At 37.1% G+C, this 57,671-nt stretch carries 58 protein-coding genes and 8 pseudogenes (1 of these 66 running past the window's edge); 12 read left to right on the top strand and 54 right to left on the bottom strand.

The window, feature by feature from the left end; translation table 11 throughout:
- Positions 1-336: 336 nt before the first annotated feature.
- From LDX58_RS06165 to LDX58_RS06065, 21 genes and pseudogenes are all read right to left on the bottom strand, one after another.
- The gene (locus LDX58_RS06165; protein WP_227935958.1) at positions 337-1,056 is read right to left on the bottom strand and encodes a LutC/YkgG family protein; all 720 of its coding nucleotides are present in this window, start codon (positions 1,054-1,056) and stop codon (positions 337-339) included.
- The gene (locus LDX58_RS06160; protein ID WP_227935957.1) at positions 1,056-2,483 is read right to left on the bottom strand and encodes a LutB/LldF family L-lactate oxidation iron-sulfur protein; all 1,428 of its coding nucleotides are present in this window, start codon (positions 2,481-2,483) and stop codon (positions 1,056-1,058) included. Before LDX58_RS06160 ends, LDX58_RS06165 begins: the two co-directional genes overlap by 1 nt.
- Before the next feature lie 13 nt (positions 2,484-2,496).
- Positions 2,497-3,222: a (Fe-S)-binding protein gene (locus tag LDX58_RS06155; RefSeq protein WP_227935956.1), complete on the bottom strand. Its 726-nt coding sequence runs from the start codon at positions 3,220-3,222 to the stop codon at positions 2,497-2,499.
- 36 nt (positions 3,223-3,258) lie between these two features.
- Positions 3,259-4,016, bottom strand: a pseudogene (locus LDX58_RS06150) (DeoR/GlpR family DNA-binding transcription regulator).
- Between the two features lie 166 nt (positions 4,017-4,182).
- Positions 4,183-4,731 (bottom strand): annotated as a pseudogene (locus tag LDX58_RS06145) (L-rhamnose isomerase); the annotation flags it as partial.
- A gap of 59 nt (positions 4,732-4,790) precedes the next feature.
- The gene (gene sda / locus LDX58_RS06140; RefSeq protein ID WP_227935955.1) at positions 4,791-4,949 is read right to left on the bottom strand and encodes a sporulation histidine kinase inhibitor Sda; all 159 of its coding nucleotides are present in this window, start codon (positions 4,947-4,949) and stop codon (positions 4,791-4,793) included.
- A 167-nt stretch (positions 4,950-5,116) separates the two neighbouring features.
- Positions 5,117-7,018, bottom strand: coding sequence for a copper resistance CopC/CopD family protein (locus LDX58_RS06135; RefSeq protein WP_227935954.1), 1,902 nt, complete (start codon positions 7,016-7,018; stop codon positions 5,117-5,119).
- A 78-nt stretch (positions 7,019-7,096) separates the two neighbouring features.
- On the bottom strand, positions 7,097-8,251 hold the full coding sequence (locus LDX58_RS06130) for a F510_1955 family glycosylhydrolase (RefSeq protein ID WP_227935953.1): 1,155 nt from the start codon (positions 8,249-8,251) through the stop codon (positions 7,097-7,099).
- 80 nt (positions 8,252-8,331) lie between these two features.
- The gene (locus LDX58_RS06125; RefSeq protein ID WP_227936002.1) at positions 8,332-9,042 is read right to left on the bottom strand and encodes a cytochrome c biogenesis CcdA family protein; all 711 of its coding nucleotides are present in this window, start codon (positions 9,040-9,042) and stop codon (positions 8,332-8,334) included.
- Between the two features lie 106 nt (positions 9,043-9,148).
- On the bottom strand, positions 9,149-9,355 hold the full coding sequence (locus LDX58_RS06120) for a DUF2933 domain-containing protein (protein WP_227935952.1): 207 nt from the start codon (positions 9,353-9,355) through the stop codon (positions 9,149-9,151).
- A 136-nt stretch (positions 9,356-9,491) separates the two neighbouring features.
- The gene (locus tag LDX58_RS06115) at positions 9,492-10,070 is read right to left on the bottom strand and encodes a hypothetical protein (RefSeq protein WP_227935951.1); all 579 of its coding nucleotides are present in this window, start codon (positions 10,068-10,070) and stop codon (positions 9,492-9,494) included.
- A gap of 11 nt (positions 10,071-10,081) precedes the next feature.
- On the bottom strand, positions 10,082-10,330 hold the full coding sequence (locus LDX58_RS06110) for a hypothetical protein (protein ID WP_227935950.1): 249 nt from the start codon (positions 10,328-10,330) through the stop codon (positions 10,082-10,084).
- 14 nt (positions 10,331-10,344) lie between these two features.
- Entirely contained in the window at positions 10,345-10,608 is a 264-nt protein-coding gene (locus LDX58_RS06105) for a hypothetical protein (protein ID WP_227935949.1), read from the bottom strand.
- A 214-nt stretch (positions 10,609-10,822) separates the two neighbouring features.
- The gene (locus LDX58_RS06100) at positions 10,823-11,032 is read right to left on the bottom strand and encodes a hypothetical protein (protein ID WP_227935948.1); all 210 of its coding nucleotides are present in this window, start codon (positions 11,030-11,032) and stop codon (positions 10,823-10,825) included.
- The gene (locus LDX58_RS06095) at positions 11,029-12,453 is read right to left on the bottom strand and encodes a sensor histidine kinase (protein WP_227935947.1); all 1,425 of its coding nucleotides are present in this window, start codon (positions 12,451-12,453) and stop codon (positions 11,029-11,031) included. The genes LDX58_RS06100 and LDX58_RS06095 overlap by 4 nt, the downstream gene beginning before the upstream one ends.
- The gene (locus tag LDX58_RS06090; protein WP_227935946.1) at positions 12,450-13,154 is read right to left on the bottom strand and encodes a response regulator transcription factor; all 705 of its coding nucleotides are present in this window, start codon (positions 13,152-13,154) and stop codon (positions 12,450-12,452) included. The genes LDX58_RS06095 and LDX58_RS06090 overlap by 4 nt, the downstream gene beginning before the upstream one ends.
- Before the next feature lie 236 nt (positions 13,155-13,390).
- Positions 13,391-14,212, bottom strand: a complete 822-nt coding sequence (locus LDX58_RS06085; RefSeq protein ID WP_227935945.1) for a cytochrome c oxidase assembly protein — start codon at positions 14,210-14,212, stop codon at positions 13,391-13,393.
- A 48-nt stretch (positions 14,213-14,260) separates the two neighbouring features.
- Positions 14,261-14,791: a thiol-disulfide oxidoreductase ResA gene (resA, locus tag LDX58_RS06080; RefSeq protein ID WP_227935944.1), complete on the bottom strand. Its 531-nt coding sequence runs from the start codon at positions 14,789-14,791 to the stop codon at positions 14,261-14,263.
- Between the two features lie 22 nt (positions 14,792-14,813).
- Complete coding sequence (locus LDX58_RS06075; protein WP_227935943.1) at positions 14,814-15,548, bottom strand: urease accessory protein UreH domain-containing protein; 735 nt, start codon at positions 15,546-15,548, stop codon at positions 14,814-14,816.
- Positions 15,549-15,972: 424 nt separating this feature from the next.
- A complete protein-coding gene (locus LDX58_RS06070; RefSeq protein ID WP_227935942.1) occupies positions 15,973-16,221 on the bottom strand; it encodes a hypothetical protein in 249 nt (82 codons plus the stop codon).
- Between the two features lie 89 nt (positions 16,222-16,310).
- Positions 16,311-16,535, bottom strand: a complete 225-nt coding sequence (locus LDX58_RS06065; RefSeq protein WP_227935941.1) for an SHOCT domain-containing protein — start codon at positions 16,533-16,535, stop codon at positions 16,311-16,313.
- Between the two features lie 1,871 nt (positions 16,536-18,406).
- Here LDX58_RS06065 and LDX58_RS26620 point away from each other — a divergent pair.
- Positions 18,407-18,819, top strand: a pseudogene (locus LDX58_RS26620) (thiolase family protein).
- A gap of 546 nt (positions 18,820-19,365) precedes the next feature.
- Here LDX58_RS26620 and LDX58_RS06055 read toward each other — a convergent pair.
- From LDX58_RS06055 to LDX58_RS06005, 11 genes and pseudogenes are all read right to left on the bottom strand, one after another.
- Positions 19,366-20,895, bottom strand: a complete 1,530-nt coding sequence (locus LDX58_RS06055) for an acyl-CoA carboxylase subunit beta (protein ID WP_227936001.1) — start codon at positions 20,893-20,895, stop codon at positions 19,366-19,368.
- A 47-nt stretch (positions 20,896-20,942) separates the two neighbouring features.
- Entirely contained in the window at positions 20,943-21,725 is a 783-nt protein-coding gene (locus LDX58_RS06050) for an enoyl-CoA hydratase (RefSeq protein WP_227935940.1), read from the bottom strand.
- A 36-nt stretch (positions 21,726-21,761) separates the two neighbouring features.
- On the bottom strand, positions 21,762-22,673 hold the full coding sequence (locus LDX58_RS06045) for a hydroxymethylglutaryl-CoA lyase (protein WP_227935939.1): 912 nt from the start codon (positions 22,671-22,673) through the stop codon (positions 21,762-21,764).
- Between the two features lie 50 nt (positions 22,674-22,723).
- Complete coding sequence (locus LDX58_RS06040; protein WP_227935938.1) at positions 22,724-22,936, bottom strand: acetyl-CoA carboxylase biotin carboxyl carrier protein subunit; 213 nt, start codon at positions 22,934-22,936, stop codon at positions 22,724-22,726.
- Positions 22,937-22,964: 28 nt separating this feature from the next.
- Entirely contained in the window at positions 22,965-24,317 is a 1,353-nt protein-coding gene (locus LDX58_RS06035; protein ID WP_227935937.1) for an acetyl-CoA carboxylase biotin carboxylase subunit, read from the bottom strand.
- 136 nt (positions 24,318-24,453) lie between these two features.
- Positions 24,454-26,100: an AMP-binding protein gene (locus LDX58_RS06030; protein WP_227936000.1), complete on the bottom strand. Its 1,647-nt coding sequence runs from the start codon at positions 26,098-26,100 to the stop codon at positions 24,454-24,456.
- A 55-nt stretch (positions 26,101-26,155) separates the two neighbouring features.
- Positions 26,156-27,328 (bottom strand): acyl-CoA dehydrogenase, encoded by a 1,173-nt coding sequence (locus tag LDX58_RS06025; RefSeq protein ID WP_227935936.1) that lies wholly within the window; start codon positions 27,326-27,328, stop codon positions 26,156-26,158.
- 127 nt (positions 27,329-27,455) lie between these two features.
- A pseudogene (locus tag LDX58_RS06020) lies at positions 27,456-27,884 on the bottom strand (ABC transporter ATP-binding protein); the annotation flags it as partial.
- Positions 27,885-28,378: 494 nt separating this feature from the next.
- Positions 28,379-29,566 (bottom strand): acetyl-CoA C-acetyltransferase, encoded by a 1,188-nt coding sequence (locus tag LDX58_RS06015; RefSeq protein WP_227935935.1) that lies wholly within the window; start codon positions 29,564-29,566, stop codon positions 28,379-28,381.
- Positions 29,566-30,228 carry a 3-oxoacid CoA-transferase subunit B gene (locus LDX58_RS06010; RefSeq protein WP_227935934.1) on the bottom strand — a complete coding sequence of 221 codons (663 nt, stop codon included), beginning with the start codon at positions 30,226-30,228 and terminating at the stop codon, positions 29,566-29,568. Before LDX58_RS06010 ends, LDX58_RS06015 begins: the two co-directional genes overlap by 1 nt.
- Positions 30,229-30,239: 11 nt before the next feature.
- Complete coding sequence (locus LDX58_RS06005) at positions 30,240-30,947, bottom strand: CoA transferase subunit A (RefSeq protein WP_227935933.1); 708 nt, start codon at positions 30,945-30,947, stop codon at positions 30,240-30,242.
- Between the two features lie 156 nt (positions 30,948-31,103).
- On the opposite strand from LDX58_RS06005, the gene LDX58_RS06000 reads away from it, so the two are divergent.
- The gene (locus LDX58_RS06000) at positions 31,104-31,997 is read left to right on the top strand and encodes a LysR family transcriptional regulator (protein WP_308017467.1); all 894 of its coding nucleotides are present in this window, start codon (positions 31,104-31,106) and stop codon (positions 31,995-31,997) included.
- A 125-nt stretch (positions 31,998-32,122) separates the two neighbouring features.
- Here LDX58_RS06000 and LDX58_RS05995 read toward each other — a convergent pair whose 3' ends face one another.
- Complete coding sequence (locus LDX58_RS05995) at positions 32,123-32,233, bottom strand: SDR family oxidoreductase (protein ID WP_265416570.1); 111 nt, start codon at positions 32,231-32,233, stop codon at positions 32,123-32,125.
- A 530-nt stretch (positions 32,234-32,763) separates the two neighbouring features.
- Here LDX58_RS05995 and LDX58_RS05990 point away from each other — a divergent pair.
- A pseudogene (locus tag LDX58_RS05990) lies at positions 32,764-33,051 on the top strand (IS3 family transposase); the annotation flags it as partial.
- Positions 33,052-33,133: 82 nt separating this feature from the next.
- Here the strand turns inward: LDX58_RS05990 and LDX58_RS05985 are convergent.
- The 3 genes and pseudogenes from LDX58_RS05985 to tnpA form a co-directional block, all read right to left on the bottom strand.
- Positions 33,134-34,240 (bottom strand): GerAB/ArcD/ProY family transporter, encoded by a 1,107-nt coding sequence (locus LDX58_RS05985; RefSeq protein WP_227935931.1) that lies wholly within the window; start codon positions 34,238-34,240, stop codon positions 33,134-33,136.
- Between the two features lie 3 nt (positions 34,241-34,243).
- Positions 34,244-34,632 (bottom strand): annotated as a pseudogene (locus LDX58_RS05980) (spore germination protein); the annotation flags it as partial.
- Positions 34,633-35,544: 912 nt separating this feature from the next.
- Positions 35,545-35,941 (bottom strand): annotated as a pseudogene (gene tnpA, locus LDX58_RS05975) (IS200/IS605 family transposase).
- Positions 35,942-36,299: 358 nt separating this feature from the next.
- Here tnpA and LDX58_RS05970 point away from each other — a divergent pair.
- Both LDX58_RS05970 and LDX58_RS05965 read left to right on the top strand, forming a co-directional pair.
- On the top strand, positions 36,300-36,443 hold the full coding sequence (locus LDX58_RS05970; protein ID WP_227935930.1) for a hypothetical protein: 144 nt from the start codon (positions 36,300-36,302) through the stop codon (positions 36,441-36,443).
- A 98-nt stretch (positions 36,444-36,541) separates the two neighbouring features.
- Positions 36,542-36,898 (top strand): DUF2512 family protein, encoded by a 357-nt coding sequence (locus tag LDX58_RS05965; RefSeq protein ID WP_227935929.1) that lies wholly within the window; start codon positions 36,542-36,544, stop codon positions 36,896-36,898.
- Positions 36,899-37,292: 394 nt separating this feature from the next.
- Here the strand turns inward: LDX58_RS05965 and LDX58_RS05960 are convergent, their stop codons facing one another.
- Positions 37,293-38,180, bottom strand: a complete 888-nt coding sequence (locus tag LDX58_RS05960) for a TIGR01777 family oxidoreductase (RefSeq protein ID WP_227935928.1) — start codon at positions 38,178-38,180, stop codon at positions 37,293-37,295.
- Positions 38,181-38,277: 97 nt separating this feature from the next.
- Positions 38,278-38,700: pseudogene (locus LDX58_RS05955) on the bottom strand (DUF1801 domain-containing protein).
- A gap of 148 nt (positions 38,701-38,848) precedes the next feature.
- Between LDX58_RS05955 and LDX58_RS05950 the strand changes: the two are divergent.
- The 3 genes from LDX58_RS05950 (at position 38,849) to LDX58_RS05940 (ending at position 40,794) form a co-directional block, all read left to right on the top strand.
- Complete coding sequence (locus LDX58_RS05950) at positions 38,849-39,298, top strand: YtxH domain-containing protein (RefSeq protein WP_227935927.1); 450 nt, start codon at positions 38,849-38,851, stop codon at positions 39,296-39,298.
- A 23-nt stretch (positions 39,299-39,321) separates the two neighbouring features.
- Entirely contained in the window at positions 39,322-39,600 is a 279-nt protein-coding gene (locus tag LDX58_RS05945) for a thiamine-binding protein (RefSeq protein WP_227935926.1), read from the top strand.
- A 273-nt stretch (positions 39,601-39,873) separates the two neighbouring features.
- The gene (locus LDX58_RS05940; protein WP_227935925.1) at positions 39,874-40,794 is read left to right on the top strand and encodes a 3'-5' exonuclease; all 921 of its coding nucleotides are present in this window, start codon (positions 39,874-39,876) and stop codon (positions 40,792-40,794) included.
- A gap of 466 nt (positions 40,795-41,260) precedes the next feature.
- On the opposite strand, the gene megL is transcribed toward LDX58_RS05940, so the two are convergent.
- On the bottom strand, positions 41,261-42,448 hold the full coding sequence (gene megL / locus LDX58_RS05935) for a methionine gamma-lyase (protein ID WP_227935924.1): 1,188 nt from the start codon (positions 42,446-42,448) through the stop codon (positions 41,261-41,263).
- Between the two features lie 624 nt (positions 42,449-43,072).
- Between megL and LDX58_RS05930 the strand changes: the two genes are divergently transcribed.
- Positions 43,073-43,432: a hypothetical protein gene (locus LDX58_RS05930; RefSeq protein WP_227935923.1), complete on the top strand. Its 360-nt coding sequence runs from the start codon at positions 43,073-43,075 to the stop codon at positions 43,430-43,432.
- 117 nt (positions 43,433-43,549) lie between these two features.
- Here LDX58_RS05930 and LDX58_RS26615 read toward each other — a convergent pair whose 3' ends face one another.
- Positions 43,550-43,714, bottom strand: coding sequence for a YusW family protein (locus LDX58_RS26615; RefSeq protein ID WP_227935997.1), 165 nt, complete (start codon positions 43,712-43,714; stop codon positions 43,550-43,552).
- A gap of 156 nt (positions 43,715-43,870) precedes the next feature.
- On the opposite strand from LDX58_RS26615, the gene LDX58_RS05920 reads away from it, so the two are divergent.
- Both LDX58_RS05920 and LDX58_RS05915 read left to right on the top strand, forming a co-directional pair.
- Positions 43,871-44,035, top strand: a complete 165-nt coding sequence (locus LDX58_RS05920) for a hypothetical protein (RefSeq protein ID WP_227935922.1) — start codon at positions 43,871-43,873, stop codon at positions 44,033-44,035.
- A gap of 154 nt (positions 44,036-44,189) precedes the next feature.
- Complete coding sequence (locus tag LDX58_RS05915; protein WP_227935921.1) at positions 44,190-44,408, top strand: hypothetical protein; 219 nt, start codon at positions 44,190-44,192, stop codon at positions 44,406-44,408.
- A gap of 268 nt (positions 44,409-44,676) precedes the next feature.
- Here LDX58_RS05915 and LDX58_RS05910 read toward each other — a convergent pair whose 3' ends face one another.
- From LDX58_RS05910 to LDX58_RS05880, 7 genes are all read right to left on the bottom strand, one after another.
- On the bottom strand, positions 44,677-44,883 hold the full coding sequence (locus tag LDX58_RS05910; RefSeq protein WP_227935920.1) for a CDGSH iron-sulfur domain-containing protein: 207 nt from the start codon (positions 44,881-44,883) through the stop codon (positions 44,677-44,679).
- A 54-nt stretch (positions 44,884-44,937) separates the two neighbouring features.
- On the bottom strand, positions 44,938-45,861 hold the full coding sequence (locus LDX58_RS05905) for an alpha/beta fold hydrolase (RefSeq protein WP_227935919.1): 924 nt from the start codon (positions 45,859-45,861) through the stop codon (positions 44,938-44,940).
- Between the two features lie 80 nt (positions 45,862-45,941).
- On the bottom strand, positions 45,942-46,355 hold the full coding sequence (locus LDX58_RS05900) for a hypothetical protein (protein WP_227935918.1): 414 nt from the start codon (positions 46,353-46,355) through the stop codon (positions 45,942-45,944).
- A 180-nt stretch (positions 46,356-46,535) separates the two neighbouring features.
- Positions 46,536-46,625, bottom strand: coding sequence for a YjcZ family sporulation protein (locus LDX58_RS05895; RefSeq protein ID WP_227935917.1), 90 nt, complete (start codon positions 46,623-46,625; stop codon positions 46,536-46,538).
- A gap of 301 nt (positions 46,626-46,926) precedes the next feature.
- Positions 46,927-47,121, bottom strand: coding sequence for a protein YkzS (gene ykzS / locus LDX58_RS05890; protein ID WP_227935916.1), 195 nt, complete (start codon positions 47,119-47,121; stop codon positions 46,927-46,929).
- A 469-nt stretch (positions 47,122-47,590) separates the two neighbouring features.
- Positions 47,591-48,712 carry an alanine dehydrogenase gene (gene ald, locus LDX58_RS05885; protein WP_227935915.1) on the bottom strand — a complete coding sequence of 374 codons (1,122 nt, stop codon included), beginning with the start codon at positions 48,710-48,712 and terminating at the stop codon, positions 47,591-47,593.
- 138 nt (positions 48,713-48,850) lie between these two features.
- Positions 48,851-49,270 (bottom strand): hypothetical protein, encoded by a 420-nt coding sequence (locus LDX58_RS05880; protein ID WP_227935914.1) that lies wholly within the window; start codon positions 49,268-49,270, stop codon positions 48,851-48,853.
- Between the two features lie 127 nt (positions 49,271-49,397).
- Here LDX58_RS05880 and LDX58_RS05875 point away from each other — a divergent pair, with 127 nt between their 5' ends.
- Complete coding sequence (locus tag LDX58_RS05875) at positions 49,398-49,829, top strand: DUF2621 domain-containing protein (RefSeq protein ID WP_265416569.1); 432 nt, start codon at positions 49,398-49,400, stop codon at positions 49,827-49,829.
- Between the two features lie 122 nt (positions 49,830-49,951).
- Here LDX58_RS05875 and LDX58_RS05870 read toward each other — a convergent pair whose 3' ends face one another.
- The 7 genes from LDX58_RS05870 to tkt form a co-directional block, all read right to left on the bottom strand.
- The gene (locus LDX58_RS05870; RefSeq protein ID WP_227935913.1) at positions 49,952-50,458 is read right to left on the bottom strand and encodes a CcdC family protein; all 507 of its coding nucleotides are present in this window, start codon (positions 50,456-50,458) and stop codon (positions 49,952-49,954) included.
- 349 nt (positions 50,459-50,807) lie between these two features.
- The gene (locus tag LDX58_RS05865; protein ID WP_227935912.1) at positions 50,808-52,595 is read right to left on the bottom strand and encodes an ABC transporter ATP-binding protein; all 1,788 of its coding nucleotides are present in this window, start codon (positions 52,593-52,595) and stop codon (positions 50,808-50,810) included.
- Positions 52,585-54,348 carry an ABC transporter transmembrane domain-containing protein gene (locus LDX58_RS05860; RefSeq protein WP_227935911.1) on the bottom strand — a complete coding sequence of 588 codons (1,764 nt, stop codon included), beginning with the start codon at positions 54,346-54,348 and terminating at the stop codon, positions 52,585-52,587. Before LDX58_RS05860 ends, LDX58_RS05865 begins: the two co-directional genes overlap by 11 nt.
- 37 nt (positions 54,349-54,385) lie before the next feature.
- Positions 54,386-55,447: a tRNA 2-selenouridine(34) synthase MnmH gene (gene mnmH, locus LDX58_RS05855; RefSeq protein ID WP_227935910.1), complete on the bottom strand. Its 1,062-nt coding sequence runs from the start codon at positions 55,445-55,447 to the stop codon at positions 54,386-54,388.
- A 76-nt stretch (positions 55,448-55,523) separates the two neighbouring features.
- Positions 55,524-55,739, bottom strand: a complete 216-nt coding sequence (locus LDX58_RS05850; RefSeq protein WP_227935909.1) for a YneF family protein — start codon at positions 55,737-55,739, stop codon at positions 55,524-55,526.
- 125 nt (positions 55,740-55,864) lie between these two features.
- Positions 55,865-56,323, bottom strand: a complete 459-nt coding sequence (gene sirA / locus LDX58_RS05845) for a sporulation inhibitor of replication protein SirA (protein ID WP_227935908.1) — start codon at positions 56,321-56,323, stop codon at positions 55,865-55,867.
- A gap of 222 nt (positions 56,324-56,545) precedes the next feature.
- Positions 56,546-57,671: the 3' portion of a transketolase gene (gene tkt, locus LDX58_RS05840; RefSeq protein WP_227935907.1), read on the bottom strand. The gene runs 872 nt beyond the window's last position; only the last 1,126 of its 1,998 coding nucleotides appear in the window; the start codon falls outside the window, past its right edge; it ends in the stop codon at positions 56,546-56,548.

The raw sequence follows: 57,671 nt of genomic DNA, 5'->3' as shown, positions 1-57,671 counted from the left end.
AAGTAAATGAAGAGTAAATCCCCTTATACCAGGCTTTTCCAGCTTTTACTTCTGATAACGAGTTACTACTGATAAGGGGGCTTATCCAAAGCTTTGGATAAGCCCCCATGCGGAGTTCCTTTATCTGGGACTCCAATGCCCTTTATTGGTGCTTTGAGCATTTTTGAAACAATCGTTAATACTCTTTTATCATGAATACATCGATTTAAGATTAACGGTTTTTTCCTTATACTCTAAAAAGATATCAGATGTAAATTTACTAACTTTGCCGCTGGACGAGCTTGTACTGAAGTGACCTTGAAGGTCTTACCATAATAAATTAATTCGTAAGCTTAGTTATTTATCTTCAACAATCAAGTAATATGCTCTAACAGGACCATGGACACCAACAACTAAATTCATTTCAATGTCCGCACTGTTACTTGGTCCCGATATGAAGTTGATACAGGAAGGTACCTTTCCTTGTTCTTCTTGCATTTGGTGAATAAAGCTTGTTGCTTGTGTCATCCGCGGAATAATCGTACTCTTAGGAATAATGGCTATATAATTAGTTGGAAGTAAGCTTACCGATCTACCTTTCCCTTTATCACTAAACAAGACCACCGTACCTGATTCAGCTAATGTCATATCAGAAAAAGTAATCCCGATATCTGCTTTTTCAGCTTTGATAATGTTTTCTTCTCCAACACTAGGATCCCATGTATGGACATCTATTCCTTTGGCAGCAGCACTCTGAAAGTAATGATTGACACCGTATTCCTCAAAGCGTGGATCATCCCAACTCACAATTGACCTTCCTTCCAATTGCTCAATTACTTTCTCTAGAACTCCATTTAAAGATTTTGTTGTCACTTCTTCAATTAAAGTATGAATATTCGTACATTGATCTTTTAGTACTTCTACTAATTGGTCCTGGCTAAACCCTTTGAATATTTCATGCTGCGGTTGATGTTTCCATACTGGACGTGAGACCGGTGTTGTTCGACGTTCACGGCCTAAATTTTTTGCTATTTGATCTAAAAAACGCTCTTTGTTTTGAATACTTCCCGTTGCCACTACTTGTCGCCACCCTTCTCACGTTGTTTAAACCACTCTCTAAAACTTTGTTTACTTGGTTCTGGAAAATCACGAATATCTGTCCACGGTTTAATCGGACCAGGTCCCTTCAATATTTTCCCTTCTTTTGAAAAAGGCCCCATCATTGTAGGCGCCATCTTCGAGCCAATATTATATAATGTTGGTGAACTGGCTGCTATTGAAAATCCTTTCATCGCAAGCTTTTCACCAAATCCACCCTTCCCTTCCTCTTCCACAATATTTCGACGGTGTTTCACAAGTAAATCATGAAGTGGAATTTTCACAGGACATGCCTCCGTACATGCTCCACATAGAGTCGACGCATAAGGTAGCTCCTTATAGTCGTCGTATCCTCCTAAAAGTGGTGAAAGAACTGCACCAATTGGACCTGGATAGATAGAACCATAGGAATGACCACCAACGTGACGGTAAATCGGACAAACATTAATACAAGCAGCACAACGAATACATTGGAGCACAGACTGGAATTCTGTCCCTAAAATATTGGATCTTCCATTATCAACAATGACAAGGTGGAATTCGTCAGGTCCGTCAACGTCCCCATCTTCTTTCGGACCCGTTAAGCCAGTAATATAACTTGTGAGTTTCTGTCCAACTGCACTTCTACAAAGCATGCTCACTAAAATATCAAGCTCTTCCCAAGTTGGAACGATGCGCTCCATACCCATCACCGTGATTTGAGTTTTAGGCAGAGCAGTTGCGAGTCTAGCATTTCCTTCGTTAGTAACAAGAGAAATAGCACCAGATTCAGCTACGGCGAAGTTACAACCAGTAATTCCAATGTCGGCAGTTAAAAACTCTCCACGGAGCTCTTCTCTAGCAAATAAAGCAAGTTCTTCAGGTTTAGATGATTGTGTATAGCCTTTTTTTTCTGAAAAGGTTTCGCGTATTTGCTCTTTATTCTTGTGCAGAGCAGGTGTCACAATGTGAGAGGGTGGATCGTGATCATCGAGTTGAAGAATATATTCTCCTAAATCGGACTCAATGACCTCACAACCAAGCCCTTCAAGCGCCTCATTCAAGCTAATCTCTTCCGTAACCATTGACTTCGATTTTATAATTTTTTTTGCCTTTTTTTCTTTGACAACGCTTGCAACATACTCATTTGCTTCCTCAGCTGTTTGGGCAAAGAAGACGTGACCTCCTCGTTCTGTAACCTTTTCTGTGAGTTGATCCAAATAGTAGTCTAGGTTCTCGAGCGTATGTTGGCGGATTTCTTCTGATAAATTGCGCCATTCCTCCCAATTTCCTAATTCTTCTTGGGCATCTACTTTTCTATCTTTTAACCTTCCTTGCGCAGAGCTGACTGCTTTTCTCATAAAATCGTTTTTTAACCCTTTATCGACTCGTTCAAAAAACTTTTCTTTTCCGATTTTCATGGCCATTTTTATTCACCTCCTAATTGTTCTGCTTACTATTCAACACTTGTGCAATATGCATCACTTTTATTGGTTTACCTTGACGTTCAATTCTGCCACCAATATTCATAAGGCAGCCACAGTCAGCACCAATCAAAACATCTGCTTTTGTTTCCTCTATATGTTCGATTTTCTCATTAACCATTTGTTCTGAAATCGGTACCATTTTTACAGAAAATGTTCCTCCAAAGCCACAGCATGTTTCTTTACTCGGAAGACTTTCAAACTCTAAACCCTTTACATTTTCTAATAGTTTCATAGGTGCATCCTTCACACCTAAAAGACGGGTCATATGACATGATGTATGGTACGTAGCTTTCCGGTTGAATACCGCCCCAACATCCTCAATTTTAAGTACATCTACTAGAAATTGCGTAAATTCAAACGTCTTTTTAGCTAATTCGTCGGCTTTCTTCTTCCATACCTCGTCAGCATGAAACAAGTGACTGTATTCATGGATCATTGCACCACATGAACCGGAAGGCGTGACAACATAATCAGCCAACTCAAATGTTTTAATCATATGTTTCGCAACGTCTTTTGTATCTTGATGATAGCCACTATTGTATGCTGGCTGCCCACAGCACGTCTGATTCGCAGGGAACACGACTTCGCACCCATTGCGCTCCAGAATTTCAATCACGTCTTTGCCAACTCCTGAATAAAACACATCTGCTAAACACGTAATAAACAAGGATACTCTCATGACATTCCCTCATTTCAAAATATTGCTGTTTACCTCTTAAGAGCGAATAACTTTAATCGATAATTCCTTAAAATCTTGGATTTGTTCTTGTTTCTTTTTTGAACCTGTAATAATATAGTTAATCGCCTGTATAGAATCTACTCGTGAAAAAGCCTGAACTCCAAACTTTGAATAATCGGCAAGCAAATAAATTTCATCTGATATTTCAATCATTTTCTTTTTGACTAGTGCCTGCATTTCATTCGAATCACTTATTCCACGCTCTATATGAATTCCTTGGCAAGAGATAAACGCCTTATTAACATGATAATATTCCAATGCATTGTTTGTTTGTGGTCCAACAAAAGATAGTGACTTTTGTAACATGGCACCACCTACTGTAATGACAGATATTTTTCCCTATTTGCTAACTTCATTGCTACTTTCATCGAATTGGTTAACACAGTTAAAGGTAGATCCGGTAACCTTTTTGCCATATACCATGCAGTGGTACTTGCATCTAAAATAATTCGATCATTTGTTGATACAAATTTAATGGCTTCTTCTGCTACTACCATCTTTTCTTTCACATTCCTTATTTCTCTTTCGAAATATGGTGCTTCGATATCTTGTTCCTTGATACTAACAGCACCGCCATGACTTCGTTGAAGTTTTCCTTCATTCTCTAACTTCTCTAAGTCTCTACGGATCGTTTCCTCTGTCACTTTAAAAATTTGACTTAGTTCAGAAACACGGATGCTTCCTTTCTCATTAACTAGAGCTGTAATTTTTTCATGCCTTTCTGCTACAAGCATTTCGTCACCTCTAATCTCTATCTTCTTATATATTTGTATAATTTTGATCTTTTTTGTTTCTGTGCAAATCTTAACATTCTCAGACAAATAAATGTAGCATTAATAGCATTTAATAAGTAAAATGCAGTCAAGCTTATTAATAAAAATCAAGCCTAACTGCAACTAGTTAATTATTTTCGTTTAGAAGAACCTTTTCCTCATATTCTGCAACATTTTTTAACCAGTGTTCTTTTACTAGTACATTCATTTTTTCACAGTAATAGTTCCAGATTGCTCCAAATGGATATGTCTTAAATTCTTCAAGAAGAGCAAGTCTCGTCGTATAATCTCCATTTCCCTGTAATTCTTTTAATTTCTCATTGGGCATTAACATCGCATAGAGTAATGCTTCAACCATATTCCGTGTACCAATTGTCCAGGCTGCAATCCGATTAATACTTGCATCAAAGAAGTCAAGACCGATCATCACTTGATTGAGTGCATCATTACGAATGATTTCTAAGGCGATCTCCTTTAATTCCTCATCGAATGTAACAACATGGTCACTATCCCACCGAACGGGTCTTGAAACGTGAAGAGCTAACTTATCATTGAATAGAAGCATCGCAGAAATTTTATTTGATACCATTTCAGTTGGATGATAATGTCCTGTATCAAGCAAGCAGAGCTTATTATTTTTCAATGCATAACTTAAGTAAAATTCGTGTGAACCAACATTAATACCCCATTGCTCATACTCTTTTTTTGCTAGCTCAAATTGACTTTTAATACTCATTATTGTGCCTCCTTGTGAACATGTTTTCCGACCTTGGATGAAGAAACTCCCCTTCTCAAAATCTCTTTCTCTAACAGAATAAGGAATTCCTGATTGACATTTAACTCAATGGCTTTTTTATATGATTCAAGCAATAGTTTTTCGCTAAGTTTTAACACATTCTACTCCCTTAATTTCCAATTAACGGCCGGTGGGCTGCCCTATTACTATTGGAAATAAAAATAGCTTAAGCAGATTCAATAGTTTAAGGAAAACATTACCACAAATCTAACAAAGCAATTCATTAGTTAAATTTAAACGAAATATCCTTAAGAATTTTAATCAATCATCGCTCGTACATTTCCCCAGGAACCTGAATTTCATAAGGGATTACCTCCTCAGTTCCGTTTGTGTTGGTGATATAAATCTCGAGGTCAATTGTACCTGAACCATGTAAGATCCCTCCTGTTACCATATACACTCCATTTCCCATCGGAAATGCTGCAATCGTTCGATTGAAAAATGGGGGCATAGACAATTTGACGTTAACGTCTTTAACTTCCTTCTCATCGTCAAACGTCATCATTAAATCGTTATAACCTAGCTTAAGTGGGGTAATCATGACAGAAAGATTGCTATCTTGTTCATTTCCTTTTGGATAAATTCCTTGCTCTGCTGCTCGAGGAGTGGCATTAACTAAGGAGGTAGCAAAGAAAATAATGAGTAAACCAATGACAAATTCAGTTGTCCCTAATGAAAGAAACTTTCTTATTTTAACGTTTCTCCTAATATAAATCATTTGTGCTAAACCCAAGCCTAAAATTCCGACAAAGAGGATAACCTTAATAAAGAGAAAGTTCCCCCAATAACTGATTAGCAAACTTTCTAGCGTGAAAGATGGAATATATTTTAATAGCATTCCTACTCCAGTAACAAACATAATCACAATGCTAACCAATGCATATTTTGAAAATAGCTTACCCTTCTCTTTGAACCACTGTTTGCTGTCATTCTTAGGGAGCATAACTAGCAGCGCAAATAACCCTCCCATCCAAATAGCAATAGAAAATAAATGGATAGCATCTAACCCAATTGAGAGTATGCCCCCATATCTTTCAGAAACGGCATGTCCAGAAAAAGCCCAAATTAAGATGGTAGCAATAAGGAGAATAAATTCTACTGTTCTTTTTGTCCTATGAAACAAGGCAATCACAACCAGCAATAGCTGTAACAGCATTCCCCAAACAAATTGGAAGGACAAAAATTCAATGAATGAAATATTATTCAAGTCGTACATGCGGGCAGTAAATAAAACGATAAAACCTGCTATACTGACCAGGTAAGCAATTGACTTTACTTTATTCCAACGCCCAGTGTATTCACTTCCTTTTGAAATAAAGATTTGAAAAAAGACTCCACCGAATAAAATGAAAACCCCAAAATAAGAGAGCCAACTGGCAATCTCCACAAAATCGAATTCCTTTATCCATTCCAATCTTTTGATTTGACCTTCTGCTGGTGTGATGGATGTCACTTCACCGACCGCAAAATAGAAGATCCCATTCTTACTTTTATTATCTTTTTGTACGTACCAATTTACTTCATATGTTCCTTCTTCTAATTCATTTTTAAGCTCGATAATATATTTTCGTGGATTAGTAGGATCCGGATAACTTTTTCCGAGTGGAATCATTTTTTGTTGATCATCGTATAATCCCACAACATCAAGTTCTACGATATCGGAAAACATAAATGTGATTTTAGTTGGAGAGATTGAAAGAATTTCTCCATCAGATGGCGAAGATTCTGTTAGTTTAAAATTTGACCAAAATTCCGAGTCTGCCAATCTTTTTTGAATAACTTGAAATTGGTATTGCTCCTTGATTTCATGCCCATCCATTGCCACCGCAAGAATGTCTACTGTGTATCTTCCAGCAGGTAGAGGGTGATCGATTGGGAATACGACGTGGCGTTTGTTAGATGGATCGACGTTTGGTTTCCCTTTTTGAATAACCTGTCCATCTGAATTAATAATTTTTACGGACTCAGAATAAACAGAAACAGGATCTGCAAAAAAGATTTCTATCTCATCCGGTGAATACTCTACTATCTCATTAAAATTCGGAATGGCCTCTTCAACATCTGAATGAGCATGCACGTCACTTCCTTTAAAAACAAATCCCAATGTTACAAAAAGGGTAGCAAGTGCTATAAATATGTTTTGATTTTGCATCTTTTGTATAAGCATTCTAAAATCCTCTTTCCATCTAATAGAAGTACGCTCGGATACCTGAGCGTACTTCTATTAGAATTTAGTCAACTTTCTCTATTTTGCAATCCCTTGATCAACAATCTTTGTCCACGTTTCACCGCTATCTTTCGTAAGGAAAATATCCTTATTAAAAGTGGCAAAGACAAATTCGTTTACGTCCTTTGGGTTTTGTCTCACATAAGCAATTGCATCTCCATTATCTAATTGAGGAATATTTAGATCCGTTTGGTTCGTACCATCTAAACTAATGGACAATCCCTTTCCTGGAACAGCCACCAATAGAGAATTATTATGATCAAAAGACACAGCTGTAACATTCACATTTTCGAGTAGAGGTTCAAATGAATCTCCATAATCCTGAGATATAAACACCCCAGCATCTGTTCCAATTGCAACGATTCCTTCTTCAGTTGGATGCGTAGCTAACGTAGAAGCTTTTCCTACCAATCCTTCTAGTTTGCTTTGATTCCACGTTTTCGTTTCATCTGTTGAAAAATAAAAGCCCGGTTGATCCATTCTTGAATTTGGTGATGGATTAAATACATAAATGTCTTTTGTGTTATATCCGACAGTCATGCCATGGAAATCTATTTCTTCGTATAGATCAAGAACCTCTAATGTTTTTCCCTTATCCGTACTCTTCACGATCCCAAATGGATCTGCCATTTTTGAACCAGGAGCTGGATGTCCACTACTATAGAAGCCATCTTCCACCATCGAAAAGCCCATGTAGTCGTGAGGCTCACCTTCTGTATGATCAGACCACACACCATCCGCATAGATCTTTAACCCATCATGAGCCGGAACATAAATCTCTTGTCCATCACTCGTGTAGTCTAATCCATGGATGTGCATAAAGGTTACTGAGTCATCTGCATTCTGGTTTTTTAGAATGAATCCAAGAATAATGGCTGCTAACAGAGGAATTACACTAATGATTAAAACTATTTTTGACAATTTATTTAATTTGTTTCTTTTACTGTTTTCTTCTTTCTTTTTCACGTACAAAGTATTCATTTTCTTATTCACAAAGTACCAAACAGCAATAAGACCAACCAATAAGATTATAGATGCAATAAGTCCATTTTTTAACATCGTATTCATTAAAAGCTCTTGTTGGTGTTCTTTTTCCGTTCCATGTGCTAAAGCGGTAAAGGGTATGCTAAGCAAAGTTAGCAGCGTACCAAGGCTATATTGTAATTGTCTCATGTTACTTCCTCCGTATCATTTTTTAATTCCTTAAGTAGAGTAACTCCTAATTGGTAATGAAATAGAATTTTTATTCATAATTAAAAACCTGTAAAACCGTTAAATACATGATTCACTAAAAATGATGTCATTTTCGCCAACCAATCAAAGTATAAAACAATTCCCATCAAAATCATCATATACCCGCCAAACTTCACAATTTTTTGAGTATGTTTCTTTATTACGTTTAGTTTTCCAATAAAAAAAGTCATGATAAAAAATGGAATCGAAAATCCTAAACTATATACCATCATATAAAGCAGCCCCGAACCAGGATTCGAAACACTTAAAGCAATCACCGATGCTAAAATAGGTCCAACACAAGGGGTCCATCCAGCCGCAAATCCAATCCCAATAAAACTTGAACCTAGGTAGCCGGTGGGGCGATTTTTTAGTGAAAATTTCTTTTCTTTTATTAAGAATTTTGGCGTGATCATTCCAAGGATGACTAATCCGAAAAAGATGATAAGAATGGCCCCTGCTTGACGGATGAAATCATTGTATTTTATAAAAAAGGTTCCAATTAGTGAAGTGGACATTCCTAACACGATAAAGATAAGCGAAAATCCTAATAAGAAAAAAATGGTATGAAAAATAGCTTCCTTTGGTAACCCCTTTTTTCCCTTTTTTAATTGATCCGTCGACATCCCGGTAATATATGAGATAAAGGCTGGATATAAGGGCAGATTACAAGGGGAAATAAATGATAACAAACCAGCGCCAAAGGCTAGTAAGAGTGTTACATCATAGATAACAAGTCCCTCCTTTGAATTCGAGCAGATTAATTAGACAAATTGTATGTTGGCCATTCACATGAAAAACTAGCAGCCCATGTTCTGCTAGCTTTAGACATTCAGGTTATCTAGCTCTTTTTAGTTCCTCTAAATCTTTCATTAATCTTTTATTCTGCTCCATTAAATCATTCATATTTTTCTGAAGCTGCACTTGTGACTCAATAGATTCTGACTTATTATCCCCTTTCATCATACCTTTCATAAAGAAGAACAATACAACTATCATCAAAGGACATGCTAAAAGCGGCAAATAATATGCTAAGTTTTCCATTGTTAATTCCCTCCTAGTTATATATCTAAAAGTCAGAGATTGACATCGTTCGTACGTTTTTGAAGGAGTCTTAAACGATGACCAGCAAAAACGACACTCCCTACCATTACCGATAAGACTGCCATTTGTATCAAATTCACAAAATAACCTGACTGATTTGTAATAACCGTGATAAAGGTTCTGCTGTAGCGGAACCAAATAAAGTGACAAGGATCGGGTAAATAGCTGGTAGTGCACAACTAACAAAACAAGTCGTAGTTATTGCGATCCCTGAACCAATCGTGCCATAAGATTGAGATTGGATGATGTTTCCCTGTTTGGGCAGGGCTACAGTCGAAGGTGATGTAAAAGATACTGTACGTGATGGCTGAATCATTAAAAGACGATAGTTTCGTTTCTTAAATAAATGACGTAAAGTCCCATCTATATGTAAACGAACCACTCTCCATAAAGAAAGTAAGGTCAAAATAAATACGATATAACCCACGTGAAAGATTGGCTTATAACTATCAAGCGAGCTCTTTGATGATAATTGATTATGAATGGCTATAATGAACAACCATACAAAAAATAACCCAAAAACGGTTAAGGAGCGAAACATAGTTTGAAAACCTAGATTTCGAAAACCGATGTAAAGAAAGCTTCCCCAAATAATTAAAACCACAAGGATAGATAAGATGATCGTGCTCTGATTCACCCAATTTACGATGTCCAACGATTATATCCTTACGAGGTTCTTTTGGATTGAGTACGATTAGAAGACTCTTTCATTTCCTCTATAACCTTTGAGAGCTTTTGGTTTTGCTCCATTAGTTCCGTTATTTTATTCTGAGCTATTTTAATATCATCTGTTTTCTCTACTTGGTTGGTATAGGACTTTTTTTGCTTTTCCTTTTTGGCCATCGACATTGCTTTCCAGCAAAAGAATAAACAAACTAGTTTAAAAGCAATGAGTACGATTAAGAAAGTATTCATTTTACAGCTCCCTTCTAAGTTGTAGATCCTTTCTCTTTTTTCATTCTCTCTATCTCCTGAACCAAATTTTGATTCACTTTCTCCACTTGGTCCAATTGAGTATAAATCTTGTGTAGCTCTTTTGATTGAGATGTTATCGCTGAACCTTTCTGCCTTTCCGTTTCTTGACTAGTCCTAGGAGGACAACAGAACCCTCCTTTCTTTTTGCCCATCCCCATAAAACACAATAGGCTCAAAAGAACAAGTACACCAATGAGTACGAACGCCAGTATATCCATGGTTTGATCCCCCCTTCGCCAAAGTCAGGACATCTTTGTATTATTAATGTAACAAGAGGATGTGTTGAAACTGTGATGGATTGAAAAATTATTATCATTTAAGATGAAAAAGCAAATAGCACTAGAATCCTTTTGGTTTCTAGTGCTTACTTGAGTATTTACGTTAGAAATATCTTATATTTATATTCGAACAACATTCGTTTGTTAAAGATTTTTAACTATCATCTCTCCCCTTTCTAAAAAACAGAAAATAAATAAGAGAGACCACTACTACAGGCCCCCCTGCCCACAAGCATATTTGAAATAATGTATTAAGATATGGTCGGATCGAATCAGAGTTCCCAAACCAATTTGCCGACATGGTTAAACAGGATAAACCTATTACAACTAAAGCGATCGCCATTACCCACTCTACTGCCTTCACCGCTGTTCTCCCTCTCTTTCGTATGTTTCTGTTGAAGGAAAAGAAACTTTAAATCGTGTACCGCTCCCAACTTCACTCGCAACTTGGATACTCCCATCCTGGAGCTCGATTAAGTTTTTCACAATGGATAACCCTAATCCTGTACCCCCATAATCTCTCGACCGCGATTTTTCAACACGATAAAATCGTTCGAATATATACGGTAGCTCGTCTTTGGGTATTCCCTGACCTGTGTCTTCAATCGTTATTTTAACGTACTCAGATTTCATGGCTGCCACTGTCACTTTTACTGTTCCTTTTTCTGTATACCGGATCGCATTATCTAATAAATTGCTAAAGATTTGTTCCATTCGTAGTCCATCACCATAAACAGATTCTATTCCATCTTCAACTTGAAAAACCAAATCAACCCCTTTTTCTTTAGCTTTTAAATTGACTTTCTGTATAACGTTCTCCAACACTTCCTGTAAATCGATTGCTTCTTTGTGAAGGGACAGTTTCCCCTCTTCTATTTTTGAAAGCTCAAATAAATCTTCAATTAACCGAGTAACTCTTTTCGATTCTTTATGGATGATATCTAAATAGTGAATTCTTTCTTCTTCTGTTTGATATAACCCTTCTTTTAAAATGTTAGCATAGCCTTCTAAATACGTCATGGGTGTCCTTAATTCGTGTGAGATATTCGCGAAGAATTCTTGTCTTGTGTCTCTATATCGTTTTAGATCAACAGCTAAATCATTAATGGCCTGTGCTAAAGAACCTGATTCATCATTTGATGTAATCTTAACCCGTGTCTCTAATTCACCCTTAGCAATTTTGCGAGTCGCTTTTTCCATTTGAACTAAAGGGTCTGATAATTTTCTAGATAAGACCAAAATCATTCCTAATGCTAATAAGAAAGCCCCTGTACCTGACAGGATAAACATTTGTCTTAATTGATAAATAGAACGGTTCATATTTTCTACTGAAGATAGGACATACACGCCGCCAACAAAAGTCTCTCCCATATAAATAGGCTTACCTGAAACTAGAAATTGGTTGCCTGTCGTTGGATCTTTATATTCTCCCTGGCTCGATTCCCCTTCTAATAAGCTTTTACGTTGCTCTTCGGAAATCACATTTCCTGGCACCAACCCAGGAACGCTTGAACTCACAATTATTTGCCCATTCTCATCAACTGTAAATAATTTCACATCAGAAAATTCAGCCATTGTCTCAACCATTGGCACCATCATAATATTTTCAGAATTTGTAATAGCGTTTGCATATCTTGAGGATAACTTATCAATTTCATCTTCCACTTGGTCATAATAAAAACCAGATACGATCTCGTTTATGACAAATCCTAATGGTAACAATACAACCAAAAGCAACGAAATAATCGTTACCCCTAATTTTACTGAAATTCGATTTAATCTCATTGACTGTTAGGCTCCTTAAATTTGTAGCCAACGCCCCAAACTGTTTGGATCGGATTATAGGTAAGACCTGCTTTTCTGACTTTTTCTCGGACATTTTTGACATGAGTATCAACCGTCCTGAAGTCACCGAAATAATCAACGTCCCAAACTTGTTCTAATAATCGTTCACGACTATAGACTCGACCTGGGTGATCAATGAGCGTAAAAAATAAATCAAACTCCTTTGGTGTTAGTTCAATAAATTCATCCATGATTAATATTTCTCTTTTCTCAAGGTCCACTTTGATCCCTTGTTTCACGATTGAGGTTGACTGTTGTTCATTTAGTTTAGTTGTTTCCGTTCTTCTAAGCAGCGCCTGTACACGGGCAACTAACTCCTCTGAAGCAAAAGGTTTAACCAGATAGTCGTCTGCCCCTATATTTAGACCGTGTACTTTATCCTTTATTTCTGTTCGAGCTGTTAACATTAAAATGAGAATGTTTTGGTTTAGCCGAATCTTTTTACAAACTTCCCAGCCATCCATGCCAGGCATCATAACGTCTAATATAATTAAATCATACGAATTGTGTTCGATTTTCGATAGTGCTTCCAAACCATCTTTAGCTTCTGAAACCTCGAAGCCATCTTTGGTCAAATAAACTCGAAGTAAGTTTCTCATATTCCATTCATCGTCAACTACTAATACTTTAAACTTGTCCATTGTTTTATCCCTCTATTATTCGTTCTAATATTAATCTAACTATACAAAACAAATAGATGAAAGTGTGAAAACAAAATACTTTTTTGAGTGTTCTGTATTTGAAACACTCAAATTTTAAAAAGGAAGACGCTTAAGCCTCCCTGTCCTTTACAGTATTTCCTTAGTTTGTCCGTTATTTGGAGGGGTAACAACCATTTAACACAATTAATAAGAAGAAAAAAAGAATATAGCATCACTCACATGCTAATAAATTCAGGTTCATTTGATCGCTCACTTCTCGCCCATTTAAAAAAGATAATTGCAATGGAAGTGATAAATACTCCTTCTTGGATAAGTTTCATGACGATTCCACCAAGCCGCTGATCTTCTATTGGAGTCAAGAAACTGATTAATTGCGGGACATCTGTGTAGGCGCTGTACATGGGTGTAGAACTAAAAATAATTAACGCGCACACCGGTGTAATAAGTGCGCCACTCATAAAAATAAATCCAATCCGACTAAGATCGCGTAACCCATTAATTTCTGGAAGTGGAGATAGCAGTGACCACCACATTAAAACAGCTCCGACTAACAAAATAAAATGAACAAGGTTAAATAAGGTATGAGTAGCCATGACCGCATCGAAAACGAATGGGAAGTGGTAAATAGAAAATAATCCATTAAAAAATAAAATACTAAAGATTGGGTGGGTTAGGAATATAATAACCCTCTTCATAACAGGTTTCCGGACGATTAACTGAAAAACTTCGCTAGGAATTCCTAACATGAGCAGCGGAACAATCACCATAAATAACATAGCTTGTTGAAACATATGGACGCTAAATAAATAATGGTGTCCAATGAGATGAAGAGGACCTCCAATCGTTATAATTGCTAAAAAAAGACCCAAAAGAAAAAAGCTTTTTTGCTTAAATCTAACTGGCTTCACTCTTCCTACTAAGTAATGAAATGAACTAGTCAATAGTAGATAAAGAACGCCAATAATAGTTAGGATTCCAAGTAACGGAAAATCCCAAAGTTCGAGTAAACTATGGTTCTGAGTAACATAATCAATCATTTTCATTCCTGCCTATTCACGTAATTTAATTTGAACTAGATGATAGAGCTAAGGTTTAATACTCTCTAAATAGTCTGCTATATTCTCCTCCGTCATCCCTCCAGTAATGACATCAACGATAACTCCATCCTTATCTATTAGAAAAGTGGTAGGTAAGGGACTAACGTTATAGGCATCAAGTACGTTCCCACCTCTATCAATCACAACCGGAAAAGATAAACTACCTACTCTTTCAACAAACTTCTTAACGCTTAACTCTGATTCATCGACATTTACTGCTACAATCTCAATTCCTTGATCTTTATAAATCTGATATTGACTTTCCATATAGGGCATCTCTTTTTCACAAGGCGGACAATACGTTCCCCAAAAGTTTAAAAACACACCTTTTCCTCTTAAACTCTCCAATTCTATTTTCTCCCCATTTAAATCATTCAGGATGAAATTGGGTGCCTTATCACCGATAGAAAGCATGTTTGAGTTATTAAAAAAAGCATTATAAAATGTAAACCCAATCGCAACAAAAATGATAATGAGGATAATGGTTCGACTAAATAACCGTTTTTGTTTTTTTCCCATGACTTCATTCACCTCTTACTACTTAAAATGACCAATATGTCATTGTATCTAAAACCCCTAAAATTATCATCAAAACCCCTGCAGCCTGTTGGATTACCTTACTTACCTTGCGACTTTTCTTCATCAGAGATCCATTTAAACCAAAATACCAAATTAAAAAGATAGCTAAGATAAATGGGATCGCCGTTCCAATGGCAAAAATACTAGGAAGAACGAATCCATAACTTGTTGATACGGCCATCGGCATAAGTAACATAAAAAAAAGAAGAAACATAGTTGGACAGAATCCTAATGAAAAACTACTTCCTAAAAGGAATGCTCCCCATTTCCTATTACCAACAGGTTGGTCTGTTTTTTTCATGAAATCAATGGTCCATGAAAATTTAATAACCCCCAATAAATAAATGCCAATAAAAACTAAAAGAGGACCAAGTAATTTACGTACCCATGGCAAATAGCCGGTTAACTCTCTCTGAAATTCTGATCCGAGTAACCACACAATAAAACCTAATCCTGAAAATACAAACATTTTCCCTAACAGATAGAAAATGACCTCACCCAAAGGAATATTATTTTGAAAGGATCGATTTCCATAGAGGGTAATGGCACTAATATTCCCCGTAAATTGACAAGGGGCTGCAGCGCCAAGGATTCCCAGTATCAAAGCAGATAAAATCGGAATGTGTTCTGTCCCATAGGACAAGTTGGCTAATGGTTCATACAAAAGTTGACTTATCGAATTAAAAAAATCGTACACCTTGACTCACTTCCCTAGCTATTTCAATCTTGTATGCTAAAGAATAGCACGTAAATGTGTGCTATTTGTGAAGACCATTCTTTTTTATGAGAAGTTTTAACCTTGAATAGATTAAAAGTATCCTACTTCTCCCTAAAGAGTCTTCAACCGCCTTCCGTACATGTCTTTTCGGAACAATTTACAATATCGTTTAATTTCACTAGCAACTGGTTAAGATTTTTTCATATACCACTTTTTTGAATGGTTCTATCCTCTACAGTAGTGATATGATAACTTTTAAAAGTAATTTTAGTCTTGGGCCACACATTTACTATACTAGAAACTGGCATGTTTGCAGTTATAACCATTTTGCTACTCCCTTTCAAAAAGACTTAAACAATAAAGAGGAAGGACCACCTTCCTCTTTTTGTACTCTATAACAACCTTAAAGGTCAGCTTCCTTATCTTCCTCTTCATAAGAAGACATGAACTCACTACAATTTCCCATCATTTCTTGTCCTTCCGGTGAATTCATTGCTTCCATCATGTTCATCATGCCATTCCCATTCATCATATTCATCATGCCACCATTATTTTCATTCGCTTCTGATGTCGGTGAAAAACCCAATGTACCGACAACAAACAATGTAGATAACGCAAATGAAAAGATTAACATTGTTGATTTCTTTTGCATCTTTAACACTCCTTTTTTATAATAATTTCACTAACAAGTATAGACTTCATATTTGTTGAAATTGTGAAGTTCTGAGAGATAGCATTAGATTAATTTAATTTTTTCAAATATGATTGCTTCTGTTCAAATTCTTCCTCAGATAACTCTCCTCGTGCAAAGCGTTCTTTTAAAATTTGCAAAGATTGATCTTGTTCGGGAGAGGGGGTTCTGTATTTATTTAATAGATTTGTAATCAATAACAAAATACCATAGATTATAAAACCAAAAATGACAACTAGAAAAATCATATACATAATCATTCCAAAGTTCATCATATAAAACACCTCCTATTCCCTTCACTATAAAGGATATAATATAAATGTGATGAAACTATGATGTTAAAAAATTGTGTATGAAAACTAGACAAAAACTGATGATTCCTTCGTCGACAAATTCGTCACTTTTCCTTAAAGAGACGTCCTTTCTTTAATCGTTTTCAAAAAAACGCTTTAAATTTTCTAAGCCTTAACAGATACCGAGCTAAAAGCCATCGCTGCCCCGGCAATCATAGGATTTAACAGAATCCCAAATAACGGATAAAGTAAACCAGCAGCAACTGGAATATTGAAGGAACTAACATTTTAGGGGAATTCAAAATGAAATTGGTAAAATTGAACAGTTTGTACACTTAAGTGAATTTAATAGCGTGAAGGAGTTTAACAAGTCGGTGGCTGCTGCATTAGAGGTTCATGGTCATCATTATAAGGGGAACGGGTTTTACCCATTTGACTCGTTTTAGCGGAAGGTAAATCGATGTTGCCAATGCTCCTATTTGTAAACTCGTACAAGCATGCCAACACAAAAAAGGAGGCATCTCCCGTTCTACATTTGAACGAATATTGTGTAGGCAAGATCTTTAGGAATTCTATCAAACTATCGCACGAAAAGGGCCAAAGGTGGATATTCTCACAGCGTCTATGTTTTTCGAGGCTTTGACACAAGTAAGCCCGAAAAATTGAATGAACAAGAAAACCACCAAAAGCCTGACCACTCCTCGGCTGAGCCGCTAAAAAATCAGCCGGAAACTAATTTAATTAAAACTAAAACATTAAATAATAAAAAACTACGTAAAGAAACCGTTAGATACGGTTAATCTCCATGAACTAGATGAAACGTTCTTCCCTACTTATATTCCCACTACATTTGTTAAAGCAGTTAAACCTTTCTTTAATCGCACAGAGTACTAATATGGAACGGTTTATAAGATGTTAGGTAAGTACTCGCTTTAAAAGTCTGATGAAATTAAAAATCCCCAAGCAAAAGGCTTGGGAGTGGGCAAACACAAGAAAAGGATACTTGCACATATCTAACAGCTTCATTCTACACACAACTATTCCAAATAAACTTCTTGAACGAGTTGGGTTGCTTAACCTAACCCGACTATATTCCTCAATATATTCTAAACACACTTAACTTATTGAACCGCCATATACGGACCCGTACGTACGGTGGTGTGAGAGGTCGGGGGTTAATCACCCCCTCCTACTCGATTGATCGATAATGCAATTCAGACTACAATCGATTATCAGACACCCAATGGATTCAAGAAAATGTATCATCAAACAGCAGCAGAGGATTTACTTTATTCGTGTGGAGTTTCAGCCGAGTATGACAATGTTCTGTCATAGAGTTGTAGGCTTATACAGTAGTCTGTATTTAAAACAAATTAATAGGATTATAAATTCAAAAGAAATGAATGAACTTTAGAGGTTTATTGAGAAAATAGCAGATTTAACAGGTTTTGACCTTTCTGATACTGAAGTTAGACTAATTTTGACAATCCCACAACGTTTGGAGTACTTAATGAATAAGGAAGCAAAAGTAAACGGGAAATGACTATGTAATAAATGGTCATCTTTTTGAGAAGTTTTTTTAAAATCCAAGGGAAAGTGAGGATCGCCACAGCTATAACGTAAGGTATTGTATCGTTTTATTGGTTCCAAAATACAAATTATCCCTAAAAATAATCTTGAATGTATAGATATATCAACACTTTTGTTTGTAAGAGACAAAATCCCCACTATAATTAGAGGATAATTTGTGGCTTAGCAACCTAGTTATAATCGGTTAAGTTTATTAAAATGAAAACATAATATTTTTAATTTTTTAACTGTTCGTCATACATCGTACAAGGAGGAATCATTCATTGAAAAAAGAAGAAATTGTATTAATAGATGGAGCTAGAACCGCTTTTACGGAATTCGGAGGATCTTTCCGAGATGTATCTGCGATTGATCTTAGTGTTCATGCAACAAAAGAAGCCTTAACTCGTTCAGGAGTTGAGGCAGGAGAAATTGACAATGTCGTCATTGGGAATTCATTCAATCTAGTTCAGATGCAATCTACATGGGGCGTCATGTAGGATTGAAATCGGGTATTTCTGAACATGTTCCTGGGTTAACAGTTAATCGTCTTTGTGGATCAGGGTTGCAGGCAATCGTAAATGCTGCTCAATCTATTATGGTTGGTGATTCAAAGTTGGCAGTAGCAGGTGGTACAGAAAATATGAGCCAGGTCCCCCATTTGAATGCTGAAATAGCTTCCTGCAAGTTCTCATGAACGTGTGTAGACACTCCACTTTTCTTAAGTGCAAGTTCAACACGTTTAGACAGCAATAATATCACCTTTATTTAAGCCATTTTCTTTTAATCCACTCGCAATTCGTGAAATTTCTTCGTCCAGTTGATATATATGATGTAACAGTCCCGTCTTCACTTTCCCAAATCAATGCCTCTTGTGATGCTGTATGGCTATTTTGGGCCCATTTCTCCACTGAGTTGTAAGTAGCATTTAACTCACCGCCAACATACCAAGATGGCCACTGGATTCCTTTTGATAAATCGTTTTCTCATAATCTTTATACCAATGGATTCTCTGCGTCCCCAAAACCACGCGACGTCTGTTGAAGCCTTCATAAAGCTCTCATAATGATCAAAGCCAAGCTTCTTCATCCATTGGACTCGGGTACCATACAGCTTTATTTGACATTCTCTGATTCCTCCCTCGCTAGTAACAAATCTAATTTGACGATCTCCTAAGCAGAATTGCTCTTAATGAAAAGTATGTAGCCAGCAATAATTGCTGGCTCATACTTGATTTAGAATTTTAAACTGGGTAGACTGGATGCTTGCGTTCAGAGAATACTACATATTTAGACATATAAGCTGGGATACGTTTTGAGAGTTCAGCTCGCAATGAATTACCCGGTACGATTCCATCGATAACCATCTCAGATACCAAACGATAAATATCGATGTTTTCCTTATATTCTTCACGTTTTTCTTCAATAAACGCGGCTCTTTCTTCTTCAGGGAGTTCAGCTATTTTTTTAGCGTAAACGGCATTAACAGCGGCCTCTGGTCCCATTACAGCTATTTGCGCACTAGGTAATGCTAAGCAGCAATCCGGTTCAAATGCTGGACCAGCCATGGCATAAAGACCTGCTCCATAGGCTTTACGGACAATAATTGAAATCTTTGGAACACTTGCCTCAGCCATGGCAGAGATCATTTTCGCTCCATGTCGAATGATTCCAGCTCGCTCAACTTTAGAACCAATCATAAAGCCTGGAATATCAGCTAAGAATACTAGAGGAATATGGTATGCGTCGCATAATGAAATAAATTTCGCCGCTTTATCAGCTGAATCATGAAATAATACCCCGCCTTTCATTCTTGGCTGATTTGCTATAATACCAATTGTTTGACCATTGAGTCTGGCGAAACCTGTAATCAATTCAGGGGCGAATAGTTTTTTAATCTCAAAAAATGAATCTTCATCTATTACACGCTCAATTAAATCATGCATATTAAAAGGGGCATTTTGATTTTCTGGGATAACTTCTTCAATAGATTTTTCTAACGTTTTAGGCTCGATTGCTTCTTGAACCGGGGTCTTCCCTTTATAATTAGCAGGGAAGTAAGTCAAATAATTCCGCGCTAGTTCTATAGCCTCTTGTTCTGTTTTAGCGAGAATATCACCACACCCTGAGACGGAGCAATGCATACGAGCACCACCCATTTCTTCTAATGTTACTTTCTCACCAATTACCATTTCAGCCATCCTTGGAGAACCGAGATACATAGATGCGTTTCCATCAACCATAATAACCGTATCACAAAAAGCAGGTATATAAGCTCCGCCAGCAGCAGATGGTCCAAATAACAAACATACTTGTGGAATTCTTCCTGAAAGCTTTACTTGGTTATAAAAGATACGTCCCGCTCCACGTCTTCCAGGAAACATTTCCACTTGATCTGTAATTCTTGCTCCTGCTGAATCTACTAAATAAAGCATAGGTACATTTAATTTTTCAGCGGTTTCTTGAATGCGGATAATTTTTTCAACCGTACGCGCTCCCCATGACCCAGCTTTAATAGTCGAATCATTCGCCATCACACAAACAGTTTGACCATTAATTTTACCAACTCCTGTCACAACGCCATCTGCAGGAAGATTCTCTGCCATACAGTTAGCCAACATTCCATCCTCAAATTCCATACCTTCATCAAATAAAAGTTCTAATCGTTCTCGGACAAATAGCTTTCCTTTTTCAGCATTGCTTGCGTGATATTTGGGTGCCCCCCCTTTTTCGATCTGTTCTATTTTATCTTTCAATTCATTTCCTGACGGCATCGCTTTTGCCTCCTTCTGTTGATGATTTATATCCGTTGTCATATGTATCACTCCCCCTTATATAACGGTAAACGTTTTTCTTTAAACGCTTGTAACCCTTCCCTACGGTCTTTAGTGGGTATCGTTATTTCGTATGCATTTTGTTCAATCGCTAGACCCGTATTTAAATCAACTTCTATTCCCTTATCAATGGCGATTTTTGATTGCCTTAACGCAACTGGGCCATTCTTGGAAATCAGCTTAGCTATTTCATTCGACTTTTCGATCACTTCTTCTGTTGGAACAGCATATTCTACTAAACCAATCTTTTCAGCTTCATATGCATCAATACGCTTAGCCGTAAAAATCATTTCTTTCGCTCTACCTTTGCCAATTAATCTAGGCAAACGTTGTGTTCCACCTGCTCCTGGAATGATGGCAAGTGATGTTTCTGTTAGACCTAACTTACTTCTTTCCGCTGCAACGCGAATGTCACAAGCTAATGCAAGCTCAAGGCCACCTCCTAAAGCACTTCCATTTAAAGCGCAAATTACAGGCTGAGGTAAGGATTCTACATCATTGATATTCGAGCGAATTAAAGAGACCGTCTTACGTACTTGATCAAGATCCATCTCGCTTCGTTCCTTTAGATCTGCTCCCGCACAAAAGACCTTCTCTCCTGCAGCAGTAATGATGACACATCGCACAGACGGATCAAACTTTATTTCGTGAAGGACTTCATGTAATTCATACAGCATTTGTAAGGATAACGCATTAGCTGCTTCTGGACGATTTAACGTCACTGTAGCAATTCCTTCCTCACTTTTTGAATAAAGAACTTGATTGGTCAAGTAACCAACCTCCTCACAAAGGAATTTAAGAGAATACTATGTTGAGCAGCTTTTTGCTGCTAAGGTTTGCAAGTTATGACTAGTAAGAGGTCGCCCAATCTTTTCTTCAATAAACTTGGCAGCTAAGAGGATCCTATCCTGATTAACTCCTGTTTGAATGCCCATACCATCAAGCATATACAGTAAATCATCTGTTGCTAGATTCCCTGATGCCCCTGGCGCATATGGGCATCCTCCTAACCCACCGATTGAGCTATCAAAAGTCGATATCCCCATATCAAGTGACGCCACTACATTAGCCAATGCTGTTCCTCTCGTATCATGAAAGTGCATCGCTAATTTATTGGCTGGAAACCTCTTGAGCAATACTGTTAAAACAGCTTGAACTTGAATGGGGTTGGCCACTCCAATCGTATCTCCGAGTGATAATTCATCAATACCCATTTCAAAAAGGGTTTCTGCTATTCTCACAACATTCTTAACATCAACAACCTTTTCATACGGACAACCAAACACAGTTGAAATATATCCTCTCGTTGTTTTTCCAGACTTTATTGCTTCTTCAATCACATTCCTTAAAACAGGAAGCGTTTCTTCAATGGTCTTATTAATATTCTTTTTGTTGTGTGTTTCACTTGCAGACATGAAGACTGATACTTCATCAACCTTCGCTTCGAGCGCTCGCACTAACCCTTTTTGGTTAGGTACTAATGCAGAGTAGGTCACACCGTCATTACGATTTATTCCGTTTGCCACTTCTAAAGCATCTGATAACACTGGAATCCATTTAGGATTTACAAAGGAACTAATTTCAATATAATTTAGTCCAGTTTTCGATAATTGATTGATCCAACTAATTTTATCTTCTGTCGAGATAAAACATTGCTCATTTTGGAGACCATCACGTGGACCCACTTCCTTTATGGTTGCTTGAATCGGAAAATTCATCTGACATCCCTCCTGCCTTTTTAGAATCTATCACCGTATAGAGGCGTTCTCTATTCTAATTCAAGGAGCACTTCCCCTTCATCTACAAAGTCACCTTCTTGTTTCTTTAATTCCGTCACCGTTCCGCTTGTTTCAGCTACTATCGGAATCTCCATTTTCATTGATTCTAAGATGACCACTTCTTGACCTTCCTCCACTCGATCTCCTTCTTTTACGAGCACTTTCCATAAATTACCTGCCATATTTGTAATAACTTGACCCATTTTAAAACTCCTCCTCTATTCTTTATAGTTATTTCACTGATTTCTTTTGTAAGTAATTGGCTACGAAACTTGTAGTTGCTTCTCCTTTTTTAAATACTTCATGACCGATTACTTCTTTTAGCATAGGAATATTCGTTTTAATTCCTTCAATTTTATATTCATTTAATGCCAATAACATATATTCAATTGCTTCTTCACGGTCTTGCCCGGTAACAATTAATTTTGAAATCATTGGATCATAGTATGGTGTAACAACTGAGCCACCGCTCACTGCACATTCATTCCTAACAAAAGGCTTCTCTGATAATTGAAAAGCTGTAATTTTTCCAGGTGATGGAAAGAATGTTTTTGGATCTTCTGCGTAGATACGTACTTCAATTGCATGACCTTCTCGTTTTACCTCTTTTTGAGTGAGTTGCAAGCTTTCTCCAGCAGCAATCTTAAGTTGTTCTTCCACCAAATCAATTCCTGTAATTTCTTCTGTTACCGGATGTTCTACTTGTAATCTAGTGTTCATTTCTAGAAAATAAAAATTCTTTTGTTCATCAACAAGAAATTCAATTGTACCTGCATTAGAATACTCTAATGACTTAGCAGCTTTTACTGCTGCTTCACCCATTTTGGTCCGAGTCTCTTCATCTAAAAATGAAGAAGGTGCTTCTTCGACCACTTTTTGATGACGTCGTTGAACAGAGCAATCTCGCTCCCATAAATAAATGGTATTACCATAATTGTCAGCTAATAGTTGAATTTCAATATGCCGAGGATTTTCTACGTACTTCTCTATATACATAGCTCCATCACCAAAGAAATCGGTAGCCCGTCTTTGATTGCCTTCGTAGGCTTTCCGTAGTTCCTCTTCGTCGTTCACAATTTGCATCCCTATTCCACCACCACCAGCTGAAGCCTTTAACATAACAGGAAATTTTATCTCTTTAGTCACTTCAACTGCTTCTTCCACATCAGTTAGCGACCTGGAAATCCCTGGAACAATCGGTACGCCCGCTTCCGCCATTGCTTTCCTAGATTCAATCTTACTTCCCATTCGAGCTATCACCTCAGGTTTAGGCCCGATAAACGTGATTCCAACTTCTTCACACCGAGTTGCAAAAGTTGTGTTTTCTGATAATAATCCATAACCTGGATGAATAGCATCTACTCCCGTTTCTTGAGCAACTTTTAAGATTTTATCAATGTTTAGATAACTCTCATTTACACGAGGCTTTCCAACTAAGTACGATTCACTTGCCATTTTTACATGTTGCGATTCAGCATCAGCTTCTGAATAAATAGCAACAGTTGAAATACCCATTTTTTCACATGTACGAATGATACGAGCGGCAATTTCACCCCGGTTAGCAATTAGAACTTTTTTAAACAACAACCTCACCTCTTTAAATTTTTATTTATTTCTAAGACTAAGAATGAAAGATGTTATATAGAAAGTTGCTAGAAATAAGTTCCAAGGGTTTAGGAAACCCTTGGTTTTTTTAACTTTGATTGCGCCTACATTCACTTTAAGACTGAGATGTTTTTGACAAGTCAAATTGCTGAATAGCTACTTCTTTTAACTTGAATTTCTGGATTTTTCCCGAGGCAGTCATCGGATACGCATGGACGAACTCAATATAGCGCGGAATTTTAAATCGGGAAATTTTTCCGTTGCAATAATTGTAGATTTCTTTAGCAGTTGCCGTTTCTCCTTCTTTTAATATGATCCAAGCTGAAATTTCTTCACCATACTTCTCATCTGGCACTCCCACAACCTGAACATCTAGCACTTTAGGATGTTGATACAAGAACTCCTCAATTTCTCTCGGATAAACATTTTCCCCACCACGAATAATCATATCTTTTAAACGACCTGTAATTCTGCAATATCCGTTTTCATCCATAACAGCAAGGTCACCTGTATGTAGCCAACCATCTTGTGTTAAAATGGAAGCAGTGGCTTCTGGATTTTTATAGTATCCTTTCATAACATGATAGCCTCTTGTACATAATTCACCTTGAGTGCCTCTTGGGACTTCATCATTTGTTCCTGGTTCAACAATTTTAGCTTCTACATTTGGTAATGCACGTCCTACGGTTTCAACTCTTATTTCAAGTGGATCATCCACTCTAGTTTGTGTAATAACTGGGGATGATTCGGTTTGTCCATATGCTATTGTAATCTCACTAGCTCCCATACGTTGAACAACTGCTTTCATCACCTCAATCGGGCAATTCGAACCCGCCATGATTCCTGTTCTTAAAGAGGATAAGTCATACTGATCAAACTCCGGATCATTCAGTTCTGCAATAAACATCGTTGGTACACCATGTAACGCAGTACATTTCTCATTTTGAACTGCTTTTAGAACTTCTTGTGAATCAAATTCTTGTACAGGAACAATCGTTGCACCAACTGTTACGCATGCCATCGTACCTAGAACACATCCAAAACAATGGAAGAACGGCACTGGAATACACAAGCGGTCTACTGAGGTTAAGTTCATACACTCTGCAATATTGACACCGTTATTCGTCAAGTTTTTATGCGTAAGCATAACACCTTTTGGGAAACCTGTTGTACCTGAAGTATATTGCATATTAATGACATCATCTGGTTCTAGACTGTTCATTCGCACTTGAAGCTCTTCATCATTTAAAGATTCAGCCATTTTTAAAAGATCTGACCAAATGAACATTCCCGGATGTCTTTCTTCCCCAAGAAAAATAATATTTTTCAAGTATGGAAGCTTCTTAGATTGCAATTGTCCTGGCTCGCAGGACTTTAATTCCGGTACAACCTCGTAAAGCATATCAATATAAGATGCATCACGGAATGAATCCATTAAAATTAAAGTTGTAGCATCTGACTGTTTTAACAAATACTCTAATTCAGATGTTCGGTAATTTGTATTTACCGTTACTAATACCGCTCCCATTTTCCCAGTCGCAAATTGAGTTGTTAACCATTCCGGACGATTTGTTGACCATATCGCTACATGTTCACCACGGTCAATGCCAAGTCTCATAAATCCTTTCGCAACGGTTTTACAAAGATCATCAAATTGTTGGTACGTATAACGTAACCCTCGATCTGGATAAACGACTGCCTCATGGTCAGGTTGTTGCTTAGCTACCTGCTCCAATAAGTTACCAACTGTAATATTTAACATTTCAGCCAATCAAGATTCCTCCTTTATAGAAGTATTTAAAAGCAACTAAATGAGTTTAACCCTTGACCTTTACTTTGTTTCTTTCTACACATCCTAGCTGACGGGCAATAACTAATCTTTGGATTTCAGACGTCCCTTCACCAATTTCCATTAGCTTCGCATCACGTAACATTCGTTCAACACCATATTCTTTCATATAGCCATATCCACCATGAATTTGAATCGATTGGTTACAAACTCGCGTAGCCATTTCAGATGCAAAAAGTTTTGCGTACGCACCTTCTTTCGTGAAATTCTTACCTTGGTCTTTTAACCATGCTGCTTTCAATACCATATTACGAGCTAACTCGATTTCCATCGCCATATCTGCTAACTTAAATTGGATTGCCTGAAAATTTGAGATAGGCTGACCAAATTGCTTACGCTCCTTTGAGTACTTAAGTGCTGCATCAAAAGCTCCCTGAGCGATACCTACTGCTAATGCTGCAATAGAAATTCTACCTCCGTCTAGTGTATATAAAAATTGCTTAAATCCCTTTTGAGGATCGCCTAATAGATTTTCCCTCGGTACTCGAACATTTTCTAAAACAAGTTCCGATGTATTAGAACCACGAACGCCCATTTTGTCATAATTACTTGTAATCGTAAATCCAGGTGTTCCAGTTGGAACGATTAATGCGGAAATGATATTTTTTCCTTTTTCATCCTTCCCAGTGACGGCGGTTACAATTACAGTCTTAGCAAAGCCCGCATTGGTAATCCAACATTTTTCCCCGTTGATTACATATTCATCACCATCTAGAAAGGCTTTCGTTTGCGTTCCACCAGCATCGGATCCGGCATTTGGTTCTGTTAAACCAAACGAACCTAAAGCCTCACCAGATGCTAGTGGAACTAGATATTTTTGCTTCTGTTCCTCTGAACCAAAGTAATAGAGTGGGCTTGCTCCTAAAGAGACTGCAGCTGCATAACTTAAACCTGTGCTTCCACATGCTCTCCCAATTTCTTCAACTGCTAATGCATAAGAGATTGTGTCACCACCTGAACCACCATACTCCTCAGAAAAAGGAATTCCTAAAAGACCTAATTGCCCCATCTTTTTAAATGTTTCAATCGGAAATTCAGCTGTTTTATCTACATGTTCTGCATTTGGTGCTACTTCATTTTGAGCAAAGTCCCTTACCATTTCTCTGATCATCGTTTGTTCCTTCGTTAGTTCAAAATTCATAAAAACAGCCCCTTAAACAAATTGTTATAATAGTAATCACTGTTATTCCTAACTAAACTGAGCGGTTGTTCAGAAGCTAGGGATAAGTATTTATACAAAGATTAGTAGTTTATTTAAATAAACTTACTTACATCCAGCGTTTTTTGCGTTTATACGATTTAATATTTCGATAATTCTTTTCTCCCTTATTACTCATTCCTAGATAGAATTCTCTTACATTCTCATTGGATAAAAGTGATTCTACAGGCCCCTCCATTACTATGCGACCATTTTCCATAATATAGCCAAAATCTGCAATCGAAAGTGCTACATTAGCATTCTGCTCTACCACTAGGATAGAAGTTCCTTCCTCTTTATTAATCTCTTTAACATTTTGAAAAATTTCTTTTACAAGTAGTGGAGCAATACCTAAAGAAGGCTCATCAAGTAATAGTAGCTTTGGTTTCGCCATAATGCCTCGGCCGATTGCTAGCATTTGCTGTTCCCCACCTGATAAAAGTCCTGCCGTTCTACTTCTTAATGCCTTTAATTTCGGAAAATAGTGATAGACTCTTTCTTTTTGCACTTAACGAAAAAGACAAACACCTAACTATAAAAAGGAAGAATTATTCATTTAGTAGACTGATAAACCTTTTGTTCTTCTTTTGACTAAGCGAGAGAATAAGAATAATGATTGGCAGGCTGTGAGAATCATTATTATTTAATGAATGAGAAGAAGAGTGGTGTGATCGATAGAAAAAAAAGGGAATTTATTGAAATAATAATCTTTCTCGATAGATATTCTACCACTTAATATATGACAAAACGTGGTTGCTATGACCATTAATGTTGATTTAGCTAATCTTTTATTTACATACCAGTTACAATTACAATTACAATTACATTCTATGTCATTTTTAATATCCCTTTATTTTTTCCTGTTGTAGCCACCGTGATAATTAATTTTTCCATAATAATCCTACCTTTTATTATTTTCAAGTCATATATTATGTCTTCTCTTAACATATTAACTTCCTCATTTTGAGGACAGTTTATCCCTGACTGCTCAGCTTATACTTTTTCGACAATCGTTGCCACACCTTGCCCACCGCCAATACAAAGTGTCGCCAGTCCTAACTGGCTATTGCCCCGCTGCATTTCATGCAACAGTGTTACGAGCACACGCGCCCCGCTGGCTCCGATTGGATGTCCAAGGGCGATGGCGCCACCGTTAACATTTAGTTTCTGCTTATCTAAACCTAAGTCTTTTTGCACGGCAAGTGCTTGAGCAGCAAAGGCTTCATTCGCTTCAATTAAATCAATATCTTCTATTAAGATACCTGCTTTCTCTAACGCTCGTTTTGTAGCTGGAACAGGGCCAATTCCCATGATGCTTGGGTCGACGCCGCTACTTGCATTGCTGCGAATACGAGCAAATGGTTTGATTCCAAGAGAATTCGCTTTCGTCTCACTCATGACGATCATTGCCGCAGCACCATCATTTAGCCCAGAAGCATTGCCAGCCGTTACGCTTCCAGCATTACGCTTAAAAGCTGGACGGAGCTTAGCAAGTCCTTCGACCGTTGTATTAGCACGAATATGCTCATCTTCTGCTATTATGAGCGGTTCACCTTTTCGTTGCGGTATGGCAACAGGCACAATCTCTTCTTGAAAACGTCCTTGTGCTTGAGCTTCTCCTGCTTTTTGATGGCTTTCAACAGCAAAAGCATCTAATTCTTCACGAGATAATTCATATTTTTCCACTATATTTTCAGCTGTTGTACCCATATGAATGTCATGAATTCCACAAGTCAATCCGTCATGAACCAGGCTATCAACAAGCTTGTGATCCCCCATCCGCATTCCTTGTCTTGCTGTCATACTCAAATACGGTGCCTGACTCATGCTCTCCATTCCACCGGCTAAGACCACTTCCGCTTCTCCTGCTAAAATCGCCTGTGCGGCTAGGTGAATTGCTTTTAAACCAGAACCACATACCTTGTTAATCGTCATTGCTGGCACCGATTTAGGAATACCAGCCTTGATCGCAGCCAGTCTAGCAGGGTTTTGGCCGAGGCCTGCCTGTAGGACATTGCCCATAATGACTTCATCAATCTCCTCAACGGGAAGATTGGCGCGAGTAATTGTTTCCTTTAGCACAATTGAACCAAGTTCAACGGCCGACATATCCTTTAATGAACCAAGAAAGGTCCCAATCGGGGTCCGTACAGGTTGAATGAGAACGATATTTTCGGCCATTATCTTGTCACTCCTTCATTAAGCAAGTGATCGGCTACTGTAAAAGAGGCTTCTGTGCAGGCACGGATATCGTCGATCGTTTCCTCTCCGATGATTTCTATGAGGACCATCCCCTTTTTTGTAAAATCAAATACCGCGCGGTCGGTAATGAGGCGATTGACTACTTGCATTCCGGTAAGAGGTAATGTACATTCTTTTCGCACTTTTGTTTCACCGTGCTTATTGACGTGATCCATAATAATAACGACTTTTCTGGCTCCTTGCACCAAGTCCATCGCGCCCCCCATGCCTTTGACCATTTTTCCAGGAATCATCCAATTTGCTAAATCTCCATGTTCGGACACTTCCATTCCGCCGAGAATGGCGAGGTCAATATGTCCACCGCGGATCATCGCAAACGACTCCGCATTGTCAAAGAATGATGCACCTGGACGAGCGGTAACCGTCTCTTTTCCGGCATTAATTAAATCTGGATCTTCCTCTCCTTCATACGGATAAGGTCCAATACCAAGCAAGCCATTTTCTGAATGAAGGAAAACATTTATCGTATCTGGTATTTCATTCGCTAACAAAGTCGGCATGCCAATCCCTAAGTTTACGTTCATGCCATCCTCAATTTCCTTGGCAGCTCGTTTAATAATTCGTTGACGAGAAGTTAACATTGTAATTCCTCCTAGTTTGGCTGCTTCTCACGCAGCGTTCTTTTTTCGATTCGTTTTTCATATGAGGCCTCTTCAACAATATGCTGAACATAAATGCTTGGCGTGTGAATAAAATCAGGATCTAAATCGCTAACACTTACAAGTTCTTCTACTTCAGCAATCGTGACTTTCCCAGCAGCTGCGGCTAATGGATTAAAATTCCGTGCTGTTTTTCGATAGATTAAGTTTCCGTATAGGTCACCTTTCCAAGCCTTAACAAAGGACACGTCTCCTTTAATTGCTTTTTCTAAGACATACATCTTTCCATCAAACTCTTTTGTCTCTTTTCCTTCAGCAATTTTCGTACCTACGCCAGTGGGGGTATAGAATCCTGGAATACCCGCCCCTCCGGCACGAATTCGCTCTGCTAATGTTCCCTGAGGTACAAGTTCTACTTCAAGCTCACCATTCAAATACTGTTTCTCAAACAATTTATTTTCACCAACATAAGAGGCAAGAATTTTCTTAATTTGACGGTTTTCCAGCAACAACCCTAAGCCCCAATCATCGACACCACAGTTGTTACTGACAATCGTTAAATCTTTAACGCCTCTCGCTGCTAGAGCTAAAATCGCTTTCTCTGGTATTCCACAAAGACCAAATCCTCCTACAATTAGCGTATCTCCATCCTTGACGATATTAATTATTTCTTCCAGCGAATTTGCACGTTTCGTACTCATACTTCACACTCCTTCATCGGCTTCATCTGAAAACGTATACATGAAAACGTTTTCTTTAAATCCACTTTACTAAATACACCATCATTAGTAAAATGAATAAATGTTATAACTTTATTCCAAGAAGGAATAAATATCAATTAGTAAAATGGGGTGTGAATTATCGATATTAAGCACATTCGTTGTTTTTTAGAAGTTTGTAAAGAACTAAGCTTTTCACGTGCGAGCTCAAATCTTCATCTATCCCAACCTGCACTGAGCAAGATTATTCAAGCGATGGAGGACGAGCTCGGGATTCCATTATTTAACCGTTCAACACGTCACTTGCACATTACCGATGAAGGCAAGGCGATCATACCTTACGCTAAAAGACTTTTGCGCCAGATGGAAGACCTTCTCCAAGTAGCATCAGAACAACAGCATTCGCATTCAGGCAATATCCGCTTCGGGTTACCTCCTGTGATTGGGTCTAGTTTTTTTCCTAGTATCATTACTGCCTTTAAAAAGCAGTATCCACGTATAAAGCTGACCATTGTTGAAGAAGGATCGCGGATTGTCGAGCAAACACTGCTTGATGGCCAGATTGATCTCGGGATTACCATCCTTCCTCTCGATACAGAACAATTCGATGTCATCCCGATCATTGAACGGAAATTAAAGCTCGTCTTACCAATTAACCATCCTCTTGCCAATAATGCGACCGTTTCTTTAAAACAATTGCAGGGTGAAGAATTTCTCATGTTCAGTCAAGGCTTTTCCCTTTATGATCGGGTTAGAGACGCCTGTATCAAGGCTGGATTTGAACCAATCATCATTCTGGAAAGCAGCCAATGGGATTTCATGATGGAGATGGTTGCATCCGGTAATGGAATTTGCATCCTTCCTGAAACCATTTGTGAGCATGCTGATCTCACAAGGTGTGCTGTTGTTCACGTAACAGACCCTGAAATTGAATGGAATCTAGCAATTATACGCCGAAAAAATAGCTATGTGTCTTCGGCCATGCTCACATGGATTGACTTTATTACTTGCTCCTTTCAAGAGCATTCCTAAACTCCTGTATCATAAAAAAAGTGATGCCTCACCTGTCATGTAGACTGTTGAGATATCACCTTATCACTCAGGAACGAGCTAATTTGTTCTAGATTGTTCATCTATTTATTAATAATAACTACTGTTTATATACCACCTGTAACACCGATTCCTTCACCAGTGATTGCTGCTGCACCGTTTGAAGCTAAGAAAACGGTTGTTGCGCCAATTTCTGAAGGCTCAAGTAAACGTTTCATCCATCGTTTACCCAAAATGTGATGATTAAGAGCTTCTTCTACTGTTGTTCTATCCTGTTCTGCTAGTTTTGGTTATTGTTGTTCTATTAATTCTGTACGTACTGGACCAGGCATAATGTATGACAAGTAATTCCATATTGTGCTGTTTCTAATGCTATTACTTGAGTGAAACCTACTTGGCCAAATTTAGCTGCGACATAAGCCATTAATAAGCATCAGGAATTCTACCATGGGCTAATGAATTATTGATAATTCGTAGAAGTATCACCTTATTGAGAAGACAATCAGAAAACATCAATTAGAGGGTAAAGTATCCCACCTATGTAAATTAGCTAAAGTAAGTAGAAGTGGATATTACGCCTGGTTACAGGCGTCAAAAATCCGTTTAAATCGCGAAAAATCGGATGAATTAGAGGTTGAACTTATAAAATCCATTACAAAAAGAAAGAAAAGTAGGCGCTCTACCAATCAAAATGATTTTAGAAAAATTTATAGTAGCTACAAGTCTCTTTCATTCAGAGGCAATTCTTCTTTCTGATCAAGGATTTCATTATACACATCCAATGTTTCAAGAGAAGGTGAAAAAATTAAGAATACGCCAATCTATGTCTAGGAAGGAAAATTGTTGGGATAACTCGCCAATGGAATCGTTCTTTGGTCATTTCAAAGATATCGTCAACTACAAAGACTGCAAAAGCCTTATACAAATAAAACATGAAGTAAGTGAGTACATTGAGGAATATAACAACTATCGTTACCAATGGGGATTAAAGAAAATGACCCCGGCCCAATACCTAGGTCATTTACTAGCTGTGTAGGTCCCTTTTTCTGTCCATTTTATGGGGTACAGTTTAAGGAGTATAATTACTACCTTTTTTATTAAATGGCTAAAAAAGGTATTCATCCTTGCACGCCTCCCTTTTGCTGCCATTTTTTCCGTAGAAGAACAATCACTAATAAGAGAATAGGCAGTATTGCGTTCATAAAAAGTAAGTAAAAGACACTTGAAGTTCCGAGAAAATGCTTAAATTCAATTAGATTAGTGACTGACCATTCGGCAAACAAAACTATAAGAAAACCAAGTGGTAGAACAAGCGATTTATACTCTGAAAGCTGTAACCATTGAGCCGTTCCAAGAGCTAGGACATAATAAAAAACAGATATTTTGATAAATGCTCCTAATACCCATATGGCCATAATAACTGATTCCAAGTGTGCAAAAAATTCAGCAACTTCAACATATTTCCCTGCATTCATGAATGGATAAACGAGATCGGCTGTGATTTCACCAAATAAAAAAAGAGCCGTTAAATTGGTAAGAACGAGAAGTAGCAACACACTAAGGACGGAGAGGTTCCCCCATTTTAATCCTTTTTCCCGGTCCATTAAATAAGGAAGCATAAAAGCGATGAGAATAAATTCGCTAAACCAAGCTACTGGGCTAGCTGCTCCCAAAATTGAAGGCATGACACCCTCTTCGAATACGGGCAGCATATTGGTTGGATCTACTTCCGGAGTCAGGAAAAGAACAATTAATAAATAGAGTAAAATAACAATCGGGATAAAGAGTTGAGCCGTTCTGGCGATAACCTCCAAACCACCGCGAACAGCAAAAGCACAAACGAGCGTCATGCTACTAATAATCACAATTCCCGGAGTCTGTAGTAAGAAGTTCCCTATGACAAATTCTGAATATTGTCTTATAATAATCCCATTCGAATGCAGATAAAAAAACAGAAGTAGAAACCCTATAACCTTTCCTGGGATATGACCAACAATATGAACACAATATTCAATAATTGTTTCCTTTGGAAAGTGCTTATTCAATTGAAAAGCGATGAACACGACCAAAAATCCAATGAGAGAACCCCATATAGGGGATATCCACATATCACGTCCTGCTTTTGCTGCTGTAATCGAAGGAACGAGTAGCAGTCCAGTAGCTATGATCGTCGGATTCATCATGATCGCCATCTGAGCAGAGGAAATTTTTCCTTTTTCAATCATTTATTCACCACCTTTAGTCGGAGCCATTGGATACAAATAAGGTACTCCAAACGAACACACTATACATAAATGCGTTACAATCGCAATAACTCCTAGCATAATACCTAATAAACCTAACACTCCCGCTAAAATCAGCATCGGAAAACGTAGCATTCTTAGGCCATTCCCGCCTTATAGCGAGTAATAGAAAAGGAAGCGATTCCCGTTACAGTTACAGCCACAACCATTGGAGCTGACACCATCCCTGCTTCGACTGCAGCTTGTCCGATAACTAAAACCCCAACAATACTAACTGCGGCTCGTATCTGTTTCGGCAAACGATGTCCTACTACACGTAAAGCTTCGAACACAATCTCCATCACTAACGCTTCGATTATGGCAGGAAATAAAATTGCAACTTCTATCAGCGGGGTAAGGACATTTTCTTTAAGTTCTTTAACATTAGATAACCCATCTAAATTGTAAGACTGCTTTTCTTTTCCTTCTATTATGAACGTAAGACAACATCAGAACAGTTTTCATAGATGAACGGATATTGGTAATATTTTCATTTAAATCACTTGAGTGATTATCATCTGGCGTTTTGGATGACTGCTGATGGTTGCCTTGAGGTTGATGCGATTGTTTTTATTACGTTAATTGTCCAATCTTTTTGACTGTTCTCTACCTTCGCAGCAAAATAGCTCCTTGAAATCTTATCAACTATTGGTTATATTGCCACAATGAAAAGAATAAATGTATAGCCTGTATTTATTTACCTTTATTGAAGAATAATAGACACCCGGAATAAATAAGGAATTTTTCGAAGTTTTGTAAAAAAACCATTGGGAATTTCATTGGAAAGTCTGAAGTAAAACAGTTTTTTCATTGCGTTTTCAAAAATGCGTATGCCTACGTTACTTATTTTTTTAATATGGACTAGGCGGTTTTGGGAAAGATCATTTCTTGAATGTTTAATGTCTCTATTTTACTACTATACCAAGCGTCAATGTGTTGGCACATCATAATCGCATAAAGGCGGATGTACCCCTTTTTTGTTGATCGGTGACGCCCAGCTTCTAAGTGGTAACCTACCTTTTCTCTTTTATTAGATCGTTCAACTGAGGTTCTTCGTTTATAAATAAGTTTCCACTTTTCTGACGACCTAGGTGTCTTAGTAAAGAGGCGAGGATTATCCTTCTTAAACGACCACCTGCTAAACATAGCAGGTGGTTTGAACATAAAATGTCTACGACTAAAGTCGTTCTTAAGACTGAAGTCATCTTAAAGCCTATATGCTTAAGCACACTCAAATTTGACTAAACTCATTCTTCAATCGTAAATATGTTGTTCTTTTCTTCATTGAATTGGTTCGGAATATAATTTCTTATTGTTTCTTCATCTACTGTTCCTACTGTGGCACAAAAATAGCCCCTTGCCCATAAGTGCTGGTCCCAATATTTCTTTTTCAATTCAGGAAATTGATCGTCGAGAAGCCTTGATGATCTTCCTTTTAGGTACTGCATGATTTTAGTTGGAGCAAGGCTCGGTGGACATGATAACAATAAGTAAGTGGACGTGATCTTTTCCAACACTTCCTTGCAAGATTGTGATTCCTCTTGCTTCACACCCTTGCCTGATTAATTCTCGTATTCTTACGGCAATCGGACACGTAACACCTTATATCTATATTTTGTTACCCATAATTACATGAAACTTGATGTCAAAGACTGTATGACTATTCTTCTTCTCACACCTTAAGTATGGACATCGAAGGGAAGACTAAAGCGTATACCGTCTAAAGACGGTGGAGTTAGAACACGCGTTTGTAAATTAAACGGATCTCTTGGCCATTCGAGAATGACTGATGGTGATCTTCAAGAAATCTTATTTCCAGAAAAGAATGCACCCTCAACCTTTAGGAGAAAACCAGACAGCGAACACATCCACAAAGAGTCGGCTACAAGTAATGTGACGCTATCGCTTATGAGCTGAGTATTGTTTAAGTTGTAGAACGAATCAATTCCTATAGCTATCGTCAGTTCTGCAGGTTTTATAAGGAAGAAGTAAAATATCTACTATGAGATTTAAAAGAAAACCTGGAGTACTATTAGAAGTGGATTGGACGGGTCAAACCAAAAAAGTGAAAGATCAAGCTACTGGAGAAGAAATGTCTGTTTACGTATTTGTTTCAGCTTTTCCTTGTAGTCAAATGCTTATGTAGAAGCGTTTCTTTCCATGGAACCAGCATTCTTGAATTCATTTTATAATTTTAGTTAATTTGAGCAAACTACTATTAAATAAAAATTGGAGGTGCAAAAAATGCTTGGGTTGATTGTAAAGATTTTCGTTTGTCCTATAACAGTAATGATAGCTTCGCTAATATTCCCGAATGTTTATTACGCTAATGTTATTCAGCCAATAATTGTTGGATTGATTCTTGCTTTTTCCGCTCATATGATGGAAGTGTTAATTCTAAAAAAGGGAACGTTTTGGTTAAGTACCATAGTTGACTTTGTCGCTGCATCATTTATCGTCTATATTGTTTCACTATTTTTTGCTACTGCTTCGGTTTCTATTGCAGGAGCCCTTTTAACTGCTCTATTACTTACATTCACAGAAGTTATTCAACATAGCTGGCTTATTAATAGTGGTAGAACACAAAAATCACCAACTTAAGACCGCCTTTTAGGTGGTTTTATTTTCCTTTAATATAACAAAGTTCACCATGTATTACATATATGTTACTAATTTTTTACTTCAACAAGAAAGTGCGATTACCTTTATCAACAATCGCCCTCATTAGTAAAAAATCAACTCATTTTTTTATATTTCTCGATTTGGTTCAAGCTGGCCTCTATAAGATGTTCTTTAACAATATATTCTTTTCTACCCGAAACCTGAGAATTATCGACATGGTCCTGACTTAGTCCATAATTTGGAACCTCCAGCAGCAGGAACTCAAACTCAAACTTGCTACTGTAACATAAGAGTAGGAACTATTGAAGCAACCGTAAGACATTGCTACGAGGATGAAGGCTGGCTAAGTGAGCCAGCCTTTTTTATGTTCGACTCATTTAATAATTTGTTGAAGAGCCTTTTCTAAATGTCTATATGTAAACTTAAAACCTGCTTTCTCCAACCTTTCTGGGTAGACCCAACGACTTTTTAAAACCAACTCAGGTTCTGTTCGAATAAAAATGGCTCCGAATTCCAACAACCATTTTGGTGTCGGTAATCCGACATTCACATTCATAATTTTTCTTAATTGTTTCATTAGTTCACGGTTAGTAATAGGATTAGGTGAAGAACAATTTATCACTCCATTCATCTCAACGTGATCCCTAACAAATAAAACAATCTTAAATAAATCTTCTAAATGTATCCAACTAAATTGTTGATTACCAGATCCTTGCGTTCCACCAAGTCGAAATTTAACAATACTTTTCATAGGAGTCATAACACCCCCACTCTCCCCTAGAGCAATCGCAATTCTTAACGCTACTTGCCTAGTTTGAGGTAAGCGAAAAGCAAAAAAGGAACGCTCCCATTCTTTCGCTACCTCAACAGAAAAGCCCGATCCTATTTCTCCTTCTTCCTCCGTCATTGGTCGATCTTCAGCATATCTATAAATCGTAGCCGTACTAGAATTAATCCATAACGGTGGAGGATTTTTGCATGCAAGTAGAGAATTACCCAAAATTTCCGTTGTCTCAATTCTTGACTTTAGAATTTCTGCTTTATTGTTTTGGTTATAACGACAGTTTACTGATTTACCTGCCAAATTAACTAATATTTCTGCATCCTCGAGCGCTTCTTTTATACCGACTTGGTCTTCCCATGAAATATGCTGCAGTTGTCTCGAGATTATAATAACTTCATAGCCATTGTTCATAAACTCATCCTTGAAGTAATCTCCTATAAAACCCGTACCACCAGCTATGACAACTTTCTTATTCATAAAATCACTCATTTCCTTTAAGGTACGCTTCTATCCCTACAATACAAATAGGACTTGCAAACACTATCAACATTTTTATGGCTAATCCCTCATTAAATTAACCATTCGGATACGTTTCTATTAAAAATTGCACAGATTGTTGAATGATAGCTTTTAATACATCGACATCTATATCTGCTACCTTGTTTATGTATACACAGGCTTTTCCTGTCGTATGTTTTCCAAAGTCTTTTAACAAGGCTTCGCGCTTTTCGTCTCCTGTTGCAAAATACAAACTAATCTTTATTTTTCGAGGCGAAAATCCCACGAATGGTGCATCCCCCTCGTGGCCAGACTGATACTTATAATGATAGGAACCAAACCCAATAATACTAGGTCCCTACATCTTCGCTTTATAACCAGTCGTTACAGTAAAAATATCTAATAACCGATAAGCGTCTTCACGTTTTTTCTCGCTTTCAACCATTTCAATAAACTCAATGACGCTGTTTTCAGTTTCTCTTGTTTTAAGTTCGCACATAATAATGTTAAACCTAAACTAGTTTTCTCGATAAAAAATCTTCTCTACCTAATATTAACATATTTATCTAACCTGTTTTTAATTAGATGTTTTACCACTAACAAAAAAGGTTAGAGAATAATAAGGATAATTTAAGGAGTTGATAATAATGAAAAATCAAAAAAGTGTTGCAATAGGTACCGTTGTTGGAGGAGTAGTTGGAGCCACAGCAACATTGCTGACGGCTCCTAAATCAGGAGAAAAATTACGAGAAGACATCAGCAACCAATTAACTGAAGGAACAATAAAAACAGAAAAACTAGCAAACGAACTAAAAGATAAAATGAGTGAGTTATCAGATATGCTCAATGAAAGCTCTTCAAATGTCTCGCAAACATTTAAACAGAAGAGTGAAGCGATTATAAACGAAGCTAAGCAAATAATAAATAATAACGAACCACGAGGTAAAGAAAATGTAAAAATAATCGTTAGAGACATTCTGAAAGAAGAAATGAATGCTAGTACAGAATTCAAACAAATCGTGGAGCAAGAAATCAAAGAAATCGAAGAAAAATTAAATAAAGATATAAATGAGCTGAAAGAAACAGTTAAACATTAATTGGAATGAAAGGATGATTAAAAGTGGCAACAGTTACTGCAGGATTTCAAGTATTACCGGACGGAAAAGACATGAATACTGATGGGATGATCCCAGAAATAGTAGAAGTTGTAAAAGAATCAGGCCTGAACTATAATATCGGTCCAATGGAAACAGTAGTTGAAGGAAACTTGCATCAAGTGTTTGAATTGATTCAAAAAGCACAACAAGTAGGCATTAACACTGGAGCAACTGAATGCATAACCACTATTAAAGTTCATTATAAGCCGAATGGTGTTACAATCGAAGATAAATTGTCTTAATACACTTCAATTAATGAAAACGCTAGGATACAAGATCCTAGCGTTTTTTGTTTTAATGGAAAACCTAAATCCTATATTTCTTTAGGATTTTTAGTGTAATGATATTTCCTTTTATTGCTCCAATTGATTCATGCATGCACGGTGAATAAACAATTATGAAACTAAGACTTTGACTTTCCAAGTTTGAAAAATCTGATGTTAATGGAATCTATTGGTCCTTTCTTTTTTAGTGAAACTACCATATAATTTCCTGTTGAAGGAGGGAGAATAAAAATGGCGCAGCTAAAACAATTTATCTTTTTTGACTTTGAAATGCTTTGTGCAAGTAAAGGGTTGACCTTTGAATCTATGGAAGCCATTAGACTAGGTGCTGTGAAATACGATCTAGAAACAAAACAAACGACCACTTTTGATCACTATATTAAACCCTTATCGGACAAACCGCTAAGTGAATTTTGTAAAAAGCTAACGGGCATTAGTGATCAAGACTTGATAGACGCACCACATTTTAAAGAGGTCTTTACAGAGTTTTTGACATGGGTTGGAGGAATAAAGAAATCACAGTTTTTTTCTTGGTCATCGAGTGATTTATCGCGTCTTTGTATGGATGCATCTCTTCATGAAATATCTAGCTCGACGATAAAAAAAATTGAACAGCGCTATGTTGATTTTCAAGCTATTTTCACAAACAGAGTTTCAAAAACAAATGCCTCTGTTGAATCAGCATTACATTTATATGGATTAACATTCATTGGAGAGAAACACAACCCTTTATGGGATGCGTATAATACACTTCGTATCTACTTACATTTTCTAAATCAGCCTTTAGCCTCTGATTTGATTATGTTGAAATCTTTCATTTTTGAAGAAGAACATTATTCGGTAGAACGAGTCAATACACTTCTTCACAGTAAATTGAATGAGGATTTTTCCTCCCTTTTAGGCGATCGCGACATCTTTCCAATGAAAGAAGCTAGTAAATTATTAAAGAAAACTAGAAACTTAGTAAAAAAGTACAATAATATTCTTATTAATCGATCAGGGTTATTTAGCCAAGATATTCTTTTCTTAGTTAAACATTTAGTCGATTTTCACTATAATTTCCTTGTTACCTATGAAGAACATATTGCGTACTCATCAAAGATTTTAATCATAGATGACTCATATAAACAATTGAATTTGAAGCGAGGATGAAAATCTTCCTTCGTACATACTTTTTTCTTACTATAACTACCAAAAAAAAGACGCCTAGCTATGTTGGCTCCATTACCTGTGAACTAAACTACGATAATCGATGCAACACTTCGTACACCCATTCCAAGAAAATAACTTTACTTGCTTATCGGCACAATTAGGACATACATAGCGCTCGCAATATGGACACTCTTTTCTATTATCCTCCGGTTTTTCTAGGCTCCCGCAATCAGCACAACGTTCAACCGCCATACAATCAAACCCCCTCTTTTGAAAATATATGGACATATATAGACAATAAGACCTTCGAATCCATGAGCTATCATCGAATATCCAATTACAAAAACTGGTGAAAATAAGCAAAAAAGCCAATCACTCTTTTTAGTAATTTGTTTTTTACTTTTTTTTAAATAAAAGTGACCCAGGATCGGCTAAATGCTTCCCTTGAGTCATCCTTCTAAACGTTTCATATAGCATTTAATGCCTGTTCTAAATCTCCCCAAATATCTTCCCATGCTTCAAGTCCAATCGATAAACGTAATAGTTGATTGGATATCCCCATCCTCTTTCTAATATCCTCTGGAACGACTGCGTGAGTCATTGAGGCAGGATGTTGTATTAATGTTTCAGCATCTCCAAGACTTACTGCTATTTTAATTAGTTTCAATTTATCGACTACTTTGATGGTCTCTTCATATGTCCCGCTAAGTTCAAATGAAAGTAATCCTCCAGCTTTTTTCATTTGTTTCGTCATGACATCATGATCAGACTGAGACTGATGACCAGGATAATATACCTTCTTCACTTTTGAATGGTTTTTCAACTGTCTAGCAACAACTTCGGCTGTTTCACAATGTCGCTCCATCCTTACAGCCAATGTTTTGATTCCACGAATTAGAAGCCATGCATCAAAGGGCGAAATCACTCCCCCAATATCTTTTTGAGTTGTTTTCTTAATCTCACTAATTACCTTTAAATCTCCAACAACAATTCCTCCAATAACATCACCATGTCCACCAATATATTTAGTCGCACTATGAACGACTAAATCGCAACCTAGTTTTAAAGGTTTCTGTAAATAAGGAGTGGAAAAAGTATTATCAACTACAACTTTAATGCCTTTTTCTTTAGCGAGGTTTGCAACTAACTGTAAGTCGATCAATTTCATTGTTGGATTAATCGGTGTTTCTATATATATGCAAGTTGTATTCTCTCTTATATTAGAGGTTATGTCTTCAGCGGTCGCTAATTGTGAGAGAGTATAATCGATATTATATTTTTCCTTTAGCAACTGTAGCAATCCAAATGTACACCCATATACTCCTTGAGAGCACAATATATGGTCATTCGCTTTAGTGACATTCATTAAGACTGCCGATACCGCTGCCATACCGGAAGCAAAAGCCAGTGCAGCTTCACCTTCTTCTAATTGCGCCATTCGTTCTTCTAAAACTGTGACTGTAGGATTGGTGAGTCTTGAGTAAATATAACCATCTTCCGAACCCGCAAATCGCTTCGACCCTTGCTCTATTGATGGAAACGTAAAAGTTGACGTTTGATAAATGGGTGGAGTTAAACTGTCAAGATGTTCTTTAGGGTCATAGCCCGAGTGAATAGCTTTCGTTTCAAAACGGTGTGTGTCCTCTTTCTTCATCCTTATCCTCCTTTAAAACCACTTAAAAACGCTTTTATTTCATCTTATTTTCATCCCCTTCATTAGGTTACACTTCTATAAGTAAAACTGCAGAGTATCTTTTCTGAAAAAAGCAGGGTGTCAAAGCCATTTGCTTTTATAGTACTTTTATTTGAAACCCATCCTACTTTTGAAAAAGGACGCGCATAGCGTCCTTCATCCCCCTAATAGAAGGATAATAATAGCAGCAATCGCACAACCAATAACTCCAGCTGTTAAAAAAGGCTTCAAGCGCTCTAGTTTTATCATTTGAGAATCCCCCTTAATGGAATGCACGATATGGTTATTTATATGTACAAACCTCTTCTCTAAGACATTTTATTTCAAAAAAAGATGGGTTCAACAAGGGATGGTTTGCCTTTTTGAACAATCTCTAAGCAATGAGTCGAGCCAACGCATCTTGTGAGTTACATAATAGAACTTTCTCTAATATGTAACTTCTTTAGTATAACGAAGGTAAATCTGTTGAATTGTTTAAACTTCATTGAACAAACCAACTTTTCATTAGATCCTTAACGTTTTAGATTGATAGATTGAATTTAGATCTGCTAGAATAATAATATTGCCTAATAAGGAGGTCTTTATTTGTTTAAAGGTAAAGCTTTTTGTGAAGCTAGCATTTATTTATATTCCAAACTTCATGCAAAAGAAGAAGAGATCACGAGGAGAATTAACGCTCTTTCAACTTATCAAAGCCCCACTGTGAAAGTAACAGATGTTCGTATTCTATCTACAGGATTTGATGAAAAGTATAATGAAAATTTCACATCCTTATCGGTTAGAGCTGACGTACTCGTTAAATATGATCCTCAGATCACCCATCTTAATGATTACCGAGTTAGGGCCTGTACCATTCTAAGAGAACAGCTCCCTAGAGCAGGTGCTATCATGGCCCATTCAATAGATACTTATCATCCTTTAAGAGAAGCTGGATTCAAGAATTAACAATAAGTAAACTCCTAGTAATAAACGCTTAAATTATGGTCCCTGGTCCTTACTTATTTCCTTGTCACTAGGATTTCCCCTCGATAAAAAAATGCTTACTTGTTTGAAGTAAGCATTTTACCTTTTAACGATCCTTTTTATCTTTCCATTATCAAATTTCACTTTCAATTCAAATTGCTCCACTTTTTTCTGATCAATCTGTAAGCATGTTAAAATTTGATTCCTTAATACAATTTGGTTCTTTGCTGGTGATAGCTTTAATTGTCGCAAAAACGGCTTTATTTGATCGCTCCATCTCGCTTGTTTAGGATTCTATCTCCCACAATGTCAATTTATATTTCTACTTCCTAATTTTCTCTAAAAAAATTTCATTTACTCTTAATAAAAGGGAGGATTTCTGAATATATTTTGATAAATTCCTTAACGGAGGCGTTGTCTATGGTATATTGGAATGTTACGGCCATCTTAAAAAACGGGGATTATGTACTTCAATATGGTTCTTCTGAAACCGAAGAACAGGCACAAGAACATATGAAAGAAGAAGAGGAACTGATTAGACAGCAGTACAAAGATCATATATGTGAGATGCAATATTGGGTTTAAGCTAATTCAACTTCTAATAGATAAGTTGAAGTTGGCTTTTGTGTTCTATTTAAAATTCATCAGACCCTTAACACCAGGAATAATTTTTTTCTCCTATATCACTCTTCATGTGACCAGCATAATATATACCAACACATGAACGGAGAGATGAATGATGGCGAAAAAAACGAACAAGAAAAAAACTGCACCGAAAATTTCAGTCAATGAAAAATACGCATTTACAATGAAAATGGTTACCTCTGAAACGTGTTTTGCTTGTAAGCAGCAATGTACGAGGGGGCTAACCTATTTAGAGAAAATGGCTGTCCCTGGTGCTATAGGAAAAGGCGTGCCTTGTATATTAACTAAGGGGAGAGCAACAGCCAAGAGATAAGATTTCGCTATATAGATCTGATGTACAGCGAACTGATAAATTAGTACAAATAGAGGTGATTTGCTTAAGAGATGAACAATTCATTTGAATAAAGAAAATCTTATATAAAACATACTAAAGCGCAATGGATTTAATGTCCATTGCGCTTTAGTTAAATCAACAAGTATTTCCAGTAATATTAAAGTAGGAAATACGCTAACCTAGTTTTGGTTTTTATTCGATGGAAAGCCAAAGTAAAACGTTCACCTAAAGAATTCATTCCTACATATTAAGCTCTCGGTGCACTCTCAAATCCAACAGACTTATGTGAACCATCACAATAAGGTTGGTTTTTAGTGGCACCGCATCTACAGAGGGAGAAAGCTGGTTTTGCTTCGAAAAGATTTCCTTCTGCATCCACTAATTCTACATCACCCGTTACACGAATAGAACCATTATCATTTACTTTTAAGACGACTTTTTTCGTTTCACTCATATGAATCACCCCTTTATGAAAATTATACCATTTTAAAAGGGGACAGGGAAATCTCTATACTTGTTGTTCTAACCATTTTACTATATCTCGTGTTACATCATCTCGATTTACTTCATTTAGCATTTCATGCCGTCCCTCTTTATAGAACTTATAATCAATTTTTCTTATTCCATGCTTCTTGTATTGATTGATTACACTTAGAACAGCTTTTGTTCTTTTTCCTAGAGGATCCTGTTCTCCACTAAAAAAGAAAAACGGCATGTCTTTTTCTATTTTTTCTACTTCTCCATCTTGATGTATTAGCCGAAGACCGTCTAGTAAATCTTCAAAGAATCCCGCTGTTGGAATAAACCCACATAAAGGATCATCAATATATTTTTGAACTTCTTTTTTATCTCTAGAAAGCCAGTCATAGTCTGTTTTTGGTGAGTTTATTTTTTTGTTGTAGTTGCCAAATATGAGTTTATTTAATAACGGACTTTCTGTTTGTTTTCCAAGTTTTCGGATTTGGCTTTTCACCACTTTCTTAGCTAGTTTCCCCGCAATCCCGGTGTCACCACCCGTCCCTGATATTATTACACCTTTTACTACTCCGTTGTACTTTTGGACAAATCGACGAACTAAAAATGAGCCTAGGCTATGACCCATTAAAAAGACAGGGACATCTTGGTGGTTATGATGAATATATTCATTTATTTCTTTCAAGTCCGTCACTGCTCTTTCGAAACCGTTTTTATCATTGAAGTGACCTAATAGTCCACTTTTCTCTCCTGTTCTACCATGTCCACGATGATCGTTGACGTAAATCATAACGCCATTTAAAGCTAAGTGTTCGCCAAATTTTTTATAGCGTCCTCCATGCTCTGCCATGCCATGCGCGATCTGAATGATCGCTCTTGGTGCTACTGATTCATCAGACCAATTGTAAACAAAAATTTCATGACCATCTGACATCGGAATCCACATTTCTTTTTCCATTCATGTTCCCCCTTATACAAAAGAGACCAAACTCAAACATTTTGGTCTCTAGAACTTCTTATTAACATTCATATCCTGCTTTATATGGAAACATTCCCTTTACCCATGTAAATAGTGTGTTCTGTTTGATAGATTTTTAACTTGACAAAAACATAAGGCGCCCCAAGTAACCCCCACAGCCCCATACAACCATAGCGAATAAAATCATACATAATGAAATCTGGGAAAATAACTTTTAGCCCAATTTGAAGTCCAAATAAACCAAAGACACCAATACAATAGGCAACCATTTTTCTTCCCAACTTCTCACTTATATGCATCCTTACTTTTTTTATTTCTAGCAAATAACCGATTCCTGCACCTAAAAGAAAGCCAGCGTACTTAATCCCTTCCTCCTTAGAGGAGATGGGAATTATTAACAGTGGAGTGAATAAAGATTGATTGCATACCTTCCACCCCAATTGGACGGGGAGCCCTAGTCGCGTCACCTGCACACGATACAGATGAACTCCTTAGGAACTGTATTCAGTTAAAAATTTTACATCAAGATAATCGTATGTATCAAAAATGATGTGAAAGGCATCTGACCCATAGCGTACGATTTTAAAAAGTACCAACACATTAAAGCAAATCTCAAAAGGTCATTACAACCTTTTGAGATTTACTCAATCTACTTATGCGATATAAGCAGAACCAACAATCACTAATAAAATAAAGAGCACGACAATTAGAGTGAAGCTGCTAGCGCCTGCAAAGTGAGACATGAGAAAACCTCCTTTTTGAGTTGCTACACCATATACCTATGTAGGAAAAGAAAAAAGGTGAAAGAAGTAAATTAAAATAAGAAAGGTTAAATTTTGAACTATAATAGAAAACGGCTAAAATTTAGTGACATGAATGACAATCTCCTTTTTTGCTGAACTGAACTTCTTCTCTATTTTGAGATTTAAAGTTGGTATTATTCAGCAAATATGAGTAAAAAAGCAAGTACCCATTAAATGTAACAGGTACTTGCTTTGAAGATATTTACCTATCTGTATGAAGAAACATCGGGAATTATCCTTTTTATTTCGTCCATCCTGGTTCGTATGTGTAAATAGTCTCTCCCCCGTGCTGTGCATTGCCACGAAAATCAATGGCATCTTCTTGTTTTAGCAACACACCGCAAAAAGTTAAGAAATCCTTTTTTAACACACGGTAAGTCTCAATCTCCTTACTGCGAAGTTGTTGCAAGATCATTATAATGTCTTCTTTATTCATCAATAAACTTCCTTTCATAACAGAAACACAAACTAAAATAAAACATTGATAACTATGCAAACTAAATAGCAGCATCGACTAATCAACAACCATTTTATCAAAAATATCGAGGAATTCCTATGATTACATACAAAGTAAATGAAGCAATAAGTCTTAAACAAATTGCAAGTGTGTTTCAGGAATTGGATAGTGTAGCTTAGTTCTCCTCTCAGCATAATGAGCTATGGGATACTACTCAAAAATCGGGATGGAGAAAGCTGAGAATGTATTTGTGATCAAAGGAAAACAGTAAGCAACTAAGTATCGCCTTTATCGCCTTCTATTAAAAAACGCCTTAAGTGGACAGGGATTTGAGTTATACGTGACCATATTACGCTCTCCTTGATCGACAGGTTAAGGAATAAAAACGTATTAAAAAGACTAAATTCATTAAGTTCGAATTTAGTCTTTTTGAAAAACAAATGGTTGTTTACAATTTTGTTAATACTTCTGCGGCCGTTACATATTCATAACCAAGATCACTAGCAACCGCTGTATATGTGACTGTTCCAGCTGCTGTGTTCAAGCCAAGTTCTAAAGCAGGATTTTCTGCTAATGCCTTTTTAACGCCTTTATTCGCAATTTGTAGTGCATATGGAATCGTTACGTTCGTTAAAGCAATTGTTGATGTTCTAGGAACGGCTCCTGGCATATTGGCAACGGCATAGTGAACAACGTCATGCTTTGTATACGTTGGTTCATCATGAGTTGTAATCCGATCAACCGTCTCAATAATTCCACCTTGATCAATAGCTACGTCCACGACAACTGATCCTGGCTTCATCGATTGAATCATTTCTTCCGTTACTAATTTTGGTGCCTTTGCTCCTGGGATAAGAACAGCCCCAATAACTAAATCAGAATCTACTACTGCTTCAGCAATATTAAGAGGGTTAGACATCAATGTTTGAATATCTGTACCATACAAATCGTCTAATTGACGCAAGCGATCAGGACTTAAATCCATAATCGTTACATCTGCACCTAAACCCATTGCAATCTTAGCTGCGTTTGTTCCTACTACTCCTCCACCAATAACAGTTACTTTTCCTCGCTTCACACCTGGTACGCCAGATAACAGAATTCCTCTACCTCCCTTTGGCTTTTCAAGGAATTGTGCTCCAATTTGCGCAGCCATACGTCCTGCCACTTCACTCATTGGGGTAAGAAGGGGTAATGTACGACCAACTTGAACCGTTTCGTAAGCGATAGCAGTTACTTCTTTTTCAACTAAGGCTTTAGCTAGTTCTGGTTCTGCAGCTAAATGTAGGTACGTAAATAAAATTAATCCCTTACGAAAATAAGTATATTCCGACGGCAGTGGTTCTTTTACCTTCATAATCATATCTACTTTTCCCCAAATAGCTACAGGATCTGCTTCTATTTGTGCTCCAGCTAGTGTATAAGCATCGTCATCAAATCCACTCCCTACCCCAGCATCTTTCTCAATGATGACTTGGTGTCCTCCTTGAACAAGAGTCATTACACTAGCAGGTGTCATCGCAACGCGGTTTTCATTGTTTTTAATTTCTTTAGGTACTCCAATTAACATATCAAGTCCTCCTCGAATCATAACTAAGTTATTGTTAGTATAGCCATTTTTAGAGAATTTGACATTGTCTACATTGCAAAACGTTTATTCATCCATTTGTACATTACCACAAATTAATTACCATTTATTACCACCAACCTACAAATAGACAACTATTTTCATTAAAAACATCGACAAAATTGCAATCATAAGTATGAAACTATACAGTCTTAACTTAGCTATTTCGTCTTCTGCCGCTTGATTCACTTCCATTTTTTCAAGAATTACTCTTACCATTTTAGCTGACATACCCAAAAAGGCACTGATCGCAAGCCAAATAAGCGTAACGATCATAAACCAAACTGTAAACCAGTTTGTCGTCATTAAAATCCCTGAAACAATAGCCACCACCACTCCACCATGTGCAGCCCAAATAATTCGTTTGTAGATTTTTAACAAAAGCTGAAACCTTCCATGCTCGTCTAACAAACTCCCTTTCATCAAAAATGGAAACGGAATAAGTAAAAAGAATAAGACCGCAACAAGCATGTGAAAAGCATAACTAATTAAATAAATCATTATTATCACCTCAGCTATTAATCTTACCATTCCAACTCTATTTATGGAATCATTCTTGGACTATTCTATTAGCAGGCTGCTGTTTTTTATGGTAGGATAGGAATGAATAAAATCTGAGGTGAAGATTATGCCTACTTGGTTTATGTGGTTTATTGTCTTATGGACGATTTTTTTAATAACAATTATGTTTATTGGTGGCTATTTTATGTTTCGGAAATTCTTAAAAAGGTTTCCCAAAGAAGATGGAAAGTCCATTCTCGACTGGCAAGATTATTACATCGAAAAAACACTGCACTTATGGAAAGATGAGCAGCGCCAGCTTTTAAACGATTTAGTTGAACCTGTCCCAGAATTATTCCGTGATGTAGCAAAAGGTAAAATAGCTGGTAAAATTGGTGAACTAGCTTTAGAAGATCAAATTAATGATCTCACATTAGAGTATATTATTCGAGGGTATATTCTAGCTACACCTAAACGCGATCATAAATTTCTCAAGAAGAAGCTTAGAGAAAAGAATATTGATATGAAGCCTTATCAAGATTTATTAGAATCCTCTTGAAAAGGTTAAAAGGTAAAAAGCCACTAGGAGTCCTAGCGGCTTTTTATCTTCCTGTCTTACTTTCAGCCGACCTATTATGTATGAATATTACTTGTAATAGACACAAGATGTTTAAGATACACTTAGGGTTGTACAAAGACAGCATTAGCTTTAACATGTTTTTCAAGGTCTTTCTCAACTTTCCGGTAGTTTACATACATCGAGATTCGCCAAGGTAAAATCATACCATACGCTAAAAGAAAGAACATACCAGCAAGTTCTTCAACATTTATTGAATCCCCAATTAACAACTTAAATACGATTCGTAAAAGTAACAACCCGATTAGAATAAATGCAAATGCTTTCGATCTTTTTAAATAAATTTGTTGATCTCTTATTTCAAACTTTGACGTTTTAATTAATAAGATAGAAAAAATTATTCCTACAGTAATAGCTTCTATAATTTGTAGAAAAGCTGGCCTAGCTGGTTCGTATAAGAACATTAAGAATCCAGTTGACATGGCAAGTGGCGGTATAATAATTTTCTTAACTGAAACGGGCTTCTTAGTCGCTCTCAATCGAATGATCATGGCTAGCGATGCCATTACCACAGCTCCTATTGTAGTCATCCATATATAGATGTCATCCAAGCTGTTCACCCCTTTCTCTATTCGCGGTGAAGTTGTTGTCTCTTAAAGATACATGAAAGCTTGTCCTGTTTCAATAAATTAAACGCAAATGAACCATTTTCAAGCAGAGTCCACTCTCGCATTTCCTTAAGTAAGATAAATTGTATAACTATTCCAGTTTGGAGAAGGAGGATTCTCTAGGATCGAGCGATACTTACCACCATAGAAAATAAACGGAATGAAAAATGAGCTTTGTCAAAAAGCATTCTTCCGATGTGGTCTAAGTCGTTAGTCTATAAACTAGATGTATTATTAAATCAATTAATGGATAAGAGAACTACCTTGAAAAATAGAAGATAGCTCTCTTTTTTTATTTGGTAGATTCAAGTTCTGATCCTTTTTGTAACAAATACATCTTGTGATAGAGTCCATTTTGCTTAAGTAGCTCTTGATGATTGCCTCGTTCGACAATTTCTCCCTTGTGAAGGACAATAATTTGATTAGCCTCTTTAATGGTTGATAGTCTGTGAGCGACTGCAATCGTCGTACGTCCTTTTTGCATCCGTTTTAGTGCATCTTGAATGGCCTCTTCTGTTTCTGTATCGACATTTGCTGTTGCTTCATCTAAGATAAGAATTTTCGGATTGGTTGCCATTGTCCTAGCAAACGATAACAGTTGTCTTTGTCCACTAGATAATGTAGAACCCCGCTCCGTCACTTCTGCCACATATCCTCCAGGTAATCTTTCAATAAATTCATTTGCTCTCACAAATTCGGCTGCTTCTTTAATCTGGCTGTCAGTCAATTGGCCCCGATACAATCTGATGTTACTCGTTATTGTTCCTGTATAAAGGAATGGATCTTGTAGGACGAGACCTATATTTTCCCTTAGCTCAGTATTAGCGTATTCGGTTAGTGGTTGGCCATCAATAAATATTTCTCCTCGTTCTAATGGATAAAATCTCATTAAGACATTTATAATTGAACTTTTTCCACTCCCTGTATGGCCAACTAAAGCAACCGTTTCACCCTTTTTAACGGTAAAGGAAATATTTTTTAAGACATCTGATTCTCCGTCATATGAGAATGAAACATTTTTGAATTCAATATCACCATTCTTAATCGAAGGAGATATTAAACCTGCTTGAACAGGAGCAAATTCTTTATGATCCATTAGCTTAAACACTCGCCCACCAGAGACAATCGCTTGTTGAAATAAAGACAACCGCATCATCATTTGATTAACAGGTTCAAAAAAGCGATCTAAATAGTTAACAAAAGCGTATAACACCCCTATTTCAACAGGACTTATAAAGGATGTCACTCCAAAAAAGCTTAAAACCAAAATAAGGGCCAAGATGGAAATTAAGTCAACTGCTGGTCTAAGCAAGAGACCATCTAGCTTCATGGTTTTCATACCAGCTTGAAAGTGCTGCTCATTCACATCACTAAACTCTTTCCTAAGCCTACGCTCTTGACGAAACATCTGAACAATGGCCATCCCTTGTATCGTTTCATTCATTTTGGCATTTAATAAGCTTAACTTCTCACTCATATCCGCATATAAACGCGAGCTTATCCGGCGATAAAGCTGCATCAAACCAAAAATAATCGGTAGTAGTACTATACAAAAAAGAGCAAGTATTGGATTTAAGTAAAACATCGCAATAAAAATTCCAAGCAGAAATAAAATATTCTGGACAAAGTTAGCAAGTACGGTTAAGTAAAATTCTTTAATTGATTCTGTATCATTTGTGATTCTCGAGATAAGAGCACCCGCCGGAGTTTTATCGAAAAATTTCAACCCTTGTCGCTCAACATTAGAAAAAACATCGACACGCAATTCTTGGACAATTTTTAATGAGATCGACTGAAACATAAATGCCTGGAAGTAATTAATAAAAACTGACGAAATATGCAACACAGCATAAAGAATCCCTAACCAAAGCAATGGTTCAAATGGAAATTCTCTTGGAGTTAAATAATCATCTATAAAGATCTTAACTAGTATAGGACCAAAAAGCTCAGCAGCTGTTGCAAATAATAGCAAGATAAAAGCAAAGGCAAGCGACTTTTTATGGTTCTTCGCATAACCGAGTAGTCGCCATAATATCATTTGTTGCTCCTTGCTTGTTAAAATTTGATCCTTATGTTTCATCTTGCTGTCCTCCTTTTTCAACAAGCTCTTCAAGTTGCTGACGCTCATACATTTTCCGATACCAGCCATTCTCTTTCATTAATTCTACATGAGTTCCGCGTTGTATGACTTTTCCCTTATCTAAAACAAGGATCAAATCTGCATGCTTAATTGCACTTAAGCGATGGGCTGTAATGATTGTTGTTTTACCTGTTCTGTTTCTTCGAAGAGATTTTAGAATTTGCTCTTCTGTTTTAGCATCTACGGCTGAGAGCGAGTCATCAAGTATTAGCACATTCGGTTCAGGTAGAATAGCCCTCGCAATCGATATTCTTTGTTTTTGTCCGCCTGATAATGTAACACCGCGCTCACCAACTAGAGTCTCATATCCATCCTTAAATGAAAGAATATCTTCATGAATACTCGCCAACTTACAACTCTGGGTAATTTCACTTATCGTTGCTGCTGGCTTTGCGAACGCAACATTATCAGCAATAGTCGCTGAAAAGAGAAAATGGTCTTGAGGTACATTCCCAAAAGTAGCCTTCAAATCATCAAGACGATACTGATTTAATTTCAGGTCTCCAATAGAAATCATACCGTCCTCTATGTCATATTCTCGTTGCAACAAACGTATTAATGTTGATTTTCCACTTCCTGTCTTCCCAACAATACCAAGGGTTCTCCCTTCTTCCAAAGTAAAATCAATGTTTAAAAGCGCATGCTCTTCACTACCAGGGTAAGAAAATTGATTAATGGTTACTTGAAGATCACCTGTTACCGGCTGATCACTCGCTGCTTTATTATCTGTGATATCTTGTTTTACCGAAAGCAAGGAAGATATACGGTCGTAGGAAGCACGTCCTCTCTCAACAATATTAAATAACCAACCAAACGCAAGCATAGGCCAGATAAGCAAGCCTAAATAAAGAGTAAAGCTGGTTAATTGTCCTAAAGTTAAATCACCAGCAATAAAGAATCTGGCTCCGAAAACAACGGCTAAGAAATAAGACATTCCAACAATTAAAGAGATTGTCGGATCAAACAAGGCATCTATCTTCGCAACTGCCACGTTTTTATTAACAACCTCCTTAGACTTGGCTTTAAATCGTTTTACTTCATCTTCTTCTTGGCCGAACGTTTTCGCCACTCTCACTCCTGTCACACTTTCTTGAACGTTATCATTCAACTCTGAAAAGGCAGATTGTGCATGATGAAAACGAGCATGTAAAAGCGTTCCATAATAGCTAGTCAGATACGCCATAAATGGCATTGGAATTAAACAAATTAAAGTAAGCTGCCAACTAATTGTAGCAGCCATCGTTATAATAACAAATCCTCCCATTGTAAGAGAATCAACTAATGTTAAAACCCCTTGTCCTGCCGTCATTTGTACGGCACGGATATCATTGGTGGCATGCGCCATAAGATCGCCTGTCCGGTGACGTTGGTAGAAGCGATGAGACATATTCGTAAAATGTTCATACAACTGATTCCTGAGCAAACGAGCTAAACGAATGGAAGCTCCAAATATCAGGATTCGCCAAACATATCTAAGTCCATACGTCAGTAAACCAATGACAAGTAAAACGCCAATCCACAACAGAAGAAGATTTCCTGTTAATGTTTCTTCAACGATGTGGTCAACAATAACCCCGACAACTAACGGAGGAACAAGAGTAAACAACGAAACAAACGCTAAAATAATGATTCCTATCCCATAAGCCAATTTTTCTTGTTTGAAATACCACCAAAGATCTTTAAATACTTTCACGCTATATAAAACACCCTTCTTAAGACAGTAATATCTATTAGTTTCCTATCTTCAAACAAAACTCCTCAATATAAGAAATTAATTTTTCAACACCTTCGTCTAACTCTTCAAATTCTATTTGAGATGCACTTGATTTATAAGCATCAAACGTATACGCATACCTTGGGTCGTAATACTCTTCCAAAAGCTTTGCAAATATCTGTTTATATTTACCTTGCTCTTGAAGAACTATTATTTCATTTCTAAGATCATGAGTTAGATACTTACTAATTTTTCCGATTGCTTCTTGTATTTTTTCTTTATAAATTTGCGGTTGATACGTTTGATAAATGTGTTCAACCCTAGACCAAAAAGGATAAGTCAGTTCAATTCTCTCTCCATTCTCTTTCCCTTTTAATATAAAATCAGGGATCACAACACGCCCAAGTCGTTTGCTTTCACCTTCAATAATTAAATACGGAGAATTCCCAATCTCCTCTAGTCGCTTTACTAATAAATACTCGAATTGTTTTTGACTGTTTGGACTCACACCAATATGTCCAAACACTGACCCTCTATGACCCGCTAACTCTTCTAAATCAACAACTGGGTAACCTCGTTCTTGTAAAATCTGAAGAATCTCTGTTTTTCGAGAACCGGTATGACCAGCTACAACAAGGTAGTCTTTCTTTTTGATTGCTTCTCGTTCTAAACTTTCTTGCACTACCTTTCTAAATGCTCGAACTCCACCTTCTAGTTGGTAACACTTCACCCCAAGTAACCCAACGGTACCAGCTACCGTTTTACTACGCATTCCACCTCGCCAACAATAGACAACCATACGTCTATTCGGCATTTCTCCTTGTAATCCCTTTAGTCTCTTGAAAAAAGCTTCGAGTTTCGGAGCATATATCGATAAACCCAATTCAATTGCTTCATCACGACTTTTTTGCTTGTACGTTGCTCCGATTTTTGCTCTTTCCTCGTCTGTGAACAAAGGAATATTAATCGCATTTGGTAGACGATACTCAGCAAATTCACCTGGTGAACGTACATCAATATACAAGTCTTCCTCATAGCGTAATTCTTCTATTGTAATTTGCTTCACTTGAACCGTCACATTATAATCCCCTTATAAACATCCTTTATTTTAAAGCAGAAAAACACCTCAAATAAGAGGTGCTTGTCCATTCAAACTATTTAGATTGTTGTTTCTGCATAGCTTTCATCATTTGATTGATTTTCTTCTGTGATGGGTTTTGCCCCATTTGCATCATCATGACGCGAAGCATCTGTTCATTAAATGGTGGGTTCTTTTTCAAATAAGACATCATCGTCTTACGTGCTATAAAGAAGCCAATTGCAATGCCAGCTGCAACAGCTAGTGTATACCCAATAATATGAATCCACATAAGTCCAACGTCCTCCTTCGTGCTATCTAAACCTGTCGGGTTAATACCCGAATCAACCTTATCTATTATATCTTAATGACAAGGGATTTAAAAGCACTTCAGAAAAATATCATCCTAAACCTAAGTTAAACAGGGTTCGTTCGAAGGAAATCCTCCTGTTTCAATGGTTTTAACCAACCGTAACGATGCTCTTCTATTGAAAAAGCAAAAAATGCAGGTTCACATTTTCTCAAAATTTCAAAAAACAACGTCTCTACTTCAAATGTACCTTCTGCTGTTAAATATAGTGCATCCGCCCCAATGACAAGCTCTGCTTTAGAATCTCGTTCAGCAATCTCTATTACATGAGTATTTTTCTTCTTTCTATATCCATCGATTTTCATAAGGTCTTGTTTAAACTTTTGTTGTATTAATAGGGACGGGATCGGCTTAGATATATATTCAATTTGTTTTCGTAAAATTTCCTTCTGCGACCCTCTTGCCTTTTCGTGTTCAAGAAATAAATAAAATAACTTGGATTCCTGTCCGTAGTATTGACGAGCAACATCTTCTTCAACAATATACAACTCGTAATGTCTCATCATGGACACCCTCTCGTACTTTTATTTTCCCTAATTATACGAAAAGTCTAGTAAAATGATTGTCTTAAATCGGAGAAGAATCCCACTAGTTTTGTCGAATGAATAGAAACAAAGCATTTAACCTTTGCAAAAATTGCAAAACAAAGAATCAAACATAATAAAGATAACAGTCCTAAACGAAAAAAACTGACTCTCATCAATAAAGAGAGTCAGTTCTTTTAATTATTATTTTTTAAGCAGAATTTTTATTTTTTCAACAACATTATCGACAGTGAATCCATACTCTTCCATGATCTTTTCTCCAGGTGCAGATGCTCCAAACTGATCAATTGCTAATACATCACCGTGATCTCCTACATACTTTGACCAGCCAAGCGAAGAAGCCATTTCGATACCAAGACGTGCTTTGATATTGGGTGAAATTACTTCGTCTTTATACGCTTTCGGTTGTTGTTCAAAGCGATCCCAGCTCGGCATACTAACTACATCTGCATAAATACCTTCCTTTTCAAGTGCAGATTGAGCTTCTACAGCAAGAGGTACCTCAGATCCAGAAGCTAGAAGCAATGCATCCGTCTCTCCATTTGATTTAGAGGCAATGTAAGCACCTTTTTTCACGCCTTCATAGGCAAGCTCTTTCGTTTGATCTAACGTTTTTAAATTTTGACGAGTTAATACAAGGGCAGTTGGTGTATCTTGACTTTCAAGAGCTACCTTCCAAGCAGCAGCTGTTTCATTACTGTCCCCAGGACGAATAACCGATAAACCTGGCATCGCACGTAATGCGGGTAGTTGCTCTACTGGTTCGTGTGTTGGACCATCTTCACCAACAGCAATACTATCATGTGTGAACACATAGATCACCGGTAATTTCATCAGAGCTGCTAAGCGAATAGCAGGACGTAGGTAATCAGAAAAAACAAAGAATGTTGCCCCAAATACTTTTAAACCACCATGAAGAGCCATACCGTTAATAGCCGCTCCCATGGCAAACTCACGAACACCAAACCAGATATTACGACCTTCATAATGATCTCTTGAGAAGTCTCCTAGATCTTTCATATAAGTCTTATTTGAACCTGCAAGATCGGCCGAACCTCCGAAAAGCTCTGGTAGTGTATTTGCAAAAACATTTAACACTTCACCAGAAGATGAACGAGTCGCAACACTTGAGCCTGGTTCATATACAGGTGCTGAGTGATCCCATCCTTCAGGTAATTCTCCACTCATTGCTCGTTCAAATTGGGACGCTAATTCTGGATAAGCTTCTTTATACGTAGCAAAAAGTTGATTCCATTCTTGTTCCTTTTTCTCACCTTCTGCTTTAATAGCGTTGAAAAACTCTCTTACT

The sequence above is a fragment of the Alkalihalobacillus deserti genome, assembly GCF_020734105.1.
Classification (GTDB): Bacteria; Bacillota; Bacilli; order Bacillales; family Bacillaceae_D; genus Halalkalibacter; species Halalkalibacter deserti.
This window is presented reverse-complemented; position numbering and strand designations above follow the sequence as displayed.

Coding starts and splice junctions, on each gene's coding strand:
- LDX58_RS06120 (WP_227935952.1), bottom strand. CDS start 9,355: ATGGAAAACTTAGCATATTATTTGCCGCTTTTAGCATGTCCTTTGATG.
- LDX58_RS05940 (WP_227935925.1), top strand. CDS start 39,874: ATGGCGCAGCTAAAACAATTTATCTTTTTTGACTTTGAAATGCTTTGT.
- LDX58_RS06005 (WP_227935933.1), bottom strand. CDS start 30,947: ATGAGTACGAAACGTGCAAATTCGCTGGAAGAAATAATTAATATCGTC.
- LDX58_RS05915 (WP_227935921.1), top strand. CDS start 44,190: ATGGCGAAAAAAACGAACAAGAAAAAAACTGCACCGAAAATTTCAGTC.
- LDX58_RS05970 (WP_227935930.1), top strand. CDS start 36,300: ATGAGATTTAAAAGAAAACCTGGAGTACTATTAGAAGTGGATTGGACG.
- LDX58_RS05905 (WP_227935919.1), bottom strand. CDS start 45,861: ATGGAAAAAGAAATGTGGATTCCGATGTCAGATGGTCATGAAATTTTT.
- LDX58_RS06015 (WP_227935935.1), bottom strand. CDS start 29,566: ATGGCCGAAAATATCGTTCTCATTCAACCTGTACGGACCCCGATTGGG.
- LDX58_RS05895 (WP_227935917.1), bottom strand. CDS start 46,625: ATGTCTCACTTTGCAGGCGCTAGCAGCTTCACTCTAATTGTCGTGCTC.
- LDX58_RS06045 (WP_227935939.1), bottom strand. CDS start 22,673: ATGAATTTTCCGATTCAAGCAACCATAAAGGAAGTGGGTCCACGTGAT.
- LDX58_RS06085 (WP_227935945.1), bottom strand. CDS start 14,212: ATGATTGATTATGTTACTCAGAACCATAGTTTACTCGAACTTTGGGAT.
- LDX58_RS05985 (WP_227935931.1), bottom strand. CDS start 34,240: ATGATTGAAAAAGGAAAAATTTCCTCTGCTCAGATGGCGATCATGATG.
- ykzS (WP_227935916.1), bottom strand. CDS start 47,121: ATGAATAAAGAAGACATTATAATGATCTTGCAACAACTTCGCAGTAAG.
- LDX58_RS06090 (WP_227935946.1), bottom strand. CDS start 13,154: ATGGACAAGTTTAAAGTATTAGTAGTTGACGATGAATGGAATATGAGA.
- LDX58_RS05965 (WP_227935929.1), top strand. CDS start 36,542: ATGCTTGGGTTGATTGTAAAGATTTTCGTTTGTCCTATAACAGTAATG.
- LDX58_RS05995 (WP_265416570.1), bottom strand. CDS start 32,233: ATGAAACGTTTACTTGAGCCTTCAGAAATTGGCGCAACAACCGTTTTC.
- LDX58_RS06135 (WP_227935954.1), bottom strand. CDS start 7,018: ATGCTTATACAAAAGATGCAAAATCAAAACATATTTATAGCACTTGCT.
- LDX58_RS06030 (WP_227936000.1), bottom strand. CDS start 26,100: ATGTTAAATATTACAGTTGGTAACTTATTGGAGCAGGTAGCTAAGCAA.
- LDX58_RS05850 (WP_227935909.1), bottom strand. CDS start 55,739: ATGTGGATTCATATTATTGGGTATACACTAGCTGTTGCAGCTGGCATT.
- LDX58_RS06040 (WP_227935938.1), bottom strand. CDS start 22,936: ATGGGTCAAGTTATTACAAATATGGCAGGTAATTTATGGAAAGTGCTC.
- LDX58_RS06010 (WP_227935934.1), bottom strand. CDS start 30,228: ATGTTAACTTCTCGTCAACGAATTATTAAACGAGCTGCCAAGGAAATT.
- LDX58_RS06095 (WP_227935947.1), bottom strand. CDS start 12,453: ATGAGATTAAATCGAATTTCAGTAAAATTAGGGGTAACGATTATTTCG.
- LDX58_RS05865 (WP_227935912.1), bottom strand. CDS start 52,595: ATGAAACATAAGGATCAAATTTTAACAAGCAAGGAGCAACAAATGATA.
- LDX58_RS06055 (WP_227936001.1), bottom strand. CDS start 20,895: ATGCCGTCAGGAAATGAATTGAAAGATAAAATAGAACAGATCGAAAAA.
- LDX58_RS05950 (WP_227935927.1), top strand. CDS start 38,849: ATGAAAAATCAAAAAAGTGTTGCAATAGGTACCGTTGTTGGAGGAGTA.
- megL (WP_227935924.1), bottom strand. CDS start 42,448: ATGAAGAAAGAGGACACACACCGTTTTGAAACGAAAGCTATTCACTCG.
- LDX58_RS05960 (WP_227935928.1), bottom strand. CDS start 38,180: ATGAATAAGAAAGTTGTCATAGCTGGTGGTACGGGTTTTATAGGAGAT.
- LDX58_RS06130 (WP_227935953.1), bottom strand. CDS start 8,251: ATGAGACAATTACAATATAGCCTTGGTACGCTGCTAACTTTGCTTAGC.
- LDX58_RS06160 (WP_227935957.1), bottom strand. CDS start 2,483: ATGGCCATGAAAATCGGAAAAGAAAAGTTTTTTGAACGAGTCGATAAA.
- LDX58_RS06070 (WP_227935942.1), bottom strand. CDS start 16,221: ATGCAAAAGAAATCAACAATGTTAATCTTTTCATTTGCGTTATCTACA.
- ald (WP_227935915.1), bottom strand. CDS start 48,712: ATGTTAATTGGAGTACCTAAAGAAATTAAAAACAATGAAAACCGCGTT.
- LDX58_RS05920 (WP_227935922.1), top strand. CDS start 43,871: ATGGTATATTGGAATGTTACGGCCATCTTAAAAAACGGGGATTATGTA.
- LDX58_RS06155 (WP_227935956.1), bottom strand. CDS start 3,222: ATGAGAGTATCCTTGTTTATTACGTGTTTAGCAGATGTGTTTTATTCA.
- LDX58_RS05880 (WP_227935914.1), bottom strand. CDS start 49,270: ATGATTTATTTAATTAGTTATGCTTTTCACATGCTTGTTGCGGTCTTA.
- LDX58_RS06110 (WP_227935950.1), bottom strand. CDS start 10,330: ATGAATACTTTCTTAATCGTACTCATTGCTTTTAAACTAGTTTGTTTA.
- resA (WP_227935944.1), bottom strand. CDS start 14,791: ATGGGAAAAAAACAAAAACGGTTATTTAGTCGAACCATTATCCTCATT.
- LDX58_RS06065 (WP_227935941.1), bottom strand. CDS start 16,535: ATGATGAACTTTGGAATGATTATGTATATGATTTTTCTAGTTGTCATT.
- LDX58_RS05875 (WP_265416569.1), top strand. CDS start 49,398: ATGCCTACTTGGTTTATGTGGTTTATTGTCTTATGGACGATTTTTTTA.
- LDX58_RS06025 (WP_227935936.1), bottom strand. CDS start 27,328: ATGAATTTTGAACTAACGAAGGAACAAACGATGATCAGAGAAATGGTA.
- LDX58_RS06105 (WP_227935949.1), bottom strand. CDS start 10,608: ATGGATATACTGGCGTTCGTACTCATTGGTGTACTTGTTCTTTTGAGC.
- sirA (WP_227935908.1), bottom strand. CDS start 56,323: ATGATGAGACATTACGAGTTGTATATTGTTGAAGAAGATGTTGCTCGT.
- LDX58_RS05910 (WP_227935920.1), bottom strand. CDS start 44,883: ATGAGTGAAACGAAAAAAGTCGTCTTAAAAGTAAATGATAATGGTTCT.